This is a genomic window from Dyella sp. AD56, assembly GCF_002878475.1.
Classification (GTDB): Bacteria; Pseudomonadota; Gammaproteobacteria; order Xanthomonadales; family Rhodanobacteraceae; genus Dyella.
The window spans coordinates 115344-173014 of the sequence record NZ_NRDP01000016.1 but is presented as its reverse complement, the minus strand read 5'-3'; the positions used below and the strand labels follow the sequence as shown (position 1 = coordinate 173014).

Genomic DNA, 57671 nt, shown 5'->3' with positions numbered 1-57671 from the left:
GACGACCAATCTGGTCACGCTGACCCAGATCCACCCGATCTACGTGATGTTCAACCTGCCAGAGCAGAACCTGGAAGCAGTCCGCTCCGCATCGGGCAACGGCGACCCGCTGGAAGTGCTGGCGCTGGACCGCGCCGATGCGCACACCATTGCCGACGACGGCCAGCTCAATGTGATCGACAACCAGATCGACACCACCACCGGCACGTTCAAGCTGCGCTCGGTGTTCCAGAACACCAAGGCTGACCTGTGGCCAGGCCAGTTCGTCAACGTGCGCCTGAAGGTGCGTACGGTGTCGGGCGGTCTGGTGATCCCGGCGCAGGCGGTGCAGCGCGGTCCGGACGGCGACTACGTGTACCTGCTGCAGCAGGACCAGACGGTCAAGATGCAGCCGGTGAAGGTGGCCAATGAGGTGGGCGACAGCCACGTCATGATCACCTCGGGCCTGGCGCTCAACGATCAGGTGGTGACGGAAGGCCAGTTCCGCCTCAAGCCGGGCAGCAAGGTCAAGGCGCTCAAGCCGGGCGAAGTGCCGGCAGCGCCGACGACGGCCGAGATGGACAAGGCCAAGAAGAATGCCAAGCAGCAGGGCGGCGGCGGTCGCCGCGGCGGCTAAGCGGGCGCAAGGGAACAAGGCAGCGGGGGCCGAGGGCTTCCGCTGCCGGTGGCAGGGCAAGGACGCGCCGCGTGCCGTCGCCGCCACCCCGACAACGCATTGCGCGAGCAAGCTGACAGCCACTCATTGACGGCAAACTTATGGGCTTCTCCACACTCTTCATTCGCCGACCCATCGCCACCTCGCTCTTGATGGTGGCGGTGCTGCTGCTCGGTATCCTCGGTTACCGCGAGCTGCCGGTGTCGGCGCTCCCCGAGATCGACGCACCCAGTCTGGTCGTGACTACGCAGTATCCGGGCGCCAGCGCCTCGACCATGGCGTCACTGGTTACCACGCCGCTGGAGCGCAACCTGGGCCAGATCTCCGGCCTGAGCATGATGACCTCCGACTCGTCGGCGGGTCTCTCGACCATCGTGCTGCAGTTCGCGATGGATCGTGACATCGACATTGCGGCGCAGGACGTACAGGCGGCCATCAATCAGGCGCGTGGCACGTTGCCCCAGACGCTGCCGTATCCGCCGGTCTATAACCGCGTGAACCCGGCCGACGCGCCGATCATGACGCTCAAGCTCACGTCAGAGAGCCTGCCGCTGCGTGAGGTGAACAACTACGCTGACTCGATCCTCGCGCAGAAGCTCTCGCAGGTGCAGGGCGTGGGTCTGGTGTCCATCGCTGGCAACGTGCGCCCGGCCGTGCGTGTGCAGGTGAATCCGTCGCAGCTCGCCAATCTTGGCCTGACGATGGAAGACGTGCGCAGTTCGCTCACCGAGGCCAACGTGAACGCGCCCAAGGGCACGCTCAACGGCGCCACGCAGTCCTACAGCATCGGCACCAACGATCAGTTGGCGACCGCGGCTGAGTACAAAGACACCATCATCGCGTACAAGAACAACGCGCCGGTGCGTCTGTCCGACGTCGCCGCCGTGGTGGATGGGGTAGAGAACGACCAGCTCGCTGCATGGGCGAACGGCAAGCCCGCCGTGCTGCTCGACGTCCGTCGCCAGCCGGGCGCCAACATCGTGCAGACCGTGCAGCAGATCCGCGCGATCCTGCCGCAGTTGCAAGCTGTGCTGCCGGCGGACGTGCATCTGGACGTCTTCGCTGACCGCACCATCACCATCCGCGCCTCGGTGGAGGACGTGCAGTTCACGCTGATCCTCACCATCTTCCTGGTGGTGGCGGTGATCTTCGTGTTCCTGCGCCGCCTGTGGGCCACCATCATTCCGTCAGTGGCGGTGCCGCTGTCGCTGATGGGTACGTTCGGCGTCATGGCCTTCACCGGCATGTCGCTGGACAACCTCTCGCTGATGGCGCTTACCGTGGCCACCGGTTTCGTGGTGGACGATGCGATCGTGATGATCGAAAACATCGTGCGCTATATCGAGCAGGGCAAGGAAGGCAAAGAAGCGGCAGAGATCGGCGCGAAGGAAATCGGCTTCACCGTGCTGTCGCTGACCGTGTCGCTGATCGCGGTGTTCCTGCCGCTGTTGCTGATGCCGGGCGTTACCGGTCGCCTGTTCCACGAATTTGCGTGGGTGCTCACCATCGCGGTGGCCATCTCCATGCTGGTGTCGCTGACGCTGACACCGATGATGTGCGCCTACCTGCTCAAGCCCGACGCACTGCCGGAAGGCGACGATGCGCACGAGCGCCATGCCGCCGCCGGCAAGAAGACCTGGTGGTCGCGTCTGGTCAATGTGTACGAGAGTTCGCTGGACTGGGTGCTCGGCCACCAGAGGCTGACCATCCTGATCGCGGGCGCCACCGTCGTGCTCACCGTGTTCCTCTACATCGTGATCCCCAAGGGCCTGCTACCCGAGCAGGACACGGGCCTGATCACCGGTGTCGTGCAAGCCGATCAGAACGTCGCCTTCCCGCAGATGGAACAGCGCACCAAGGCCGTGGCCGATGCGTTGCGCCGTGACAAGGCGGTGACCGGTGTAGCGGCCTTTATCGGCGCAGGCTCGATCAACCCGACGCTCAACCAGGGTCAGCTCAGCATCGTGCTGAAGGATCGCGGTGACCGCGACAGCCTTGACGACGTGGTGGCCCGCTTGCAGAGGGAAGCTGCCGGCATTCCAGGCGTGGCTCTGTATCTGAAGCCCGTGCAGGATGTGACGCTGGACAGCCGCGTGTCCGCCACCGAGTACCAGTACTCGATGTCTGACGTGAACGCGGCGGAGCTTTCCAACTACGCCACGCGGATGACGCAGGCGCTGCGCGAGCGCAAGGAACTGGCCGACGTCGACAACAACCTTGCCGACCAGGGCACCTCGCTCAAGCTCACCATCGACCGCGAAAAGGCCAGCCGTCTCGGCGTGCCGGTGCAGACCATCGACGACACGCTGTACGACTCGTTCGGCCAGCGCCAGATCTCGACCATCTTCACCCAGCTCAACCAGTACCGCGTGGTGCTGGAAGTGGCGCCGCAGTTCCGCACCAGCACCGCGTTGCTCAACCAGCTCACGGTAAAGAGCAACGGCAGCGGCGCATTGACGGGCAGCAATGCCACGGCATTTGGTCAGGTGGCGTCGAGCAACTCGTCGACCAGCACCGGCCTGGGCGTGGCCAACATCGGCGTGATCGTCGGTGCTGGCGGCACCATTCCGCTGGCCTCGCTGGCGACGGCCGAGGTCACCACTGCGCCGCTGGTGGTCAGCCATCAGCAGCAGCTGCCGGCCGTGACCATCTCGTTCAACCTCGCGCAGGGCTACTCACTGTCCGAGGCGGTTGATGCGATCCACGAGGTGGAGCAGCAGTTGGACTTCCCGCCGCAGGTGCGTGGCCAGTTCATCGGCAAGGCGGCGGAGTTCTCCACCTCGCTGACCAATGAAGTGCTGTTGCTGGTCGCCTCCATCGTGGTGATCTACATCGTGCTGGGCGTGCTGTACGAGAGCTACATCCACCCGTTGACCATCATCTCGACCCTGCCGCCGGCCGGTGTGGGTGCCTTGCTGGCACTGCTCCTGTGCGGCATGAGTCTGTCGGTGGATGGCATCGTGGGTATCGTGTTGCTGATCGGTATCGTGAAGAAGAACGCGATCATGATGATCGACTTCGCGATCGAGGCGCAGCGCGAGGGCATGAAGCCGCACGAGGCGATCCGTCGTGCGTGTCTGCTGCGCTTCCGCCCGATCATGATGACCACCGCGGCCGCCATGCTCGGTGCCTTGCCGCTGGCATTGGGCAACGGCATTGGCGCGGAGCTGCGCCGTCCGCTGGGTGTATCTATCGTCGGCGGCCTGCTGTTGTCGCAGTTGGTGACGCTGTACACCACGCCGGTGATCTACCTCTACATGGAGCGCTTCTCCGACTGGCTGCGCGAGCGTCGCGAACGCCGCGCGCTCGAGCAGGCACAGACGCGCGGCGCAGTGTGATGACGCTCGACCGGCCCGGTATGCACCGGGCCAAGCAATAAGACCACCCAAGGGGGCGCGGCCATCATGGCGCGCCCCTTTTGGCGTTATCCGGGCTCGACACAAGGATCGACATGGACATGACAAGGAAACCCCAGGTTTGCGTGCTCGGCAGCGCGGAGCCGGGCTCGAAGGCGTACGAACTGGCGGGGCAAGCCGGTGCCTTGCTGGCGCGCGCAGGCATCACGCTGGTGAGCGGTTGCGGCAGCCCTGCCACGCGGCATGCGGCGCAAAGTGCGATCGATGCGGGCGGCCTGGTCGTCAGCATCATCCCGAGCGGCACCATGCCGGCCGTCGACTGGCCGGCGACCGTGGTGATTCCGTGCGGCATGGGCGATGCACGCAATCTGTTGATGGCGCTGGCCGGCGATGCCTGCCTCGTGATCGGTGGGCGCGCCGGCACCATTTCCGAAGTGTGCCTGGCCTGGCTTCATCATCGGCCGCTGTTGCCGCTGACCGGTTGCGGTGGCTGGTCGGATGGACTGCTGCAGAATCCGCCCGACGAGCGCGCCAATTCGCCCATCCTGCCGTGGGATTCCGTCGAGGTGCTGGAGGCAAAACTGAGGTCGCTTGGGCTGGTCCGCATTTAGACGTCTAAGTGCTGGATGTCTAAGGGACACCTAAGGGCCGCCACCGTACCGTGAGCACCCATGCCCCGCACTGCCATTTCCGCCTTCGCGGGAATGGCAGTGCGGAAAGTCGAGCTGCCCCGCAAGCGCAAGAAACTATCAACCAAATCTTCAGTCATGCGTTCTGCAGTCAATGTGCGGTATATACGTTTCTTCGTGCGTGCGCCCTGACGCGGTGCGCGGCTTCTCTGAACACCCTCGCGCCTGGCGCGTTGTTTCTGGTTTCCTGACGGCATGAACATCTCCGGCCCCTTCATCCGCCGCCCGATCGGCACCTCGCTGCTTGCCATGGGCGTGTTTGTGGTGGGTCTGATCTGCTACGCACTGCTGGGCGTGGCGGCGCTGCCGAACATGCAATTCCCGGTGATCTTTGTGCAGGCCAGCCAGGCCGGCGCCAGCGCAAGCACCATGGCCTCCACCGTGGCCGCGCCGCTGGAGCGGCACTTGGGCCAGGTGCCGGGCATCGACACCATGCGTTCGTCCAGTTCACTGGGCAGCACGCAGGTATTCCTGATGTTCGAGACGGGGCGGAATCTGGATTCCGCCGCGCGCGACGTGCAGGCCGCCATCAATGCGGCGCAGTCCGACTTGCCGAGTGGCCTCAACGCGCCGCCGAGTTACCAGAAAGCCAATCCAAACGACGATCCGATCATCGCCTTCGCGTTGACCTCCGAAACGCAGTCGGCGCGTGAGCTGTATGACATCGCCGATTCGCTGCTCGCGCAGCGCATCCGTCAGCTCGACGGCGTGTCGGAAGTGGACATCCTCGGCGCGGCGACACCGGCCGTTCGCGTTGATGTAAACCTGCGTCAGCTCAATGCGCTGGGTCTGTCGCCCGACCAGCTGCGCAACGCGCTCACTGCTGCCAACGTCACCTCGCCTCAGGGTTTCCTGTCGGACGGTAAAACGACCATGGCGGTGACGGCCAACGATTCGCTGCATACGGCGGCGGATTTCGCGGACCTGGTTATCGCGTCGAACAATGGTGTTCCCGTGCGCCTGTCGGATGTCGCCAAGGTGTACGACGGCCTGCAGGACGCGTATCAGGCAGCGTGGTTCCAGGGTAAGCCGGCGATTTTGATGTACGTCTATCGCCAGTCCAACGCCAACATCATCGGCACCGTGGATCGCGTGAAGGACGCCGTGCCGCTGTTGCGCAGCTACCTGCAGCCCGGCACCACGCTCACGCCGTACTTCGACGGTACGCCGACCATTCGCGCATCGCTACATGAAGTGCAGGCGACGTTGCTGATCAGCCTGGTCATGGTGATGCTCACGATGGCGTTGTTTCTGCGCCGTCTGGCACCCACCTTGATCGCCACCGCCGCCGTGCCGTTGTCGCTGGCTGGCGCCGCGATGGTGATGTACATCCTCGGCTTCACCCTCAACAACCTGACTCTGCTGGCGCTGGTCATCGCCATCGGCTTCGTCGTGGACGATGCCATCGTGGTGATCGAGAACATCGTCCGGCACATCGACCAGGGTATGACGCGCATGGAGGCGGCGCTGGCCGGCGCGAAGGAGATCGGCTTCACTATCGTGTCGATTACCGCCTCGCTGGTTGCCGTGTTCTTGCCACTCCTGTTCATGGGCGGCATCACGGGCCTGTTCTTCAAGGAATTCACCATCACGCTGGTGGCCGCGATCATCGTCTCGGCGTTCGTTTCGCTCACGCTCACCACCTCGCTGTGCGGCCAGTTCCTGAGCAGCCACGATCAGGACAAGCCGACCACGCGCGTTGGTATCGCCCTGGAGAAATTCCAGGCGGGCATGCTGGGTGTCTATTCGAAGTGCCTGAAGTTCTCGCTGAAACACGCGCTCGTATTCTCGCTGACGCCGTTGGTGTTGATTGGCATCACCGTGCTCCTGTTCGGTCAGGTGAAAACGGGTCTGTTCCCGCCGCAGGACACCGGCCTGATTCGTGGCCGCGCGACCTCCGGTGCGACGGTGTCGTTCCAGGATGCGGTCGAACGTCAGCAGCGCCTGATCAATATGTTGCTGAAGGATCACGACGTCGCCCGCGTGGGTTCGCGCCTGGGCACCAGCCGCCAGGGTGCATCAGGCACGTTCGATATCGAACTGAAGACACATGCACAGGGCCGCACGGACGACACATTCGCCGTGCTCGCGCGACTGAGCGCCAAGGCCGCGCGCTATCCCGACCTCAACGTGCGCCTGCGTCCCATCCAGGATCTGCCGAGTTTCGGCGGTGGCGGCGGCACCAGCCAGGGTGCGCAGTATCAGGTGTCGCTGCAGGGCGATGATCCCGAAGAGCTGACCCTGTGGCTGCCCAAACTGGTTGCCGAACTGAAAAAGAACCCCAAGCTCAAGGACGTGGGCAGCGATGTCGACGACGCCGGCTTGCAGCAGAATATCGTGATTGACCGCGACAAGGCCGCGCGCCTCAACGTAGGCATCGGCACCATCGACGGCGCGCTGTACAACGCGTTCGGCCAGCGCCAGATCAGCACCATCTATTCCGACCTCAACCAGTACAAGGTGGTGGTCAACGCGCTGCCGAACCAGACGGCAACGCCAGCCGCCATCGATGCGATTTACGTGGCCAGCAATAGCGGCAAGATGGTGCCGCTCACCGCCTTCGCGCATCAGGAAGCGGGGCTGGCACCCACGCAGATCTCGCACGAAAACCAGTACACCGTGATGAGCATGAGCTTCAACCTCGCGCCGGGCGTGAGCATGGGCGAAGCGCTGCAGATCATCCAGGCGACCGGTTCGCAGATGCGTCTTCCGGGCGACATCCGCATCAACATCGGTGGTGATTTCCGCCGCTTCCAGCAATCACAGAGCGGCATGTTGTGGCTGCTGCTCGGCGCTATCGTGGTTGTCTACATTGTCCTCGGCATGCTGTACGAGAGCCTGATCCATCCGGTGACGATTCTTTCCACTTTGCCAGCGGCAGGCGTCGGTGCGCTGATGGCGCTGTGGATCACCGATACCGAACTGTCGGTGATCGCGCAGATCGCGTTGGTATTACTCATCGGCATCGTCAAGAAGAACGCGATCATGATGATCGACTTCGCGCTGGTGTCGCGTCGCGAGCACGGGCTCAGCGCCTCCGATGCCGCCTACGAGGCAAGCATGGTGCGCTTCCGCCCGATCATGATGACCACCATGGTGGCGATTCTCGCCGCCGTGCCCATCGCCATCGGCCTGGGCGAAGGTTCGGACCTGCGTCGCCCACTGGGTATTGCGTTGATTGGCGGCCTGCTGATCTCCCAAAGCCTGACCCTGCTCAGCACCCCGGCGCTCTACGTGATCTTCTCGTGCCTGGCCGATCGTTTCAGCGCATGGCGCGCCAGGTTCCGTCAGCCGCGGCGCCTGCCCGCGGGCGAGAACGTCTGAGCGACTGCTATCCCTTTCAGGAGCGCAGCTGCGCTCCTGAAAAAAGCCTGCCGAACCATACCCTTGCGCATTGTTCCGGTCCGCGCTTTCGTGCTTCGCCCGAAATCGCGACAATAAGGGGCTTTCGTCCGCCCGTTTCGCCCCCATGTCGGTCGGCTCCGGACGTTTGGTGCGTCCGTGCGTGGCCCTGTCTGCGCGTCGCACCTTCCCCTTGGTAATGCCGTAGCCAGCGAGGTCATAGCAGACAATGTCGAACACGCCGAAGATCATTTACACGCTTACGGACGAAGCGCCGTACCTCGCCACGCATTCGCTGCTGCCCATCATCAAGGCGTTCACCAGCACCGCTGGTATCGCTGTCGAGACGCGCGACATCTCGCTGGCCGGTCGCATCATTGCCCAGTTCCCGGACATCCTGCCGGACAACCAGAAGATCGCCGACGACTTGACGGAACTTGGCCAGCTGGCGACCACGCCGGATGCCAACATCATCAAGCTCCCCAACATCAGTGCCTCGATGCCGCAGCTCAAGAGCGCGATCAAGGAACTGCAGTCGCAGGGTTACGCGCTGCCGGATTACCCGGAAGACCCGAAGGACGTCAGCGAGTGGAACGTCAAGGCGCGCTACGACAAGGTCAAGGGCAGTGCCGTGAACCCCGTGCTGCGCGAGGGCAATTCTGACCGCCGCGCGCCGCTTTCGGTGAAGAACTACGCACGCAAGCATCCGCACAAGATGGGCGCGTGGTCCAAGGATTCGCGGACGCACGTCGCCCACATGGACGGCGGCGACTTCTACGGTAGCGAGAAGTCCACCGTGGTCGACAAGGCCACCACCGTGAAGATCGAGTGGTTCGGCAAGGACGGCACCAGCAAGGTGCTGAAGGAAAAGACCGCGCTGAAGGACGGCGAGATCATCGACGCCGCTGTGATGAGCAAGAAAGCGCTGACCAGCTTCATCGACGCACAGATCGCTGAGGCGAAGAGCCAGGGCATCCTGTTCTCGCTGCATCTGAAGGCCACCATGATGAAGGTCTCCGACCCCATCATGTTTGGTTTCGCGGTCAACGAGTTCTATAAGGATGTGCTGACCAAGCACGCCGACGCACTCAAGAGTGTGGGCTTCGAGCCGAACAACGGCATCGGTGACCTCTATGCGCGCCTCGGCCAGCTGCCGCAGGCCACGCAGGATGCAATCCTCGCCGATATCTCGGCGGAGTACGCCAAGCGCCCGGCGCTGGCCATGGTCAATTCCGACAAGGGCATCACCAACCTGCACGTGCCGAGCGACGTCATCATCGACGCCTCCATGCCGGCGATGATCCGCGACTCCGGCAAGATGTGGAACGCTGAAGGCAAGCTCGAGGACACCAAGGCGGTGATCCCCGATCGCAGCTACGCGGGCGTGTACCAGGCCGTCATCGAAGACTGCAAAGCACATGGCGCGTTCGATCCGGCGACCATGGGCAGCGTGCCCAACGTGGGCCTGATGGCGCAGGCCGCCGAAGAGTACGGCTCGCACGACAAGACCTTCCAGATCGCTGGCGACGGCGTGGTCAAAGTCATCGACGAGTCCGGCAAGGTGCTGCTGGAGCAGCCGGTGGAAACCGGCGACATCTGGCGCATGTGCCAGACCAAGGACGCGCCGATCCAGGATTGGGTGAAGCTCGCCGTCACGCGTGCTCGCCTGTCCAACACGCCGGCCGTGTTCTGGCTCGATATCAACCGCGCGCACGACGCGCAGGTGATCAAGAAGGTCGAGCGCTACCTGAAGGACCACGACCTGTCCGGCTTGGACATTCGTGTGCTTTCGCCGGTGGATGCCACCACGTTCTCGCTGGAGCGCATCCGGAAGGGCCAGGACACCATCTCGGTCACCGGCAACGTGCTGCGTGACTACCTCACCGACCTGTTCCCGATCATGGAGCTCGGCACCAGCGCGAAGATGCTCTCCATCGTGCCGCTGATGGCCGGTGGTGGCTTGTTCGAAACCGGTGCGGGCGGTTCGGCGCCCAAGCACGTGCAGCAGTTCCTGGAAGAGGACTACCTGCGCTGGGATTCGCTGGGCGAATACCTCGCCATTGCCGCATCGTTAGAGCACCTCGCCAACCGCTACGACAACGCCGATGCTCGCGTGCTGGCCAAGACGCTGGACGAAGCCAACGGCAAGATCCTCGACAACAACAAGTCGCCGGCGCGCAAGGTTGGTGAGCTCGACAATCGCGGCAGCCACTTCTACCTCGCCATGTACTGGGCGCAGGCACTCGCCGCGCAGAACGACGACGCCAAGCTCAAGGCGAAGTTCGAGTCGATCGCGAAACTGCTCACTGAGAACGAAGCCAAGATTGTCGGCGAACTGAACGGTGCGCAGGGCAAGGCGGTTGATATCAAGGGCTACTACCACCCGAGCACGGACCTCATCACCCAGGCCATGCGCCCGAGCAAGACCTTCAACGACGCGTTGTCGTCGCTGGGCTGATCGCCTGTTTATCGGTGTATCAAAAGAAGGCCGCGAAAGCGGCCTTCTTTCATTCTGGTGCCTACCATTTCGTCAGGCAGGCAGCCTGAATTGCTCAGTGTTGATGACAGGCCATGCACGAGTAGCTGCTTGACAGCATCATCGGCGTGGCTGGCTTTTGACCTGGCGTGAGTGCCGCATTGAATGCTGCGACATTGGCCTGCGCATCGTGGATGCGCTGCTCCAGCACGTCGCGGTACGGCCAGCTCGCATAGTCCGGCGAGCGCTTGGCCAGGGCGTACACCTTTTGCGCGGTCTGCCAGTCGCCGGATTTGGTGAGCATGTCGCCCATGTTGAGCAGAAAACCTTCTTCGTTGTGTGGGGCAATGGATGAGTTGAGGCAGGCCCGCGCATCGCGTGAGCCGGTGCTCGCCTTGAACATGACGTTGGAGAGTTGATCCAGGTTGGCGCCGTGATGGTCGAGCGTGGTGTGTGCGCACACCTCCAGGTTCTGCCACTGCTGGTCCAGCGCGCGCTTGAAGCCGTCGCTGTCAGCCGGTTGGTTGCTTGCCACATAACCCGCGGTGAAGAGATTGAAGGCCGGCCAGTCTTTGACGGCTTGCTGCATGATCACCGTACCTTGCTCGCGCAGTGCGGCATCGCGATCGATCTGCGCCTCGGCCAGCATCGCGCTGGCCAGGAACCCTCGAAAGCGGGCGTCATCCGGCGCCAAGTCCACAGCCTTTTGGAAATACTTGCGCGCCAGCACGGCATCATCGGTGATGCTGGCCGGCGTTCGATCGAGCCGGCTGCGCTCCGACAGCCGCCACATGTGCAGCCAGCCCACGTGGGCGGCGGTGACCGCATCGTTGGGGTTGCGCAGGTAAGCGGCAGTGCTTGCTTCCAGGCTGGCCTGGATCTTCGCGTAGTCGCCGCTCTGGAAGGTCTCCCAGACCAGTCCATCGGCCTGCAGTGCCGCGGGCTGGCGTGCCGGCGAGGCATCGGCATGCGCATGGCTGGCAAACAGGCCCCCGGCGGCCAGGAAGAGGGTGGCGACAATCAAGGCGTTTCGCGCGGTAGTCTTCATAGTCGGTCATCCATGGCTGGGTCGGTAGGCCATAGACTGAACGTGACGCAACCCCTGCTGCAGGGTCGGTTATCAACTTTTGGCTCTGACAGCTGTCACTTTCTGAGGCAGGGCGCCCCAGGCAGCTTAAGGGGCGCATGAATGCCGATCTGGCCACCCCGGGTTGGTGTTATGACCCTGTCGGATAATTCATTTCTCGAACATTCCCGTTACTGGAGCTACGCATGCGTGCACCGCTGTTAGCCGCTGCACTTGTTCTCGCGGCAAGCGCACCTGTTTTCGCACAGACGTCTGGTGCACCCGCACCCGCGTCGACGTCCGCAGCCGTCAATCTGGATGCGGTCACCGTCAGTGGCGTGCAACCCGGGCCAGGACTGTGGAGGGTGAGCAAGGGCGACCACGTGATGTGGGTGCTCGGTACGCTTTCGCCGCTGCCCGACAAGATCCAGTGGAAGACCGACGAAATCGAGCAGACCATTGCCGGTTCGCAGGAGGTGCTGGGCCCGCCCTCGATCCAGCTCAAGCCCAAGACCAATTTCTTCGGCAAGCTGTTCTTGCTGCCCTCGCTGGTGGGCGCGCGCAAGAATCCCGACGGCCAGACGCTGCAGCAGATGGTGCCAACTGCCGACTACGCGCGCTGGCTGGTGTTGAAGAAGCAATACATCGGCAACGACAGCGGTATCGAGAACTGGCGGCCGATCTTCGCCGCGGTGGAGCTGTACGACAAGGCGATCAAGCGCTACGGCCTGACCTCGTCCGGTGGCGTGAAGGACACCGTGCGTAATCTAGCCAAGAAGCACAACATCAACTTCAACACCGTGCGTTACACCATGCTGGTGGAAGAGCCGCGCAGTGCGGTGAAGACCTTCAAGTCCTCGCCGATGGACGATCGCGAGTGCTTTGGCCGCACGCTCGACACCGTGGAGCGCGATATGGGGCACATCACCGAGCGCGCAAATGCCTGGGCGACCGGCGACATCGATTTGCTGCGCAGCCTGCCGATGAACGACCAGCGCGAAGCCTGCCTGTCGGCGGTGACCGAAGCCGGTTTTGCCAAGCAGTTGGGTTTCAGCGACGTGCGACAGAAGGCGGAGGCGATGTGGGTTGCCGAGGCGGACAAGGCGCTCAATACCAACACGCAGACCTTCGCTATGTTGCCGATGGAAGACGTGCTGTCGCCGAAGGGATTGATCGCTCGCCTGAAGGCGCAGGGCTATCAAGTGGAGGCGCCGGATGGCAGCGACGCCGAGGGTCAGGCCACAACGCAACCGTAAAGATGCGCCCCGTTTGTTGGGGCGCACCTTATGGGTGATTACGCGCTTGCCTGGTCCAGCGCTGCAATCTCTTCCTTGCTCAATTGCAACTCCACACCCTTCAGTAGCTCCTTGAGCTGCGGAACGCTCGTGGCGCTCGCGATCGGTGCCGTGACACTGGGACGTGCAATCAGCCACGCCAGCGCGACCTGAGCGGGCGTAGCGCCGTGGGCCGCAGCGACCTTATCCAGTGCAGCAAGCACGCCAAGGCCATGCGGGTTGAGGTACTTCTGCACCGCGCCGCCGCGCGCGGCGCTCTTGGCAAAGTCGGCTTCGCTGCGGTACTTGCCGCTGAGGAAGCCGCTGGCGAGCGCGTAGTAGTTGATTACGCTCACGTTCTCCGCGACGACCAGCGGTTCCAGTTCCTTTTCGTAACCCTTGCGGCTGACCAGGTTGTATTCCGGCTGTAGCGTCTCGTAACGAGGCAGGTGGTATTCGGCGGAAATCTTCAGTGCTTCGGCAAAGCGGTCGGCGACGTAGTTGGAGGCGCCGATCACACGCACCTTGCCCTGTTCGATCAGCTTGCCGAATGTGCCGAGTGTTTCGTGCAAGGGCACCGTCGCATCGTCTTCATGTGATTGGTAAAGGTCGATGTAGTCGGTTTGCAGGCGCTTGAGCGAGCCTTCCACCGCCTGGTTGATATTCATGGGCGACAGGCCGGGATGTTCGGCCCACTTCGCCACTTTGGTGGCGATCACCACCTTGTCGCGTTTGCCGCTGCGCTTGAGCCACTTGCCGATGATCGTTTCCGATTCGCCACCGCGGTTGCCCGGCACCCAGGCCGAATAAACGTCCGCGGTGTCGATCAGGTTGAAGCCCGCGTCGACGAAGGCGTCGAGCAGTTCGAACGAGCGTTGCTCGTCTGCACTCCAGCCAAAGACGTTGCCGCCGAAGGCGAGTGGCGCGACGGAAAGCGAGGATCGACCCAGGGGGCGCAGTTGCATGGATGTGCTCCGCATTCAATGTAGGGAATAGGGGGTTGGTGCATACTCGGGGACCTGAGCGAGTATACGCGCCGCCCATGTGAGGCCCGTGCGTAGCCGCGCCGACACTGGAGGAAGGCGGATGAAGAGCAAGGCAGCAACACTGCGGCGCGCGGTTTTGACGGGCGCCATTGTGATGGGTTTGTGCACGAGCGCCGGTATGGTTACGGCGCAGACGCTGACCCGCCCATGGAACGACACCACGCTGTCGCCCGATGCGCGCGCAAAGCTGCTGCTCGCACAGCTCACGCAGGACGAGAAGTTCCAGCTTCTCCACAGTTATTACGCTGGGCCGGATCGTCCGGCTGACAAACCGTTTCCTAAAGGGGCGATCGCTTCGGCCGGTTACATCGCGCCGATTGATCGGCTCGGTATTCCCGCGCTGGAAGAAAGCGATGCAGGTCTTGGTGTAGCCAGTTCCAGCCGCATGCGCCCCGGCGACCACGCCACACCGCTGCCTGCCGGGCCAGTGACGGCAGCAAGCTGGGATCCGAAGGTTGCCTATCGTGGCGGCGCCATGATCGGCAGCGAAGCGCACAGCAAGGGTTTCAACGTGCTGCTTGCCGGCGGCATCAACCTCACGCGCGAGCCGCGAAACGGGCGCAACTTCGAGTATGCGGGCGAAGATCCCCTGCTTGCCGGCACCCTCGTCGGCGAAGCCATCAAGGGCATCCAGGACCAGCACGTCATCTCCACCATCAAGCATTTCGCGTTGAATAATCAGGAGACGGGTCGCAACACTATCAACGTGCAGATCGGCGAGCAGGCGATGCGGGAGTCAGACCTGCTTGCATTCGAGCTGGCCATTGAACATGGCAAGCCCGGTTCGGTGATGTGCTCGTACAACAAGGTCAACGGCGACTGGGCCTGCGAGAACGACTACCTGATGAATCAGGTGCTCAAGCGCGACTGGAAGTATCCCGGTTTTGTGATGTCCGACTGGGGCGGTGCACACAGTGCGGCGAAAGCAGTGAACGCCGGCCTCGACCAGGAGTCGGCCGGCGAGGTGTTCGACAAGGAACTGTACTTCGACGCGCCGCTGCGCGCGGCGCTGGCCAAGGGCGAGGTGAAGCAGTCGCGCATCGACGACATGGTCGAGCGCATTCTGCGCAGCATGTTCGCGGTGGGCGTGTTCCAGTATCCCGCCGGCAAGGCGCCCATCGATTCGCAGGTCAACCTGAAAGTAGCGCGCGAAACGCTGGAGTCGGGCGCCGTGCTGTTGCGTAACGAGCACGACACCTTGCCGTTGGATCTCAACAAGCTGCAGTCCATTGCCGTGATCGGCGCGCATGCCGACAAGGGTGTGCTCGCTGGCGGTGGTTCCTCGGTGGTCACTGCGATGGGCGGCAACGCTGTGCCTGGCATCGCGCCCACGACGTGGCCGGGGCCGGTGATGTATCACCCGTACGCGCCGCTCAAGGCGCTGCGTGATGCGGCGCCCAAGGCTAACGTGCAGTTCGCCGAAGGCAACGACGTGGCGGCTGCCGCTGCGCTCGCCGCGAAGTCGCAGGTTGCCGTGGTGTTCGTGCAGAAGTGGCAGACCGAATCGCTCGATTCACCGGATATGTCGCTGCCCGACAACCAGGATGCACTGGTCGACGCCGTGGCCAAGGCCAATCCGCGCACCATCGTGGTACTGGAGAACGGCGGCCCCGTGGCCATGCCGTGGCTCGATCAGGTCGGCGCGGTGCTGGAGACGTGGTATCCGGGTGGCGACGGCGGCAAGGCCATCGCGAACCTGCTTTCCGGCAAGGTGAATCCCTCGGGCCGCCTGCCGGTGAGTTGGCCGGCGGATCTCTCCCAGCTGCCGCGCAAGGATCTTCCCGCAGCGGCCGGTGGCACGCCGCCCGATGCGGTGGACTACACCATCGAAGGCGCCAACGTGGGTTATCGGTGGTATCAGTCCAAGGGCATCAAACCGCTGTTCCCGTTTGGCTACGGCCTGTCGTACACGCAGTTCACCCACGGCCCGCTAAAGGTCGACGCCAACGGCTACCAGTTGAAGGCCACGGTCGATGTCGCCAACACAGGGACGCACGCCGGTGCCGAGGTGGCGCAGGTCTATGTGCGCGTACCCGGTGCCAAGGCAGCCCGGCTTGCTGGCTATTCAAAGGTGTTCCTCAAGCCCGGTGAACACCGCACGTTGACCATTCCGCTGGAGCCGCGCCTGTTGGCCGACTTCGATGTTGCGAAGCATGGTTGGGTGGTACGAGGTGGTGAGTACAGCGTTGCCGAAGGTTCTTCCTCGGACGCCGTCGGCACCGCCGTCAATGTGCAGCTCACCACCGGAAAGCTCTAACGCAAGGCGCCGGCTGTTGAGGCCGGCGCCTCCTGTCAGCCGCAACCGTCGTGGGCGAGCTTGGGCGGTGCCAGACCCTTGCGAGCCGTGGCCGTCACATTGGGCGTGCGTTCGCGCTTGCCAGTGGGGCGTGGCTTGGGTGTCGGCGTATCTGCCAGCCGACGGGCCAGTTCCGGGTCCGTAATGTGGCCATGCAAGAACAGCAGGTTGGTGAAGAGCGAGCTCATGACATCCTCCCGTCGTGCCATTGTTTGAGCGTTTGCTCAAGTTAGAGCCATCGCGGATGGCGAAAAAGCGATATATTCGCAAGCCAGCCTTGAGGGATATTCAAGATGGCGCGCGTCTCGCTGGATCTTCTCCAACAGTTTGTCCAGGTGGCCCGGCTCGGCAACCTGTCGCGCGCTGCCGAACAGGCCAACCTCACGGTGAGCGCGCTCAGCCATCAGGTGCGGCAGTTGGAGCAGCGGCTGGAGCGCAAGTTGTTCGAGCGCGGCCCGCGCGGCGTGCAGCTCACCGTTGAAGGGCGCCGCTTGCTGGAGGCGGTGGGGCACCACTTCGATGGCATCGATCGCGCCATGGCGGGCTTTCGTTGTCGCCGCGACGATGTGCTGACGTTGAGCGCCATTCCCGGCGTCATGTCCAGCTGGCTAGTGCCGCGCCTGGCGCGATTGGTGGCGGCTCACCCCGAGCTGCAACTCAACCTGCAGTCCAGCGTGGAACTGGTCAACTTCGAGCGCGAGCCCGTGGATGCCGCCGTACGCTATGGTCGCGGCCCATGGCCGGGATTGATCACCGAGCGCCTGTTCGGCGAATGGATTGCACCGGTGGCATCACCCGCCTTGCTGGAACGCATGAGCGAAGTGGACCCTAACGATCTCGGTCGTTGGCCACTGCTTGGCGATCCCGGTGACCGCTGGCGCGACTGGTTTGCGCAAAGCACCGGCGAGCTGCCGCCCCGGTACGTGGCTCACTTCGACAACACCGATGCCCTGCAGCGCGGCGCGCTGGAAGGCATGGGCGTGGCATTGGGGCGCATGGTCATGGCGCGCCCGCTGATCGAGGCTGGCCTGCTCAAGGTGCTGGGCAACCGCTATCAGCAGATCCCCGAAGCGTATTTCCTGGTGTACCCCGAGCATGCGAAGGATCACGCAGGCCTGCGCACGTTCCGCGAGTGGCTGCTGTGCGAAGCCGGCAAGTACGCCGAGGCCATGTCGTACGCCACCGGCAACAATGGCGACGATGCCTTGTAAGAGCGCCAGGCCTCATCACAGGAGCATTGACCTCTCGCAGTACGTGATCGCACTCACGTGAAAGACCGTCTCCAGCTTTTCATGCTCCACTAGACCGGATGGCAACGGTTATCCTTCGTCCATCCACCGTTTGTATACATAGTGGTCGGCAAGCTGCGCCCGTTATGCTGTGCGTGTTGTTTCGTGATTTTCGCTAGGGGTTTTCGATGAACAGCCGTGTTTTCCTGGGGCTGGCAGCCGTGCTGCTGGCGGCCTGCAGTGGTCATTCCGCGCCAGCCAGCGCGCAGGTGCAGGATCAGCCCGCCGCACTGGTGCCACCCACCAGCGCCAGTGATTTCACGGCGTCCCAGCTCGATCAGGTAGTTGCGGGTGACTGGCGTTCGCCGGACCACAAGGCACGCGACGTATATCGCCACCCCAAGGCAACACTGCAATTCTTCGGCGTTCGCCCGGATCTCACCGTTGTCGAAATCACCCCGGGTGGCGGCTGGTACACGGAAATCCTTGCGCCGCTGCTGCACGACAACGGGCACTACATTGCCGCCACCCCCAAGCCCGCCGTCGACGGTGAGGCTAGCCGTGACCTCAGCGGGTTGAAGGGGAAGTTCGCCGCCGACCCCGCGCATTACGGTAAGGCCCAGATCGAAGAATTCGATCCCAAGGCGCCTTCATTCGGTGCTCCTGCTTCCGCCGACATGGTGCTGACGTTCCGCAACGTACATAACTGGGTCGAAGCCGATACGGCACCCGCCATGTTCAAGGCGTTCTTTGCCGTGCTGCGTCCTGGTGGTGTGCTTGGTGTGGAAGAGCATCGCGCTGCCGACAACGCAAGCCTGAATGCGGTGAAGGAGAGCGGCTACTTGCCCACCAACGTGGTGATCAAGCTCGCTACCGATGCGGGTTTCCAGTTGCAGGGTTCGAGCGAGATCAATGCGAATCCCAAGGACACCAAGGACTATCCCAAGGGCGTGTGGACATTGCCGCCCACGTTAACGCTCGGCGATCAGGACCGCGCCAAGTACCTCGCCATCGGTGAATCCGATCGCATGACACTTCGCTTCGTCAAGCCGGATGCCTCTGCATCCTCGGCGCCGACGCACTAAATACATGGAGAGCGGCGGTCCGCAACGGGCTGCCGTGGATGTTGCATGCTTATTGTGCTCAACAAACCTTATGGCGTTCTCTGCCAGTTCAGTGATGCGGATGGCCGCCCCACGCTAGCTGCGTTCGTCAAGCAAAAAGACGTCTATCCGGCGGGTCGCCTCGATCACGACAGTGAAGGTCTGCTCCTGCTGACCGACGACGGTCGCCTGGCGCACAAGCTCACTGATCCTCGGCACAAAGAACCGAAGACCTACTTGGTGCAGGTGGACGACCAGATCACCGACGAGGCCATCGATGCCCTTCGTCGTGGCGTCGTGCTTAACGATGGGCTGACGCTGCCTGCGCAGGCAGAGCATGCGGCAGAGCCCGACTGGCTGTGGCCGCGTGACCCGCCCGTGCGTTTTCGCAAACTCATACCCACCAGTTGGCTACGCCTGACGTTGCGCGAAGGCCGCAATCGACAGGTGCGCCGCATGACGGCGGCCGTGGGCTTCCCCACGCTACGCCTTATTCGCGAGCGGATCGGCCCGTATGCACTGGATGGTCTCGCGCCGGGTGACGTACGCGTTGTAGGTTAACGCGTACAGCTAAATCGCTGAAATCCTAAGGCTTATTCGCACCACTCATCGGGTGGCTGTCGCTAAGGTAATTGAGCACATGGAAAGCAAGGCTTAGCCGCTTTGATATCCATGGATGTTCGTTACTAAGTCGAAGGAGCAAGACATGAAAATCATACGGATGGCCGTGCTCGCCAGCGCCATTGTTGTCGCGGCGGGTTGCGTCTCGGAGAGCAAATACAAGAACGAAGTGGCGCAGTCCAACCAATACCAGGCAGACGATGCCCAGTTGACCGCGCTCAACAAACAGCTCTCCGCCAAGCTGGGTAGCGATGACGCCACCATCAAGCAACTGAAGGGTGAGTTGAGGGTCACCGTCATCAACCAGGTTCTGTTTGCGGAGGGTGGCTACGCGCTCAACGCCAACGGCGAAAAGATCTTGGATAAGATTGCTCCCACGCTAGAGACCCTGAGCAAGCAACGTCTGGCCGTCGAGGCCTTTACCGACAACGTTCCCATTGGTGAAGCACTCAAAGCGCGCTTCCCCTCCAATGTCGAACTCTCCTCTGCCCGCGCAGACGAAGTGGTTCGTTACCTGGCGAAGAAGGGCGTACCGGATCGCATCATGTCCGCGCAGGGGTATGGCGAACGGCACCCGGTGGCGAGTAACGACACCCCGGAAGGTCGCGCCAAGAATCGCCGTGTAGAGATAGTCATCACCAACGCGCCATTGCAATAAACCGCGCTGATCTACGCAATAAGGCCCCGCTACGGCGGGGCCTTTGCTTTCAGATCGGCGACAGCCCAAAGAATGCGCGCGCAGTCGCCGTGCTGTGCGCGGCAGTCTCTTCCACAGGCTCACCACGGTCACGCGCAATTTCGTTACAGATATGCCGCAAGTACATCGGCTCATTGCGCCGGTGCGAGGGTTGCGGCTTGACGGTGCGCGGCAGCAGGTACGGCGAGTCCGTCTCGATCATCAGCCGGTTGGCTGGAATATCCTTCACCAACTCGCGCAGGTGCATGCCGCGGCGCTCGTCGCAGATCCAGCCCGTGATACCGATGTGGCAATCGAGCTCCAAGTAGTCGCGCATCGCCTCGCCCGTATCGGTAAAGCAGTGCACCACGGCCCTCGGCACCTTGTCGCGATAGCGGCGCAGCAACGCGACGAAGTCATGGTGCGCATCGCGCTGGTGCAGGAATAGAGGCTTTTGTACGTCCACCGCAATCTGAAGCTGTCGCTCGAACACGGCGAGCTGCACATCGCGTGGCGAGTAATTGCGGTTGTAGTCCAGGCCCGTTTCACCCACGGCGCGCACTTCCGGATGCATCACCAGCTCGCGCAGGAGCGTATCCGTAGCGTCGTCGTACTCAATGGCATGGTGCGGGTGAACGCCGGCGGTTGCATAGAGCAGGCCGGGGTGCGACTGGGCGAGCGCATATGCATGCGTGCTGCCATCCCGCGACGCGCCCGTCACCACGAGCTGGGCCACGCCATGATCCTTTGCACGCTGCAACACGGCATCGAAGTCGTGGTGGAACGACTCATGGGTAAGGTTCGCGCCGATGTCGATGAGTTGCATGGTGTCGCCGTGTATACAGAGAAGAATCCTATTTTTCCAGAGTTCTTCGCTTAAGCAAGTGCTAATTTTCAAGATGATACCTCCGCGCTGTTTGATGTCCTCCGATGCGAGATCGGTTGAATGCGAGGCAGTTTGTTTAAACCATGCGCGACAGTATCGGACGGCGCCTACTCAAGTAGTAGGCAAAAAGCCGCTGTTTAGATGGCTATATGGCCATTGTTGAATTCATATTCATGCGCCGATAGTCAAGCCACCTTCGTCATCTGTTCGATCACCCGCCAGTACTGGGGAGTTACGTGGGTGAGGCCGGCAACGGCGAAGGCGTCCGGTCCGTTATGGCCGTCCAATCGCTTCATTGGGGAGTAACAAGCCAATGGCATGTTTCAAGTGTGCCGAAAGCTTCTTATCGACGCTCAAGAACGAACTAACACGCGGCAAGATCTTCACCACCCATGAGGCAGCCAGGGTGGCGATCGTCGAGTACATCGAGGGCTTCTACAACTGCAAGCGGCTGCATCAAACGCTCGGCTACCGTACGCCTCTGGTTGTGGATGGCGAGGCGACGGGTGCTTAATTGCCGTGTCCGAAAAACCGGGCCATCTCAGAGTCGCCTTTTCCTATTTAGTTGGTTGATTCCAGGCCAAGCGCGCTTTTGTGAGAGGCTCTGTCGTCATCTGTCGCTGTGTTGGCCAAGAGCTCGACATGGCTGAATGCATATGACGGCTACCACGGCTCTTCGACCGGCGTACCGGTTCGCGCTTGTCGGGGTAAGCCGATGGCTTGAGCCCTTAAGCACTAACACCTGATATGCCGGGGTGATCTATCCCATCCCTGTGTCAGGGTGGTGACCTCGACTTTTCATCTTGAAAGAGCCGGCCGCGGTCAACCTAAGGAGGGCGCCTGGCTGGAGCAGGCCGAGCTTCTGATCCTCCGGGGGCTCGAATCGGGTCGGGCGGGTATGCCGTCGAACCTCTCCGCAAAATATCGCGTATGGGCCCATTCTCCCTTTTTCGGCTCTTTGGGATCGGCAAGTGACGGCCACAACGCATCTTTACCCTCGAGGTACGGAACGCTGGCGCGAGAACGCGGTCGCATATGGGTGACCAAGGTGAGAAACCGTGCTCGCGCATTCGCTGGCGGGTGTGTTAACAATGCTTCTTCGGTGCTGTTTGGGGGCGGTACCTAAGCAGTCGAACCATTGGAAACGGGGTGAAGCATGTCGGCAGTCGCCAAGCCGGCGGCCAATGTGGAGGGTGCGGCGACGGAAAGCCGCGAGGTGGCGGTTTGTGCGCTGCTGGTCTCCCGTGGGCGGCTGAAAGATACAGACCTTGCACGCGCGCGGCGCCTGCATGAAGAATCCCCCGACGGCACGCTGACGGGTTTGATGGCGCGGTTGGGCCTGGTGTCCGAGCGCGACCTGGCCGAGGCGTGGTCGGAGTTGCTGGATACGCCGCTGTTGGCGGCGCGCGACGCGCCGGACATGCCGCCGGCCGAGCTCGACGTCTCCGTGCGCTTCTTGAAGCAACAGCACGTGGTGCCGGTGCGTGTGGGTGAAGATGGCGTGGCGCTGGTCGTCTCGGACCCCGCCGACCCCTACCCACTGCAAGCGATGCAACTGGCCGCCGGCCGCCCGGTCGCGCTGCGCATCGGTTTGCGCTCGGAAATCGAGGGCCTGATCGAGCGCTACTACGGCTCGGGCCGTTCCGCCATGGGCACCATCGTGGAAAACCTCGACGGCAGCGCCGCGGTAGAAGACGACGTGGAACACCTGCGCGATCTTGCCTCCGAAGCGCCGGTGATTCGCCTGGTCAATCTGATCTTGCAGCGCGCGGTGGAGCAGCGCGCCTCCGACGTGCATATCGAGCCGTTCGAAAACCGCCTCAAAGTGCGCTACCGCATCGACGGCGTACTGCACGAAGTGGAAGCGCCGCCCTCCAGCTCCACCGCCGCGGTGATCTCGCGCGTCAAGATCATGGCCAAGCTCAACATCGCCGAGCGCCGCCTGCCGCAGGACGGCCGCATCCAGTTGCGTGTGCAAGGCAAGGAGCTGGACCTGCGCGTGTCCACCGTGCCGACCAGCTTTGGCGAATCGGTGGTGATGCGTATCCTCGACCGCGAGTCGGTGGTGTTCGACTTCGCCTCCTTGGGTTTCACCGACAACTTCCAGCAACGCTTCGTCGACGTGCTGGACCGCCCCCACGGCATTCTCTTGGTCACCGGCCCCACCGGTTCCGGTAAAACCACCACGCTGTACACCGCGCTGTCCCAGATCAACACGCCCGACGTCAAGATCATCACCGTCGAAGACCCGGTCGAATACCAGATCGAAGGCATCAACCAGATCCAGGTCAAACCGCAGATCGGGCTGGATTTTGCCGGTGCCCTGCGCTCCATCGTGCGCCAGGATCCGGACGTGATCATGATCGGCGAAATGCGCGACCTGGAAACCTGCCGCATCGCCATCCAGTCCGCGCTCACCGGTCACTTGGTGCTGTCCACCTTGCACACCAACAGCGCCGCCGGCGGCATCACCCGCCTGCTCGACATGGGCGTGGAAGATTACCTGTTGGGCTCCACCGTCAACGGCATCCTCGCGCAGCGCCTGGTGCGCCGGCTCGATCCGGAAACGGCGACACCGTATGAAGCCCTGCCCGAAGTGATCGAGCAGTTCGAGCTGCACAAATACACCGACGAGCGCCCGATCCGCCTGTGGAAACCCGGCAGCAGCGCGGCCAACCCCAGCGGCTACCGCGGTCGTCGCGCCATCATGGAATTCCTGGTGATGAGCGATCCGCTGCGCCGCATGGTGATGCAGCGTGCCGATGCCGGCGAGATCGAGCGCGTCGCGCGCAGCGAAGGCATGCGCACCATGTACGAGGATGGCATCGCCAAGGCGGTCGCGGGCGTCACCACCCTTGAGGAGGTGTTGCGTGTCACGCAAGAAAGTTGATGCGCGGATGCGCGTGGCGCAGGTGCGGCCATGAGCCAATTTCGCTACCGCGCCGTCAGCGCCACCGGCGACGTCCTGCAAGGCCAGATGGAAGCGGCCAGCGTCGAGGAAGTGGTCAGCCGCTTGCAGGACCAAGGCCACACGCCGCTCGATGCGCGCGCCGCCGACAGCGATGCCGGTGGCAGCGGCATCGCCGGCTGGTTCAAGCGCGGCCCGTTCACCGGCGACCAGCTCGCCCAGTTCACCCACCAATTGGCGACCTTGCTCGGTGCCGGCCAGCCGCTGGATCGCGCGCTGGGCATCCTGATGGACCTGCCCGAAGGCGCCAGCGCCAAACAACTGATCGAGCGCGTGCGCGACCGCGTGCGCGGCGGCACGCCCTTGTCGCAAGCACTGGACGACGAGCACAACGTCTTTCCCAAGCTCTACATCAGCCTGGTGCGCGCCGGCGAAGCCGGTGGCTCGCTAGAAGACACCCTGCGCCGCCTCGCCGACTACCTGGAGCGCTCCCAGCAACTGCGCGGCAGCATCATCAACGCACTGATCTATCCCGCCTTCCTGATGGTCGGCGTACTCGGCTCGCTGTTGCTGCTGCTGGCCTACGTGGTGCCGCAGTTCGTGCCGATCTTCGAAGACATGCAGGTGCCGATCCCGTTGATCACCCAGATCGTGTTGGCGGTGGGTGGCACCTTGCAGACCTGGTGGTGGGCCATCGCGCTGCTGATCGTGATGGGCGTCGCTATCGCTCGTGCGCGCCTGCGTGATCCCGCCGCGCTGCTGGCCTGGCACGGCCGCCTGTTGACCATGCGCTTGGTCGGCCCGCTGCTATTGAAAGTGCAGACCGCACGCATCGCGCGCACGCTCGGCACCTTGCTCAAGAACGGCGTGCCCTTGCTCACCTCGCTCAGCATCGCGCGTCAGGTCACCGCTAATAAAGCCTTGGACCACGCATTGGCGCAGGCCTCCGAGCAGGTGAAGGAAGGCGCCGGGCTGTCCTTCGCGCTGGCCCAATCCCAGCGCTTCCCGCGGCTGGCCTTGCAGATGGTGCAGGTGGGCGAAGAAGCCGGCCAGCTCGACACCATGCTGCTCAAGGTGGCCGACACCTTCGAGCTGGAAAGCCGCCGTGCCATCGACCGCCTGCTGGCGGCGCTGGTGCCCGCGCTCACCATCGTGATGACGGTGCTGGTGGCGATCATCATGGCCGCGATCCTGCTGCCCATGCTCGACCTCACCAGCCACATTCAGTAGTTCCCTTGTAGAGCCCCCTTCGAACGACGACGAGGTACCCCATGCGACAAAAGACTTTTGGCCGTCACCACGCGGCACGCGGCTTCACCCTGCTGGAAATGCTGGCGGTGATCGTGTTGATCGGCATCATCGGCGCGGTGGTGGTGACCCAGGTCGGCAAGAACGTCGACAAGGGCAAGTACGGCGCCGGCAAGGCGCAGCTCACCACGCTCAGCCAGAAGATCGAGAACTACGCGCTCGACAACGGCACCCCGCCGCAACAGCTGCAGGATCTGATGGCGAAGCCGGCCAACGCGCGCAACTGGCAAGGCCCGTACGCCAAAGAGTCCGAGCTGAAGGATCCCTGGGGCCATGAGTTTGGCTACAAATACCCCGGCGACCACGGCAGCTTCGACCTGATCTTCTACGGCCAGGACGGCAAGCCTGGCGGCGACGGCTACAACGCCGACGTCGGCAACTGGCAGTAAGCCGATGCCGGCGAAGCCGCCACGCGCAAGGATCGACCGTACTCCACGTGCGGCGCGCGGCTTCACCTTGCTGGAAATGCTGGCGGTGATCCTGCTGATCGGCATCGCAGCGGCGGCGGTGGCGGTGTCGGTCACGCAGGGCCTGGCCAGTGCACGCGTGAGCGCGGCGAGCGGCGAACTGGCCGCGGCGCTGCGTGGGGTACGTACGCAGGCCATCGTGCACGGCAACGAACACACCTTGGATGTCGACACGCGCGACAACACCTATCGGGCCGACCACGGCCCGGCGGTGCGCTTGCCCACGGGCATGCGCATCGGTATCACCAGCGCGAAGGAAGATCAGGTCAATAGCTACACGGGGCGTATCCGTTTCTTCCCGGACGGCAGCTCTACCGGCGGACACATCACCTTGCAGCGCGAGCGGCGGCAGTGGCGGGTGAATGTGTCGTGGCTGACCGGGGCGGTGAGTGTGGCGGATGTGAGTGCGAAGCGATGAGGCGCGCGCGCGGGTTTAGTTTGTTGGAGGTGATCGCGGCGACGCTGTTGCTCGCCATTGCCTTTGCCGCGCTGTTGAAAGTGGCGGGTGGTTCCATCCAACTAACGCGTAACGCAGACGATCATAGTCAGGCCGCGCTGTGGGCCCGTTCGCTACTGGATACGGTGGATATCACCACGCCACTGCAAACCGGCCACACCGAAGGACGCTTCGACGCCAACTACCGTTGGCGGTTGGCGGTGACGCCGTGGAGCGCTGCGCCTGCCGGGCAGAACATACCCATGCGTGTGATGAAGCTAGACCTCGATGTGATCTGGGGACCGCGCCTGCATGAGCGTTCGGCGCACTTCAGCACGTTGCGTGTGCTCGGTCCGGTGAAGACGTCGTGAAGCACGCCGCATCCCGTCGCATGCAAGGCTTCACGCTGCTTGAAGTGCTGGGCGCGCTTGCCTTGTTCGCCATCCTGTTGGTGGGCGTGTATTCCGGCGTGCGTACGGCGACGCATACGGTGCGCTCGGGTGAGGCAGCTATCGAGCGAGTGGATCAGGTGCGTTCGGCCCAGCAGTTCTTGCGCCGCGAGTTGGCGCAGGCGCGTGCGGTGCCGTTGGCGCATACCGACAATGGCGATCCGATCTATTTCAAGGGCGATGCACACGAGCTGCGATTCGTGGCGCCGTTGCCCGGTTATCTGGGCAGGTTGGGGCCGCAGTTGCAGGCATTGAAGCTGGTGTCCAATGGCGATGGCACATCGCGTCTGGAAGCAAGCTTTGCGCTGATGCCGCCGGATGGTTCAGCACCGAAATCGTTGGGCGATCCTGAAGTGCTAGTTGATCACGTGCGCGACGGCACTTTCAGTTATCGCTCGCCGGACACTGCAGATCGCGCGGGCGACTGGCGCAACGCCTGGGACGACGTGCGCGCCATGCCGCGCATCGTGCGCATTGTGCTGCAGTTGGACGGCACCTCGACATGGCCAGAACTCGATGCGCCGCTGCGTGTGGACGCTGCGGCGATACAGGGGCAGCCGGCCGATCTGCTGCAAGGCCTGCAACGGAAGACCGTGCAATGAGCGCGGCCGCGCATCGCCAACGTGGCGTGGCCCTGCTCGTGGTGCTGTGGGCATGCACGCTGCTGGCGATCCTGGTGGGTGGATATGCGGTGTTGGCGCGCACGGAAGGATTACAGGCGCGTTACCAGTTTGCGCAGACGCAGGCGCACTACGCCGCCGAGGCCGGCCTGATGCGCGCCATCTATGCCCTGCAGGACCCGCAGACCGACCAGCGCTGGATTCCCGACGGACGCAGCTATCCGTTCGCCTTCGACGGCGCCAAAGTCAGCATCAGCATCATCAGTGAAACAGGCAAGGTCGATCTCAATGCCGCCTCGCCCGACGTCCTGAAGAACTTGTTCCGCGCGGCGGGCATGTCCGACATGGATGCGCAATCACTGGCGGGCAATATCGTGGACTGGCGCAGTTTTTCCTATTCACCGGCGGGCACGGTGCCCAACGCGGCCTACGCCAATGCCGGTCTGGACTACGGTCCCCGGCATGGCCCGTTTGGCACCGTAGAGGAATTGCAGATGGTGCTGGGCATGAATCCCAAGGTGTACCGAGCCGTGGCGTCGCAGGTCACGCTATGGTCGGGGCGTCCCGCGCCCGATCCGAACGTGGCGCCGCCGTTGGCGCTTGCCGCCGTTCCCGGCATGACACCGGCGCAGGCGCAAGCTATTGCTGCCTCCCGTACGGGCGCTCCGCAGCAGCCGGGCCTAGGCGCGATACAGGGAGTAACGCATAGTATCCGTTCGGAGGCCACGCTGGCTGACGGTACGCGCGCGATCCTGCGCGCGACGGTGCGATTACAGGGCATCCGCCCGGGCGCATTGCCGTATACCGTGCTGCGTTGGCAGGAGGGAGAGGGCGAATGAGTACGGCAACGCAGCCGCTGCAACTGCAGCTCGACCGCGCGCGTCGCGCATGGAGCAGTTCGCCCATGCCTCGCTTCTTTGCGTGGTGGGGCGGCGAATTGCTGGCGCTGTTTCCGGTGCGCTGGCGCGAGCGCTTCGGTGGCGGCGCGGCCTGGTATCTCCTGCAACTCGACGATGACGATTGGACGCTGCGCAAGGCCGGCACCGCGCCTGTGCTGGCACGCTGGAGCAGTCAGCTCGATGCCGCAGGTCAGCAGGTAGCACTGACCGATGCGTTGCGTGGCGTGGATGCCGAAGATCTGCGTTTGGCCTTGTGCCTGGACGGAGCAAACGTGCTTCGTCCCCGCCTCAACCTGCCGCTGGCCGCGCGTGACAATCTCGCGCAGATCGGTGCATTCGAGATGGATCGCCAGACGCCGTTCCGCGTCGAGCAAGTGCGTTATGACGTGCGCGAAGTACGCGCATCGGCACCGGCCGGCCGCTTTGCGGCGGAGTTGGTGGTGGTGCCTCGCCATACGTTGGATCCGGTGCTGGCGAAACTGGCCGCGTCGGGTCTGCAGGTAGATGCCGTGGACGTGGCATCCGGTGCGGATCGCCTCGGCGCGAACCTGTTGCCTGCCGAACTTGCACCACGCCGTAAGCATCCGCGGCAACGCCTGAATCTGGCGCTGGGCGTCGCTGCCATTGTCCTGCTGTTGCTATCGCTGCTGCAGTTTCTGCACAACCGCGAGAGTGCGCTGGATCAGATGCGTACCGATGTCGAAGGCATGCGCACCGACGCGCAGCAGGTCGCAACGTTGCGGCAGCAACTGCAGGACAACGCTGGTGCCGCCGGTTTCCTGGCCGCACGCAAGCAGCGCACGGTATCGGCGCTGGCCGTACTGCAGGACATCAGTCAGCGCCTGCCGACCACGGCATGGCTGGAACGCCTGAGCATCGACAACACCGGGCAGGTCGGTTTTCAGGGACAGAGCCCGCAGGCGGCGCGTCTGGTTGATGCGCTGAAGGGCTCGCCTGTCATCACCGATGCGAACTTCCAGGGCACGATCCAGGTGGATCCGGCGACCGGCAAGGAACGCTTCTACATGGTGGCGCAGCTGCGCAAGCCCAACGACGGCAAACCGAAGGCATCGCCCGCGACGCCGGCGGCGGCTGGTAGCACGCCATGAAGCTGGCCGCGCTCAAGCCGCGCGACAGCCGCATCGCGGCGATCCTGCTGTTGCTCGTCGTGCTGGTGATCGCCTATTTCGCCCTGCTGCACTGGTGGTTCGTGGCGCCGCTGCAATCCATCCACGCCGAGATGGACGACCTGCGCGACACCCACGCGCGTTACGCCTCCGCCATCGCCGAGAAACCGCAACTGCAACAGCGCATCGCCGCGATGGGCGCAGGGCAAGCGGCCAGTCACGCCTTCCTGCCCGAAGACGACCCCAACGCCGCTGCTGCTGGCCTGATGCAGCGCGTGGTCGACACCGTGGCCGCGCATCCCCAGGGCGGCGCCTGCGACGTCACCCAAAAAATGCCCGTCACCAACCCGCCGGCTGCGCCCGACGAGCCCTACCGCAAAGTCGCCGTGAGCATCAGCCTGCGTTGCGACGTGCAGCCGCTGGCCGAGACCTTGCACGACCTGGAGCAGGGCACGCCCTACCTGTTCGTCGATGATCTGAGCATCTACCGCAACCCGGTCGCCGCCATGCAACAGGCCGCCGCCCCGTTGGAAGTGCAGTTCACCCTGTCCGGCTACGTGCACCAGCCGCGTGCGAGCGGCGACGATGCCCAGGGCGGTGCGCCATGAACGCCGCCGCCCAACGCCGCCTGACCCCGATCCTCGGGGGCGTGGCCGTGCTGTTTGGCGCACTGCTACTGACCCTGCTGCTGGGCGTGGGCCGCAGCGTGTCCTGGGGCGCCACACGCCCGGCCACGCCGCTGCCACCCGCACACGACCAAGGCTTGCCACCGCCCGTACCGCTGGCCCAGTTCTCCGCCGTGTGGCTGCAACCGCTGTTCAACAACGACCGCAAACCCGTGATGCACGCCGCCTCCGGCGGCGCCAGCCTGGGCGACATGTCGCTCACCGGCATCATCCTCACCCCACCGCTGCACATGGCCCTGCTGCGCGACAAAAGCGGCGACCACAACGTGCGCGTGCGCGAAGGCGACAGCTTGCCCGACGGTAGCTGGCGCCTGGTCGAGCTCAAGCCGCGCGCCGCCGTGTTCGAATCCGGCAGCGGCCGCACCGAGCTGCAACTGCCCGCCGGCGCGCCCATCGACGTGCCCAAGCCCGACAGCAATCCACCGCCCGCCGCGCCCGGTGCCGCGATAGTCACCCCCGCGCCCGTGCCGCAGAACGGCCCCATGCTCAACACCACCAACACGCCCAACCCCGCCTTGCAGTCGCCCAACGGGGCCGACGCGCAAGCCGACCGCATTCGCCAGTTGCGCGACGCCATCCAGAAGCGCCGCGCCCAACAGCAAGCCGCGACACCCGAGGGAGCCCACTAAGCCATGTCCACCCAGCGCACCTCGCGGTTCACCCGCATCAGCACCCTCACCCTGGCCCTGTGGCTGGCCGGCTGCCAGAGCTTGCCGCCGACCCACGACGACGGCGCGCTGCAGCGCGAGGCCCTGGCCGGCACTGAAAAGCCCGTGCCCGCGCCGTTGAACACCCGCAACACCCCGGCCGATCAGACCACCTCGCCCAAGCCCCAAGTCACCGAAGGCACCGGCCAGTTCGTGCGCGCCACTGGCCTGGCGCAACCGCGTAAAGCCGCCAGCGGCGACGGCGCGGTGACCTTCAACTTCGAGAACCAACCCGTACAGGCGGTGGTGAAAGCCATCCTCGGCGACCTGCTCAAGCAGAACTACACCATCGTGCCGGGCGTGCAGGGCAACGTCTCCTTCTCCACCGCCGAACCGGTGGACAGCAGCCAGGCCATTCCCATCCTGGAAACCCTGCTGTCGTGGACCAACAATGCCCTGGTGATGCGCGAGGGCCAATACGTGGTGATGCCGGCCAAGGACGCCGTGGCCGGCAACCTGGTGCCCAGCCTCAACGCCGTGGCCCCGCAAGGCGGCCTGCAGGCGCGGCTGTACTCGTTGCGCTACATCTCCGCCACCGAGATGCAAAAGCTACTCAAGCCCTTCGCCCGCACCGACTCCGTGCTGCTGGCGGACCCCTCGCGCAACGTGATCGTGCTCTCGGGCACGCCCTCCGAACTGGATAACTACCAGCGCACCATCCACACCTTCGACGTGGACTGGCTGCGTGGCATGTCCGTGGGCGTGTTCAGCCTGCAACACGCCAACGTCGGCGAACTCGGCCCGCAGCTTGATCAAATGTTCGGACCCAAGAGCGACACCCCGCTGGCCGGCATGGTGCGTTTCCTGCCGATCGAACGCACCAACGCCATCGTGGTGATCAGCAACCAGCCGCAGTACCTGCAGGAAGTCGGTGACTGGATCACCAAGATCGACCGCGGCGGCGGCAACGAGCCGGAGCTGTTCGTGTACGACGTGCTCAACATCAAGGCCTCCGATCTCGCGCAATACCTGGGCCAGATCTATACCAACGGCAGCGGTGGCGGCGGCAACGCAGGCAAGGTCGGGCCGGGGCTCAATGGCTCCACCTTGGGCGCCAGCGACAATGCCAACGGCAACGCCAGTGGCATGGGCAGCACCGCCGGCAGCTTCGGCAGCTCGCCCTCGGTGAATGGCGTGGGTGGCGGCTTTGGTGGCGCGGGCGGCTTTGGTAGCGGCGGCACCGGCGGCACCACGGGCGGCACGAGTGGCTTTGGTAGCACGGGCACGAGTGGTGGCGTGGGTAGCAGCGGCACGAGTGGTGGCGCGGCGGGTGGCCTGTCCTCCTTCGGCAACAACAATGCCGGCAGCAGTGGCAATCAGGGCCAGCAGTACGTGTCCGAAGACGGCTCCATCCGCATCAGCTCGGTGGATTCGAACAACCAGTTGTTGGTCCGCGCACGGCCGTCGCAGTGGGCGGAAATCCAGCAAGCCATCAAGCGCCTCGACAATGTGCCGCTGCAGGTGCAGATCGAGATGCGCATTCTCGAAGTGGACCTGACCGGTCAGCTGGAGTTTGGTGTGCAGTGGTATCTGCAAGGGCTGGCTGGCAGCACACCGACCGTTGATGGCAATGGCAACATCAATGGCGCAACCAACATACCGCCCGGCGCACATCGCCAGATTTCGTTGGGCTCAGGAGGCAACCAATACGGTGGCGAGCCATTCTTCTATTCGTTCCTGAGCAGCAACGGCAAATTCCAGGTCGCCATTCGTGCACTGGAAACCAACGGCAACACGAAGACGCTGTCGGCACCGTCGCTGGTCGTGCTCAACAACCAAGTGGCGCATATCCAGGTCGGTGACCAGATCCCGATCAACCAGACGTCGATCGTGACGGGGCTTAGCACGGCGGGCACGACGGCCAGCAGTGTCAGCTACATCCCGACCGGTGTGATTCTGGATGTGCAGCCGCGCGTGAATCCGGGTGGCTTGGTTTACCTCAATGTGCAGCAGCAGGTGAGTGGCACGACGGGTAACGCTAATTCGCAGGGTAACTTCACCATCCAGCAACGCGCGGTGGGCACGCAGATCGCGGTGCAGAGCGGGCAGACCGTATTGCTTGGCGGTTTGATTCAGCAGCAAGAGGACAATACCGATACGGGTATCCCTGTGTTGAATCGTGTGCCGATCCTTGGCCGTCTATTTGGCACGACCAATCACAGCCGCAACCGCACGGAGCTGCTTGTGCTGATTACGCCGCGTGTGATCACCAGTAGTGAAGAGGCTAAGCAGGTGACCGACGAATATCAGCGCAGGTTTGAATCGTTGGCGCCGTTGAGGAAGGATAGTGGGGCGGCTGGGGCCAGTAATGGTGGGGCGGCGTCGCATCCGTAGTTTGCGCTTTTCGCGCTTCCTCTCCCCTTGGGGGAGAGGGTTGGGGTGAGGGGTGGGTGCTCGCCTTACCGTTTCATCTTTAGCCGTCATCCCTGCGAAGGCAGGGATCCAGTAGCGGTATCACTTAGTTGTCGCGATACAGTGATCTGGCTCGCCTGCGGCGGGCTTCCGAACTGCTGCCGCAGTCCGGGTCACTTTCTCTTGCATGCCCAAGAGAAAGTAACCAAAGAGAAGGGCACCCCCACTTGGCGCTGGCCGGTGAAGCCGGCCAGTACGTGAGGGGCGGACGGGCTTTTCGACAGGGCATCCTGCCCTGGCGAAAAGGAATCGGCATCCATGCCGATCCCCCTGCGGGCCTTTTCGTCCACCCCTCACCGCCGCACAGGGGGCCAGGAGGTCAAAAGCGCTGAGCCAACGGCTCGTGCAGCGGAGCTGCACATCGCGTCGCAGCTGGTCGTGTTGCTCCTGCTCCAATGCACAACGCCAAAGAAGACAGACCGCGACAGTACGTGGCGAGTTGTCCACAACGGTCGGGAAGCGTAGCGAAGCCCGCTTTAAGTCCTCTCCGCGACGGCGCGTTGCGCAGGGCTCCGATCTACCCGCTGTGTCTCACGGGACTAGCTTCGCGTCGTATAGGCAAAGGTGGCCGAGCCACAACGTGCCTCACCCGTTCGGGCTTATCCCATCGACATGCTGCAGGCGTTGGCTTGTCAGGCCATTTCTTTGGGTTACTTTTCTTTACTCCGGGCATCCTGCCCTTCGCCCTTCGGGCCGGCTTCGCCGTTCGCACGCGCTCCTGCGCGTGCGTGGGCCAACAAAGAAAAGTGACTCGAGCGTAGGCAGACGATCGAAACGTCCGCTGCGTAAGCGGCCCGATTGCGGTCACGCTCGAGGCGACAGCCGACCACTGACGACACTGAATAACCAGCTTCGCTGTCGTGAAGCGTCTCGGCACTGCGTCGGGATGACGGTTTCATCGAAACGATAAGGCGAGCACCCAACCTTTACCCCCTTTTCGGGGCTCACCCCAACCCTCTCCCCTAAGGGGAGAAGGAGCAGAGCGGCAGCGTGTTCGTGTACCCAATGGAACACCACCACAAGAGCACCAACAACGTCCCCAACGCAGGCCCGTTATCATTTACCCGATGAACACCCCTCCATCCTTCCCTATCACCCCACTGCTCCCCGAGATCAGCGCGTCCCTCGCAGCACATCCGCGCCTGGTGCTCGAAGCACCGCCGGGTGCGGGTAAGACCACGCAGGTGCCGCTGGCATTGCTCGATCAACCATGGCTGGCGGGTGGCAAGATCCTCATGCTCGAACCGCGCCGCATCGCCGCGCGTGCTGCCGCGCAGTTCATGGCGAAGCAGTTCGGTGAAGAGGTGGGGAAGACGGTCGGCTATCGCATTCGTTTTGAATCGAAGATCGGGCCTGCCACGCGTATCGAAGTGGTGACAGAAGGCATTCTTACTCGGTTGATCCAGGACGATCCCGAGCTCACCGGTATTGGCGCGATCCTGTTCGACGAATTCCACGAACGTCATCTTGCTGGTGATCTTGGCGCAGCGTTAGCGCTGGATGTGCAGGGCACCTTGCGTCCCGAACTGCGCATGGTGGTGATGTCGGCCACGCTGGATGGCGAACGCATTGCGCAATGGTTGGATGCGCCGCGCATCAGTAGTCCGGGACGCAGTTTTCCGGTGCGCATCGAGTATCCGGCAGCACGCACGCAGGAAACGACGGAGCATCACCTCGCGCGCATTGTGCGACAGGCATTGGAAGAGAATGATGGCGACGTGCTCGCCTTCCTGCCGGGGCGCAGGGAAATCGCGCGCACGCAGGCCGTACTGGCATCGTCGCTGGATGAGAACATAGACATCGTCGCGCTGCATGGCGAACTTTCGATGGCGGAGCAGCAGGCGGCGCTGAATCCGGCGGAGCCCGGTACACGTCGCGTAGTGCTGGCTACCAATGTGGCTGAATCCAGCGTCACGCTGCCGGGTATTCGCGCGGTGGTGGATAGTGGGTTGGCGCGTGAACCGCGCTTCGATCCCAACTCCGGCTTCACGCGACTGGAAACGGTGACTATCTCGCAGGCGTCTGCTGATCAGCGCGCGGGTCGCGCGGGTCGCGTTGCGGAGGGAACGGCGTATCGGTTGTGGCCGCAGAGTAAGCGCCTGGATGTGTCGCGCACGGCGGAGATCGCCCAGGCCGAGTTGTCCGGTCTCGCGCTGGAACTCGCGGCATGGGGTGTCACCGCAGGCAGTGACAACGATCTGCCATGGCTCGATGCACCACCATCAGGCGCGCTGGCGCAGGCGCGTGAACTGTTGGTGCAGCTCGGCGCGTTGGCCATCGACGGACGCATCACGCCGCTAGGTCGCGAGATGCTGGAATTGGGTGCAGCGCCTCGACTGGGCGCGGCTGCGTTGCGTGCCGAGCCAGAGCTCCGCTCCCTCGTCGCTGATCTGCTCGCGCTGATGGAGGCGCGTTCGCCACTGCGTGGCGAGCAGGCACGCTCCGATGATTTCCGTGCACGCGTGAGCGCGCTGCATGTCTGGCGTGATCGCCATACGGCCGGTGCGCGCGGCGGCGCGGACGGCGGTGCTCTCGCGGCGATCGAGCAGGCCAGCAAAGGCTGGCGTCGCCGCCTGGATCTTCGATCCGCTGCGAGCGGTGTGCCAGACAGTCATGCTGTTGGCGATCTGCTGCTGCACGCCTTTCCCGATCGCGTGGCACGACGTGACGACAACAACCCGCTGCGCTACACGCTCGCCAACGGCCGCGGTGCGCGGTTGCACGAAAACACTGCGTTGCATGGCGAGCCGTGGCTGGTAGCGCTGGATGTGCGGTTCGATGCGCGCGATAGCTTGATCCTTGCCGCGGCGCCCATCGATCTTCGCGTGCTTGAGCGTGACTATCCCTCGCAGTTCAGGCGTGAGCGTGCATTGCGCTGGAACGATGAGCGCAACGCGGTCGAAGCCTTCGATGAGCATCGCTTTGGCGGCATCGTGCTCGAACGTCGCAGTGTGCCGGTGAAACCGGAAGATGCATTGCCGGCGTTGTTGGCCGCGGTTCGCGCCAAGGGCATCGATGTACTGCCGTGGAGTGAGAACGCGCGTCGTCTGCGCGCTCGCATGCAGGCGTTGCGTGGTTGGATGCCGGAACTCGGCTTGCCCGATGTATCGGACGTGGCCTTGTTGGCGTCACTGGAAGCGTGGTTGGGGCCGTATCTGGATGGCAAGCGCCGGCTGGACGCGCTGAGCGTCGAAGAACTCTCGCAGGCGCTGGGCTCGCTGTTCGATTACGAGCAACGGCGCCAGCTCGATGCGCAGGTACCGGAAAGCTTGACCGTGCCCAGTGGCATGTCGCGCCGGCTGGAATATGCCGAAGGCGAGCCGCCCGTGTTGGCGGTGAAGCTGCAGGAGCTGTTTGGCCTGGCCGACACACCGCGCGTCGCCAACGGACGCATACCGGTGACGCTGCATTTGCTCTCGCCGGCGGGTCGCCCTATCCAGGTCACGCAGGACCTCAAAGGTTTCTGGGAGCGCACCTATCCCGAGGTGAAGAAAGAGCTGAAGGGCCGCTACCCGCGACATCCGTGGCCGGACGATCCGTGGACGGCGGCACCGACGCATCGCGCCAAGCCGCGCGGCACCTAAGAGCCGCTAGCAAAACTACTGCGCGACCATCAGGCGGGCGCTCGCTACGTTTTGTTAGCGACTCTACGCAGAAAAAAGGCCGCCGACCTCACGGTGCGACGGCCTGGGGAAAGTGTGTGTGGCTCAGCGGCCGATATCGCGCAGTCGCTTGCCGCTCATCAGATTGCGTTCGATCTGCTCCAGCGTGATGCCCTTGGTTTCCGGCACCAGCCAGAAAGTGAGCACGATGAATACGGCGTTGAGCCCCGCATAGAGCCAGAAGGTGTTGGCATTGCCGATGCCGTTGAGCAAGGTGAGGAACGTGATGCCCACGACCCAGTTGCAGCCCCAGTTGGTGAAGGTGGAGCAGGCGATGCCGAAGTCACGGCCCTTGAGCGGCTGGATCTCGGAGCACAAGGCCCATATCAGCGGACCGGCGGACATGGCGAAGCCGACGATAAAGATAAGCAGCATCGCCACGGTGAAGATCTGCGCGCCGTGGTCGTGGATGCCGTTATGCATCATGGCGCCCACCACGCCCAGGCCCACGGTCATCACCGTGAAACCGGTGTAGAGGATGGGCTTGCGACCCCAGCGGTCGATCAGTGCGATGGCGATGAAGGTGGCGAGCACGTTGGTCAGGCCCACCAGAGCGGTGAACCACATCTGCGCGGATGTGTCGTAGCCCATCAGCTTGAAGATGCGTGGCGCGTAATACATCACCACGTTCATGCCGGTGAATTGCTGCATCACCTGCAGCAGCACACCCAGCCATACGGAGCGGCGGAAGTTGCGGTTCTCCTGGAACAGGTGCCAGCCGCGCTGAGGCGTCTTGAGCTGCTCCTCGATGTCGGCGGTTTCGCGCGCTACCACCTCGGCGTCGCCGCGCAGGCGTTGCAGCACATCCAGCGCTTCCTGACGACGGCCACGCATCAGCAGCCAGCGCGGACTGTCGGGAAGAAACAGCACGCCGAACAGGAAGAGCACGCCAGGAATGGCGATCACGCCGAGCATCCAGCGCCATGCACCGTTGTAGCTGAAGGCCGTGTCGGAGAGAAACGCGACGAAGATGCCGATGGTGATCATCAGCTGGTAGGTGGAAATCATCGCGCCGCGAATGTGCTCCGGCGCGACCTCGGCCAGATACAGCGGGGCCGTGAAGGAGGCGATGCCGATGGCGAGGCCAAGCACGACGCGCGCGGCGATCAGCGTTTCGGGCGACCATGCCCCACCGGAGAGCAAGGAGCCGATCACAAACAGCGCGGCGCCGAGTACGAGCGAGCGTTTGCGCCCCAGATGTGCCGATAGCCAGCCGGCGCCCACCGCGCCTACTGCCGCGCCGAACATCATGGAACTCACGATCCACTCGATGATGTGGTCGCTGACGTTGTACTCGGCCTGGATGAATTGCGTGGCGCCCGAGATGACGCCGACGTCGAGGCCGAACATAAGACCCGCCAAGGCGGCGAGTACGCAGACGAAAATAACGGTGGCCTTCGATTGCACCGAGGTTGGTGCGATGACTTGGGCATTCATGGATAAATCTCCCCCGCTGGCGATGTGTTTGCCTCTATGGGCTTTGTGTGGATGAACCGCGGTCCCTACGCGGCGGCGATGACGTGCGGTGGCGGACCCGCGAAACGTGGTTCCGGCAAGCCGCAGAAGCCTGTTTCGGCGAAGAACAACGCGCCGGCATAGGGCTGGGAGGCGAGCGCGGCTTCGTCGAGGCCAGCGCGCGCACTGGTGATGTAGAGCGTGGCGTAATTCGTTCCGCCAAATGTCGGTTTGGTCGGCTGTGAGGCGGGAACGTCGACGATATGGTCAAGTCGGCCGTCCGGCGTGTAGCGCACCACGCGGCCCAGTCCCCACTGGGCATTCCACAGTCCGCCTTCGTGATCGACGGCAGAACCGTCGGGTTCGCCGCGTGGATCGTCAAGCGTTACGAACGTCCGGATATTGGCGATGCGATCACCGTAGTCACAGCGCTGGATGCGGCGCGTGGGCGAATCGCAGAAGTACATGGTGCCGCCGTCGGGGCTGAAGGCAATGCTGTTGCTGATCGCCACGCCGGGTAACGGCAAACGTTCCAGCGTCAGGTCGTGATTTAGCCGCCAGAAACCGCCGACGGTCTGCTTCGGTCCGGTAGCCGGCTCATGCAGCGTGCCGAACACGAAACGGCCCTGGCGGTCGCAGACGCCGTCGTTGAGCCGGGTTGGCAGATCGGCTTCCACGTCGGTGACCGGCACGATCGCCTGCGTCGACGGATGGAAGAACGCCAGCCGCGAGGCGAGGCCTAGCAGCAACCAGCCATCGGCCTCGCACAGCGCAAAGCTGGCGAGCCGCTCGGGCATGCTCCACTGGTGCAATGCGCCATCGTGCGGGCGGTAGCGCCACAACGTGGAGGACTGGATGTCGGTCCAGTACAGCACCTGCCCGCGGTCGCACCAGGTCACGCCTTCGCCCAGTATGTTGTGCACCTGCATGGCGAGCGCGGCGCGCACGTTCATACCCAACCTCCGTCGACGATGAAATCCTGCCCGGTACACATGCGGCTGTCATCGGCGGCAAGAAACAAGGCGGCGCGCGCCAGATCGTCGGCCATCAGGTAGCCGGGTAGGCACTGCACGCGGGCAATCTCTGCCTTGCCGGCATCGTCCAGCCATAGGCGGCGCTGCTTTTCGGTAATCACCCAGCCAGGCACCAGCGCATTGATGCGGATGCGGTCGTGGCCGAGTTCGCGTGCGAGCCCATTGACCATACCGTGCACGGCGGACTTGGCCATGGCGTACATCGGATAGCCGGCGTTCTTTTTCATCCAGCCGGTGGAACCCAGGCAGATCACCGAGCCGCCGCCGAGCTTGCGCATATCCTCGCGCACGGCCTGCGTGGCGAAGTACTGGTGGCGCAGGTTGATCGCCATGTTGTGGTCGAACTCGGCTGCCGTGGTGTTGCCGAACTCGTGACGCACGTCGTTGGCGGCGTTGTTCACCAGCACGGAAACCTTGCCGTTCATCTCACGCGCCGTGGCGATGGCCGCTTGGAGCGCGTCGAGCTGAGTCACATCGCAGCGGATGAACAGCGGGCGATGCGTGCAGGCGACGAGGCTTTCCGACAGTTGCTCGCCGCTGGCTTCGTCGATGTCGATAAAGGAGACGCGCGCGCCCTGCCTGGCGAAGTGCTCCACGAAGGCGGCGCCGATGCCGGTAGCGCCGCCGGTGATGAGCACATGGCGGCCGACGAGGCTGGGATAAGTAGCGAAAGGCATGCTTACCACTCCGCCACGCTACCGTCGGTATGACGCCAGATCGGGTTACGCCAGCGATGGCCCACGGCCGCGCGTTCGGCGACGTAGTCCTCGTTCACCGAGATGCCCAAGCCAGGACCTTGAGGGATAGTGACGAAACCATCGTTGTAGTTGAACACACTGCGATCCTTCACGTAATCAAGTAGATCGTTGCCGGCGTTGTAATGGATGCCCAGGCTCTGCTCCTGGATGAAGGCGTTGTGGCACACCGCATCCAATTGCAGGTTGGCGGCCAGCGCGATGGGGCCGAGTGGGCAGTGCAGCGCCAGGGCGACGTCGTAGGCTTCGGCCATCGCAGCGATCTTGCGCGTTTCGGTGATGCCACCCGAGTGCGAGGGATCAGGCTGGATGATGTCGACGCCACCCATCTGCAGCACGCGCTTGAAGTCGTAGCGCGTATACAAGCGCTCGCCCAGCGCGATGGGGGCAGGTGAGATCGAGGCCAGCTCCGGCAACGCTTCCAGGTGATCGGAAAGCACCGGCTCTTCGATGAACATCAGCTTGAACGGCGCCAGCTCGCGCATCAGCACTTTGGCCATGGGCTTGTGCACGCGGCCGTGGAAATCCAGGCCGATGCCGATATGTGGACCCACCGCATCGCGAATGGCCTGCACGTTCTCGATCACCTGCTCGACCTTGGCGTGCGTGTCGACGTACTGCAGTTCCTCGGTGGCATTCATCTTCACGGCGGTGAAGCCGCGCGCCACGGCTTCCTTGGCGGCACGTGCGGTATCGGCCGGGCGGTCGCCGCCAATCCATGAATACACGCGGATGCGCTCGCGTACCGGGCCGCCGAGCAACTGGTGCACCGGCTGGCCAAGATCCTTACCCTTGATGTCCCACAGCGCCTGGTCGATGCCGGCGATGGCGCTCATCAGCACCGGGCCGCCGCGATAGAAGCCGCCGCGGTACATCACGTTCCACAGGTCTTCGATGTGGCGCGGGTCCTTGCCGATCAGGTAATCGGACAACTCATCCACGGCGGCGGCAACCGTGTGTGCGCGGCCTTCCACGATGGGCTCACCCCAGCCGACCACGCCCGCATCGGTGTCGATGCGCAGGAACAACCAGCGTGGTGGAACAAGATAGGTGGTGAGGCGGGTGATCTTCATGCGGTCGTTCCTTGGGAAACCTGATGGCTGCGCCAGCCGTCGGCAAACGCGCGGGCACGCGCGGCGACGTCGCTGGCCGGGCGACCGGGCGCATAGAGCGCGGAGGCAATGCCAAAGCCGTTCGCACCGGCAGCGATCCACGGACCCATGGTGTCGGGTGCGATGCCGCCGACGGGCAGCACGGCGAGATCCTTCGGCAGCACGGCGCGCCATGCCTTGAGCACGGCGGGGCCCGCCTGTTCGGCGGGAAACAACTTCAGCGCATCGGCGCCAGCAGCGAGCGCGGCGAATGCCTCCGTGGGCGTGGCCACGCCGGGCACGCAGTAGAGTCCGGCCTGCTTCGCGGCGCGGATCACGCTGACGTCCGCATGCGGCATCACGATCAGGCGGCCGCCCGCATCGGCGACGCTTTTCACATGCGCGGGATCGAGCACGGTGCCGGCGCCGATCAGGGTGTCGTCACCCAGCGCGTCGACCATACGGCGAATGCTCTCGAACGGCTGCGGTGAATTCAGCGGCACTTCCAGCATGCGGAAGCCGGCGTCTACCAGTGCGCGGCCGATGTCCACGGCTTCGTCGGGCGTAAGGCCGCGCAGGATGGCGACAAGGGGGAGGGGATCAAGCCACGACTTCATGGATTCATGCCGTTGCTTGCGTGGAGACCAGCCCGGCCGCCACAGCGACACGCCAAAGCCCGTGTGACGTGGTTGCATTGGGCGCTGCGCGGAGGGTGAGGTCAAAGCGCGCTGCGGCGCGGACGTAGCGATCGCACAGCGGACCTTCGCCGACCATATGGATGCTGTCGTGCGGCGTGGCCCAGCCGCTGGCGAGAGCGATGCGCAATTCGTCGCCGATCAGCAGACCGGAGAGATAGTCCGGAACGGAAGCCGGTGGCAGCGAGCCATCCAGCATCAGCGTGCGCGCCGAGAACACGCGCGACAGCGCGCCCGCTGCTCCGCTATCGCGCGCCGCATCGACACCACGAAGAAAGGCGTGCTCATCGTCGATAGCCGGCGGTAGCTGTGCGCCGAGGATGGAATGTTCTTTCAGCAGACCGAACAGTTCGCCCGTCATCACCGTGGCGAAACCGGTCACCACGCCATCGCGTAGCGACACCCATTTGCTATGCGTGCCCGGCAGCAACAGGCAACCATGGCGCGCTACGTCCGGCAGCAGCGCCGCCACGCCGACAACTTGGGTTTCCTCGCCGCGCATCACGTCGGGGCGCGATGGGTCGCGCAGCCCCGGCACGAGATGCAGCGTGCGGCCGTCAGGCGTCGTCATCGCGGTCAGTGCATCGGCAAGGCGATCGACGTCGGTGGGTGTGTCCAGGTAAGGCACTTCGCGCCAACCGTTGCGACTGCCAACCATGCCGCAGGCGATCACCGGCACATCCGGCCAAGCTTCTACGGCCAGCGCAAACGCCGCGCCGAACCCGCCTTCGGGAAGTTGGCGAATGCCATGAGGAAGCGCGCGCTTGTCGAGCACCTGGCCCTGGCTGTCATAACGGTACGCACGCAAATGCGTGCTACCCCAGTCGAGGCCGATGAGGTGTGTGTTCACTTGCTGGCTTTCCGGCGCGTGCGCGTGCGGCTGCGCTGCAAGTTCTCGTGCGAATCAGCAATCATCGCCTGCATCGTCTTGCGCGCCACGTCCGGCTGCTGGCGCTTGATCGCCTCGAACACCTTCTGGTGATAAGGCAACGAATAGCGGAAATCCGTTGCGCTGCGCGCGGACAGGGTGAAGAACGTGCCAAGCGCGGTCTCGATTACCGAGAACAGCGACTGCATCAGTTCGTTGCCGGTGGCCTGCAGCACGGCGTCATGGAAGGCCAGGTCGGCTTCGGACCAGGCATCCAGCGTCTGCGCGGCGACCATCGCGTCATAGGCTTTTTCGATATCGATGAGCTGCGTGGCAGTGCGGCGGCGCGCGGCGGCAGCCGCAGCGGCCGGCTCGATGATCTCGCGCATCTCCACCAGCTTGTCGACAAAGTCGTCGGTCGGCATGGAGGCGCAGCGCCAGGCCAACACGTCGGCATCCAGTTGGTTCCACTGCCGTTCTTCCAACACGCGCGCGCCCACGCCGGTGCGCGATTCGATCAGCCCCTTGGCGGACAACACCTTCAGCGCTTCGCGCAGGGCCGTGCGGCTCACCTGCAGGCTTTCGGCCAGGGATTCCTCTCGCGGCAGGATCTCGCCGGGCTTCACCTTGCCGCTGACGATGCGCAGCCCGAGTTCATGCATGACGTGCCCATACAGGCTGCGAACGGTGATCGGCTTCATCATGAAATCCTCTGGTGCTCGATCCTGGCGATCATTGCCAGGGGCGGCTGGACGCGTGTGGCTTGATCCATTTGTCATACAAACTGACTATAGGCAAGTTGTGCGGTCGATGCAAAGGTATTTGACGGCAATCGGAGATAGCTACTGGGCCCAACTCAAGGGCGATCTGGGCGTGGGGCCACCGCTAGTTCAAGCCTATGTGGGTTAGAGCCTTATCCGGACAATCTGGGGGGCTCGCGCAGTCATATTCCTTGGAGCATGACTTGCGCAGGACCATAAAAGGCTTCTTCAAGGCAGTGAAGCATCACTCATGCCAACGGTCGTCCTGCCTGGTAGTGCAATGCTCGCCGTATGGTCTGTACACGTGGAGCAGGTGGGACGATGGTGCTTACTGGGGCGGATTGAAGATGAGCAATGGGGCGTGGATCGTCAAGAATTCAAAGGGAACATCTGATGTCGGCAGAAAACGCCGCGCGTTAGGCGCGGCGTTTTCATTCCATCCCACATCGGTTTGCGTTGGTCCGAACCAGCGTCTTGTCAGAAGTTCTTTGCCTTGAGATACCACTGGCCGAAATAGCCAATCAGGTTCACGACCCCGTTTGCTGGGATATTGATGTCAGACAACGCGGGGTTCTCGACGACGGCTGCACCGCCACGTACCAGTGTCTCGGCCTGCAAGCACAGTAAGGACAGCGACCTGTGTTCTGGCACGCCAAGCTTCCATTGTGCGGTGGCGGTGGCGCCAGCACCTCCGCCGCCGGAGATGCTCACGCTTGGTGCCGAGGTGTAACCCGTACCGTAAGAGATCATCTTGATCCCGGTGACTGCTCCAGATGCGGAGATGATTGAGGCTGCAGTTGCTCCCGTTCCGCCGCCGCCCGAGAAGATCACAGAAGGTTGGGATGTATAGCCTGAACCACCGTTCGTGAGCGTGCAGTAAGCGACCCCCGATCCGACTAGCAGCATGGATGAGGTCCGTAGATCATTGATGGGGGTGGTGCTGTTCACGTAGACGTCTTGAATAACATCGGGTACTTCGAGGCCGCCTGATCCCCCAACTGTTAGGCCACTGAATCCAGTGTCCATGACCGCGTTGTCGCTGATCTTCACGCTGTTGCCAATGGCGTAAATGCATCGCGGCATAGTCGAGGTCGTTCCGCAGAAGAACCGGTTGTTACGGACTGAAACGGAATCTGGATTGTCATGGACGTAGATGCCTATGCGGGTACCGTCCATAAGGAAGTAGTTGCTGTCGACATCCACTCCTGAGGAAATGGTCGTGAAACCCTGGGTGTAGCCACCGGCGCCATAACGACTCAAACTCAGTTGCTCGCCGAGAGAGTCGGTAGAGTTGTGATAGAAGAAGTTGCCGCTGACCCTTGCGAAGGGGCCTCCCTCCAGGTTGAGGCCCACACCGGCATTCCATGTAATGACATTTCCCTGGATGTTGCACGCCTGTGCACCACCTGCGTCGATACCGAACCCTCCTTGATTCTTGTAGACAACATTGTTGTTCAGCAGCCCATAGGTGCAATTGAAAAGAATGCCCGCAGCACTGGCTGAACTTGTCGCATTGTTGTAACTCACGTTACCGATAGCAGCGATGGCCCAACCACTTAAGTCAAAGCCATAGGAACCATTTTCGGTTGATGTGTTTCCGGTAACCGTGCAGTAGTTCGCTTCGGGGTTGCCTATGTCAAAGACCGGTGCGTTGAAGTTGTTGTTCTGGACAAAGTTTCCCAATACCAGGCCGGCCATGCTGTTGGAGGTGAAGTGATTGTTGGCGACACGATTGAACAGAAGTTTCTGGGTGAACGTCTGGTCGTAGTTGTTGAGCCAAGCCCCATTGCCAAGGTTGCCCGAGAAGGTCGATCCGGTGATCGTTACGTTGGCAATGTTGGATATCGACAGGCCGTCACTGTCATTGGTTGTGAACAGGCAGTCGGTAATGACACTTCCTGCTGACTCAATGCCCCCCTCGATGTAAGCACCGGTCCCCCAGCCCTGATTGGCTTTCGCATTACAGCTTCGGATATTGCGCAGGCTGATCTCGTTGACGCTGCTCGGACAGAAGATGTTGTGGCAACCGTTGGGGCTGGTTGAGCGATTTCCGTCAATGGTGAGGTGACTCAACGAGAGCGCTGTGCTCGATGCCGTGAGGAACGAAGCGGTTGGCGCTGTAGGAAGCCGTCGAATGATCGTCTTGTCGCGCCCCTCACCTACCCACGCCGACGAAATGGAAAGAGGGCCGCAAAGATAAACACCTGCAGGAAGGTATAAGACCTTGCCCAGGCTTGCGGCGGCTGCATCGGCCGCGCTGAGACTTGTGGTGTTATCCGTCGTGCCATCGTTGAGAACGCCGTAATCGAGCGCGCTGAGTTGGTCCGCGCATTTGGCTTGCAAAAGACGGGTAGCGGCTCCTGTCGCAGATGGTGTAAAGCCGACCAGGCTTGAGCCATCAGCAGCAGCAAGCGCGCTATAGGTGACATAGTCATCCGCGAGCGTTGCTCCCATAGTGGACCTAATGAGCTCCTTTACCTGGCCGAGGTTGAGGGTGTCTGAGGGTGTGATAGCGGTCATGTCAATTCTCCTTTCCTTGAGGTTGGGTGCCGTCTTGCAACTCGGTGATGGCAGTTCTTAGGGCGCGATGGGTTCATCTGCCGTCGACATCGGTGGTGGCGACACGACGCTGTCGTATTGAGAGAGCCAAATCTTTGCGAGCTGCGTTTCCACCGTAGGCACCTCCGATCTCAGATGCTCGGACAGCGCATGGGGGTTAGTGTTGTCGACCAAGTTCGCGCTTTGCATGGCGCTTGCAGAGGTATTGCCTCAGATGCAATGACGAGCCCCGTGCTGATTGAGATAACTGCGTGTCGCGTTGGAAGCGTGACCAAGCTGAAGGAAATCGGCCTTGACAGTCGGTTTGCCCGTCCGCCGCATCCATGGCAACCTCCTTCATTCCATCCCCCGGACGGCCAGCCGTCCGTGCCCATCGGAGTGTCCATGCCTCGCAGGTTCCTCGTCCTCGCGCTTGCCGCGACCCTCACCACCGCCGCGCTCGCGACGGTGCCCGCTCCCGAGCAGCCCGGCCTGGCGCAGATCCGTGAGCGGGACCTGCACGCCGATATCAGCTTCCTGGCCTCCGACGCGCTACAGGGTCGTCTCTCCCTGCAGCCGGGCGATGACGCGGCGGTGCAGTGGATCGCTTCCGAGTTCGACAAGGCCGGGCTCAAGCCCGCCGCGACTGACGCCCAGGGCAAGCCCAGCTTCCTGCAGGCGGTGCCGCTGATTGAGTACCGACCGGACGCCAAGGCCACAAGTCTGGTGCTCAAGCGCAAGGGTAAGGACACCGAGTGGAAGGATCCGGAGGTGTCGGGCGCCTTCCCCACGGATCAGGACGTCTCCGCGCCCGTGGTGTTCGCCGGTTACGGCATCACTGCGCCGGAGCTGGGTTACGACGATTACGCCGGCCTCGATGTGAAGGGTAAGGTGGTGGTGGTGTTCGATCACGAGCCGCAGGAGACCGATCCGAAGTCGATCTTCAACGGTACTGGCAACACCCGCTATGCCACCGGTTACGTGAAGGTGCTGAACGCGCAGGAACATGGCGCGGTGGCGGTGCTGCTGGCACCGGAGCCTTCACACAATCATCCCTCGCAACTGGAAGTGCGCAAGCGCATCGGTCACCAGGCTGAGCACGCGGCCAATCCCATTCCCGCGCAGGCGCTGGCGGACAGTCCCCTGCACATTCCCAGTATGGTCATCTCCGCCGATGTGGAAGACGCCCTGTTGAGCACCAGCGGGAGCACACCGAAAGCCTTGCAGTCGGGCATCGACGCCGACCTCAAGCCGCGCTCGCTGGTGCTACCGGATACCTCGATCAGCCTGCATTTGAAGAACAGCTCGCGTCGCGAGGCAACCACGTGGAATGCAGTGGGCCTGATCGAAGGCAGCGATCCCAAGCTGGCGCCGGAAACCATCATCATCAGCGCGCACCACGATCATGACGGCCAGGCCGGCGACAAGATCTGGCATGGCGCCGATGACAATGCCTCCGGCACGGTGGGTGTGGTGACGCTAGCGCGCGCGTTCGCCTCCAATCCGACCAAGCCCAAACGCTCGATTCTGTTTGCCGTGTTCGCGGCGGAAGAGCGTGGCTTGCTCGGTGCGTACTATCTGGCCGCGCATCCGCTGCGTCCGCTGGACACCACGCGCGCGATGATCAACTTCGACATGATCGGTCGTGACGAGAAGCCCAGCCCGCAGACCGATGGGCTGATCGATATTCCCGCCGACACCAGCAATCGCCTTAATTTGATCGGCGCGGCGTATAGCCCGGATTACCAGCGCACCGTCGCCAAGGCGAATGCGGACGTGGGGCTCACGCTGGACGATCGCTTCGACCACGAGTACGCGTTGAACGTGTTCTTCCGCTCGGACCAGTTCCCGTTCGTGTTGCACAACGTACCGGCGTTCTGGTGGTTCACCGGCTTCCATCCGGATTATCACCACCCGAGCGATACGGCAGAGAAGATCGACTACCCGAAGATGGCGAAGATCCTCAAGCTGGCGTATCTCAGTGCGTGGCAGTTTGCCAACGAGCCAACGCCGCCGAAGTTCGTGTCGCACCCGAGTGGTGATAAAGCGCCGTAAGCGCACCACCACGGTTCATTTGAAAACACCCCGGCTTGCCGGGGTGTTTTTCTATCAGGGACTGAAAGTCACACGGGATTGCGCGCGTTCGATCAAGGCCTTTTCGATGGCCGGCCAGCGATCATGCGCCGCACCGTGCTCGCCTAGCTGCGCTGCGCTGAACCCCGTGGGCGCGAGATCCTCACCGTAGATCACCATCAGCTCCTTGCGTTTTTGCGCGTCAGGCAGATGGACCAGCCGCACATACATGCCATTGGCTGGTCGGGTATAGCCCTTCGTGGCAAGCAGGCGTCGCTGGTGCTCACCGTCCGAGTCTTTCTCGGCGGGCTGGCTGGCATCCTGCACCCAGGTGTCGAGGTAGAAATCCAAACCGTTGATGGTGACGTGGCGCGAGCCCGAGTAGTCGTGATGCATGTCGGGTCGCTCGGGGATATAGGCCTCGAACTGCACCCAGTACAGGCGTTGGATGTGCTTGTCGGCATCGGCATCCGCGAACAGATGCATTTCGCAGTCGTCAAAGCCCAACAACAGCCAGCGGTCGGCGCCCACATACTGTGCCGACGCAGGCAGGTCGATGCGTATCTTCGGGTCGTGGGTAGAGGTGACGGACGTGCCGCTCACCGTTCGTTCCGGCGTCTGTCCGTGTGCCGGCAGTGCAAGGCACGCCAAGGCCAGGGACGCGGTTGCCATCGTTTTCCACATGACTCACCTCGTCGTTTCGCAGAGGGACCGAGGATGCCATTGCGTGCGATGTGCCGTCACATGTCATGTGGCATGGCGAAGGACAGGCCAGGCGTGTCCGCATACAAGATGCGGACACGGGAGTGTCTCAGGTGATCAGCCCTTGGCGGGAGCGTTCTGCTTCGCCATCTGTTGGCAGCCGTTGCTGAAGTTCCGCAGCTCGTTGCGTACCGGATCCATCTCCATCCAGAAGCCGTAGCGCACATTGCCGCCGCGGTCGGCGAGCCACGCGGCCATCAGGTAGGCGGACGGCAGTTGGTTCAACTGCGTCAGCGGAATGCTCTGGGTGAACACCACCGATGAGCCGACCGTAGAAATGTTCGCATGGTTGTCGTCGGCGGCGGGCTTGTCGTTGATCTCGAAGTACGAGTGCGTGGCCCGCGCCACCATCTGACGCGCCCGATCCGCGCCGATGGCGTAGTTCGCCGTGATGGAAAGGCCATCGGGGCGGCACTGAAGAATCAGGCGATGCTCGCCATCACGCGCCTGCTGCGTGAGCGTGAGCGAGGTACCACCGTTAGCTGGGCCATAGACGGCGGTCGGCAACAGGCGACCGTTGTTGGCTAAGCCATCCTTACGCATCTGATCCGCATCGAGCCAGGTCACTTCGCCGCTCGGCGCGCTGCCGAACACCTGCGGATCCACGCCCATGTCCTTCAGGTAGGCCGTGGTCATGGTTGCGGAGGCATTGCCGGCTACCGGTTGCGCGCCAAAGCGGTCGCTGCCCGTGGGCGCCCAGCGGAACAGTCCGCCGGCATAGGCATAGGCGCAGGCATCCACGCATTGCGACGACTTCGGGAAGACCGGCTGAGTCGCGGTGCGTCGCGGCGACCCCAGGTGCGTGGTCATGTTGCCTGCGCGGAACAGGCGTCCGAGCGCGATACCCGCAGCCAGGTCGCCGCCCGGGGAGTTGAGGTAGATGTCGCTGTTGGGCGGGATCTTGCGCGACTGGATCATCGCGCCCACACGCTGCGCTGCGTCTGCGTCGATCAGGCCGTACAGGTAAACCTGCGGCACCTTGGCGACGGACAGTGTCATGCGGTCATCGTTGACCTGCACGGCCAGCTGGTTGCCGCTGGTGCCTTGCGCGGCACTGCGCGACGAGCCTTGTGCATGTGTCTGCATGGCTGCCGCGCCGCCAAGCAGCATGACGAGGGCACATAACGTTCTGCGAAGCGGAAATCCGGAGCGATGCGGGAGATGAGCGACTTGCACGTGAACGACCTGAGCATGCACAGAGATTGGCGAGTGTGCGGCAAATTGGATGTCTCATGGGTGAAGGGGCGCCGCTGGCTTGTTCAATGTCCGGACGGGCGGACAGGGCCGGACGTCCGGGCGCTTGTCCGCGGACGCCGGGTCAGCCGGGCGCTGTCGGCCGCAAGTCACTGATCAAGTGGAGATCTTTCGCGCATCGCAACGCTGGCATGCCGCTTGCTCTATCCACCACAACGGCGCCGCACTGGAGTGCAGGGCGTCGAAGCATCATCCGGCGGAGCAGAGGGGCTCCACGGACTCATATCAGCCAGGAGAGCTGTCTTGAATATCTTGCGCACGTCCGCGTTCGTCACGTTGTTTCTTGCTGCCGGCCTTGTTGCAGGCCACGCCCATGCCGACGACGCGCCCGCCAAACCCGCCACCGCCGCGACCACGCCGGACAAGTCGATGATCTCGCGCGACGAAGTGCGCCGCATCCTCGACAGCAACCGCATGATCATCACGCCGCAAGGCATCGACGAGAAGATCAAGCTGCACATCAACGGCATCGACCAGTGGATATCCATCCGTGGCAAAGACCGCCGCAATCCCATCCTGCTGTTCCTGCACGGCGGCCCCGCATCGCCAGCGATGCCAGAGGGTTACACCTTCCAGACGCCGTGGGAGGACTATTTCACCGTCGTGCAGTGGGATCAGCGCGGCAGCGGCAAGACGTATCGCGCGAACAGCGAGGCCGCGATGGCTCCCGGCATGACCGTGGAAGGCATGACCGACGACGCTGCGCAGGTGGCCCAGTATCTGCGCGAGCATTACCACAAGCAGAAAATCTTCCTGCTTGGGCATTCGTGGGGCACCGTGCTCGGGGTGCATCTCGCGCAGAAGCACCCCGACTGGTTCTACGCGTATATCTCGGTGGGTCAGGTGGTAAACGGCCGTCGCAACGAAGCCATTGGCTATAACTACGCACTGGGCCGCGCCAAGGCCGAAGGCAACACCAAGGCTATCGCTGAGCTCGAAGGCATTGGCCCGTATCCGGGCACGGCAAAGCTCACGCCGGAACGCATCGGCGTGCGAGGTCAGTGGGAGATGTACTACGGCGGTCTCGCCTGGGGTCGCAAGGACTTTCAGTTCGACGTGGATGCCGAGGAACTGTCGCCCGATTACACACGCGAAGACCTGGACGCCATCGACAAGGGCAGCCTGTTCTCGCTCAATCACCTGCTCGATGCACTGCTGGACGTGAACTTCGACCACACCACGCACTTCGATTGCCCGGTGATCGTCTACGTGGGTGCGCACGATTTCACCACGCCGCATGAAACCGCGGAAAAATGGTTCGACGATATCCAGGCGCCTTCCAAGCGACTGGTGAGCTTCGCCGACTCCGCGCACATGATGATGCAGGAGCAGCCGGGACGCTTTCTGGTGCATTTGGTCGACGATGCGCTGCCGCTGGCGCAAAAAGTGGGCGATGCGGCACCGGCGGAGGTCGTTCGCGACCACTGAAGGACGAGGCAAGAGCCGGCGCCCTTCGCTGGTTCTTGTAAAGCGCCTCGGGCAAAAGGCATATTGATCCCGCAGCAGCTTGCAGTCGGGAGTCACTATGCGGGTCCGTCTCGAAGACGTAGCACGTGCGACGGGCGTCTCGCCAAAGACGGTTTCCCGCGTTCTCAATGAAGAGCCTTCAGTAAAGGAATCCACCCGCCAGAAGGTGCTGGCGGCGATGGAGTCCATGAACTACCGCCCGAGCCCGGCGGCACGCGGGCTGGCGGGCAGCCGGTCGTTCCTTGTCGCGATGCTTTACGACAACAACGACAACCCGGCGTCGACGTACCTGGCCGAAGTGCAGGACGGCGTGCTCGATGCATGCGATGCGCACCGCTACAGCATGATGGCGTGCCCGCTGCGCATGCGGGGGCAGGACTTCATCCGCCGCGTGGATGCGCTGGTGTTCGACCATCACATCGACGGCGTCATCATGACCCCGCCGCTTACCGACCACGCGCCCCTGCTCCAGCGCCTGAAAGAGCATGGCGTGCCGTACTCGAGCATTTCGCCGTTGCAACACAGCGGCGCCATCGGTGTGTGCATGGACGAGCAGCAGGCGGCCAAGGCGCTGGTGATGCATTTGGTGGAACAGGGGCATCGCCGTATCGCGCATATCGTGGGCATCGCCAATCACGGCGCCAGCCGTTGGCGCATGGCCGGTTACAAAGATGCGCTGGCGGCGGCGGGCCTGCCGTTCGATCCGCGCTACGTGGTGCAGGGCGAATTCACCTTCGGCTCCGGCGTTATCGCGGCGCGCGAACTGTTTGCGCTGCCTGAGTTGCCCACGGCGATCTTTGCCGCCAACGACGATATGGCCGCGGGCGTGATGTGGGCCGCGAACGAGCGCGGCCTGAAAGTGCCGAGGGATCTGTCTGTCTGCGGCTTCGACGACACACCGCTGGCCACGCAACTGTGGCCGCCGCTCACCACCGTGCGCCAGCCCAGTCGCGAGATGGGCAAGCTCGCCGCGCTGCAATTGATGGAATTGCTGCGGGGACGTGGCGGCCTGCTGGTGCAGGTGCCCTATGCGCTGCAGTTGCGCGAATCGACCTCGCAAGTGCCCTGAGGGCGGCTAGGTACTTCTAACGGTGCCGGGGTGTCTGCTGGCATGGGTACCGATTAATTGATTGATTTAAAATGGTTTATTGGCTCGATCGGACGTCGTCGGGCCCGGGTCTGGGCGTGTTGCAACGCAAATTGACAGCGCTGTCATTTCTGTCAGTCTCGGCGGCACCCGGCTCCGAGGGAGAGCCGGCCCCTGCCTGATGGAGAGAGTCGTGCTGGCTTCCGCTCGTCGCTTGCCTTGTATCCCGACTGTTCTTTTCGTGGCGCTGGCCTGTGCCGGCGCAGGCATCGCGCAGGCGGACGATGCGACGACCGTGCATCCCGATACGTGGCCGCGTGCTACCTGGCCATTCCCGCAGGATGCCGCGTTGGAAGCACGCGTGTCTGGGTTGCTGGCCAAGATGACAGTGGAGGAAAAGGTCGGCCAATTGGTGCAGGCGGACATTCTCAGCGTGACGCCGGATGACGTACGCAACTACCACCTCGGCGCGATTCTTGCCGGCGGCAATTCCAAGCCGCGCGGTACCGTGACGGCCACGGTGGACGAATGGAAAGCAACGTCAGAGTCGTTTTATCGCGCCGCGATGGAAGCCAAAAGCGATCACCCGCCGATCCCGCTGCTGTTTGGCATCGACGCCGTGCATGGCCACAACAATGTCGTGGGTGCCACGTTGTTCCCACAGAATTCCGCGCTCGGCAACACGCACGATCCGGAACTGATTCGGGCGATCGGCGAAGCGACAGCCGCCGAAGTGCGCGCCACCGGCATCAACTGGAGCTTCGCACCCACGCTCGCGGTACCGCAGGATGTGCGCTGGGGGCGATCGTACGAAGGCTATTCGCAGGATCCGAAGCTCGTCGCGCAGTACGCAAAAGCCATGATCGAAGGCCTGCAAGGCAAGGTGGGCACGCCGCAGTTCCTGGATGGTTCGCACGTGCTTGCGTCAGCCAAGCATTTCCTCGCCGACGGCGGTACCAAGAACGGCAAGGACCAAGGCGACGCACAGATCACCGAGGCTGAGCTGCGCGACATTCATGCAGCAGGCTACGTGCCCGCCATCGATGCGGGTGTGCAGGTGATCATGGCCTCGTTCTCCAGTTGGAATGGCCGGAAGATCACGGGCGACAAGGCGTTGATCACCGACGTGCTCAAGCAACGCATGGATTTCCAGGGACTCGTAGTCGGCGACTGGAATGCGCACGGACAGGTGCCGGGTTGCACGAACGAGGATTGCCCGGTTGCCTACAACGCCGGCCTCGACATGCTGATGGCGCCCGATAGCTGGCGCGGCCTCTACGAACACACGCTGGCCGAGGTGAAATCCGGCGTGATCCCGATGGCGCGGCTCGATGATGCGGTCGCGCGCATCCTGCGTGTGAAGTTTCGTGCGGGCTTGTTCGAGGCTGGCGCGCCGTCCTCGCAGCCCATCGTGCAGACGGCGAACCAGGTCGTCGGCAGCCCGGCGCATCGCGCCATTGCACGCCGTGCCGTGCGTGAATCGCTGGTGTTGCTGAAGAACAACGGCGACGTGCTGCCGCTCGACCCACGCAAGCGAATCCTGGTCGCGGGCGAAGGTGCGGACAACATCTCCCGGCAGAGTGGCGGCTGGACGCTCAATTGGCAGGGCACAGGGCTGAAGAACACGGACTTCCCGGGCGCGCAGTCCATCGGCGCCGGTGTCGCCGAGCAGGTGAAGGCTGCGGGCGGTTCGGCGGAGATCGATACGGACGGCCATTTCACGACAAAGCCCGACGTCGCCATCGTCGTGTTTGGTGAAGACCCTTATGCGGAATTCCAGGGCGATATTCCTAATCTCTTGTTCCACCCCGGTGATGATCGCGACCTCGACCTCATTCGCCATCTGCGTGGCCAAGGCATTCCGGTGGTCGCCGTGTTCCTTAGTGGCCGCCCGCTGTGGGTGAATCGCGAGATCAATGCGGCCGATGCGTTCGTTGCGGCATGGTTGCCGGGCAGCGAAGGCGGCGGCGTGGGGGATGTGTTGTTGCGCAAGGCGGACGGCAGCGTCGCCAACGACTTCCACGGCAAGCTCGCCTACGCCTGGCCACGCACGGCCGTGGTGGGGCCGGGCGCACCGCAGTTTCCGTTGGGCTACGGCCTGACCTATGCCGATCACCATGCGTTGCCCAAGCTACCCGAAGCATCGGGCATCACAGGTGAGCAGATTCCGGTCGGTAGCTATCTCGATCAGGGCAAGGCTGTGCATGGCTATGCCTTCACGCTGATGGACGCCAAGGGCGCGTCCATGACCGGCGACGTGTCGCCCGTAACCACGCCGGACGGCAGCCTGCATATGGCCGCGCTCGACTACAAGGCACAGGAAGACGCACGCCGCTTCACCTGGCAGGCGGACAACGCTCAGTTGTCGATTCACGCACGTACGCCGCTGGATCTTGATCGCGAAACCAATGGCGACGTGTTGCTGGTGATGACCCTGCGCGTCGACGCGCTGCCTGCGCGGAACGTATGGGTAGGCATGGGCTGCGGCAGTGCTTGTCAGGGACGCGTGGCACTCAGCAAAACCTTGTCGACATTCGCACCCGGACAGTGGCTGCGCGTGGGCGTGCCGTTGAAGTGTTTTCGTGCGGCGGGTGCGGACATGCACCACATCGATCAGCCGTTTGTGTGGGGTGCGGGCAAGGGCGTGGACATCGCGATTTCCCGCGTCGCGCTGGGTACCGATGTGGATCAGGTGGCTGATTGCGTCAAGTGATGGAAGGGCACGCTTGGGTTGGGTGTCGCAGGCTCTGTAGGTAGGCGTAACTCGCCCTACGGGGTTGCTGGTCGGCAAGGATGCGTTAGTGGTTACGGGCCATGGACGGCTGGATGTCTATTTGCTTTTGCACAAAAAAGCGCCACGCGAGCATTGTCAGTGGTCGAACAAAGCGCGTAACAGTAGGCCTGGGGAAGAGTTCGATGCCTTGCTGCCGCGCGTCAAGCTTCTGCAGGGGAACCGTTTTATGATCGCCATGACAGCGCTGTCATGACCAATAATGACAGCGCTGTCATCGTGGGGATGAGATCAGCCAGTCGCCGTCGAGGGCGGTGACGCCAACAATCCGAACGAATGGAGGGGAAGCCAGATGAAGTTGCGCTATTCGGCGTTGTATATCGCCATGTCCCTAGTGCTCGCACCGAGCGGGGTGCTAGCCGCGGATCAGGATGCAGCGCCGCAGAGCGCGCCTTCGCAAAATCCCGCGGCACCGTCCGACAAGAAGGTGAAGCAGCTCGATGCCATTTCGGTGACCGCGACCAAACGCGAGACGCCGCTGCAGAAAACCCCGGTGGCTGTCAGTGCCATCACGCCCGACACGCTCGACAAGGAGCGTGTCATGACGGTGCAGGATCTGACCAAGCTCGTGCCGGGCCTGCAGGGCACCAGCGAAGGCGACCATGGTGTCGTCACGATGACCCTGCGCGGCATCGGCAATGACAGCGCCAAGACGGAATACGCAGACCCGGAAGTGGCGACTTTTGTCGATGGCGTGTACACGCCGCGTGCGGAAGCCGCCTCGGGCCTGCTGCTGGACATGGATGGCGTGGAAGTGCTGCGCGGCCCGCAGGGCACACTGTGGGGCCGTAACTCCACCGCAGGTGCCATCAGCTTTCAGACGGCCAAACCGGATATCGGCGCGGGCTTCTACGGTAACGCCCAGGTGGAAGCGGGAAACTATAACCAGATGGGCGCGCGTGCTGCGGTCAATCTGCCGATCAGCGACACGTTCGCCATGCGCGTAGCGATGGTGCATGAGCAGCACGACGGCTATGTGGATTACCAGAACCCGTCCAGCGAACTGCCGAGCGTGGCGCAGCAACAGCAGGCCTATCTGGCCTCAGGTGGCAATCCGGCGAAGTTCCAGCCGATCAATGCCGACCAGTACGTGCAGAGCGGTAAGAAGTACAACTCGCAGGATCAGTCTGCGGTGCGCGTGAGCGCGTTGTGGCAACCCAGCGATGCGTTCAAGTGGAATCTCTCGTACGAGTACTTCCTCGATCGCGGCACGCCCGACCTGAGCCTGATGCAGACGCCCCGCCCCGGTCAGGACTTCTGGTCTGCGCTGATCGACACCGCACCGTACCTGGATCGCACCTCCAAGACGCTGCGCAGTCGCATGGACTGGAACATCAACGACGGCATGCAACTCAGCTACATCGCCGGCTACAACCGCTATTCGGGCAAGAGTGACTACGACCAGGATGTCGGCGTTGCCGTACCCACCAGCTTCACCACCGGTGGCGTGTATCAGGACGACCGCACCAACTACTCCAACTATGAAAGCTGGAGCCAGGAAGTGGATCTGAAGTCCAGCGGACCACAGCTGGTCGATTGGATTGTTGGCGCCTACTACGCGTACGAAGACAACAACATCCGCTTCGACATCCCCATCATGAACGGCACCCAGTACGGTTCGGTGAACTGGCAGGGCTCCTTCATCCAGCCGAAGGAAACGGTGAAGTCGTCCGCACTGTTCGGCCAGGCGACATGGCATATCAGCGATCACTGGCGCCTGACGGGTGGCGCGCGCTGGTCGCACGACACCAAGGAAAACCAGGGCGGCATCAACTGGGGTTGGGATTACGACCCCACGGTGCCGCAGGTGCCGATCTCACCGGGTGTGTATCCCAATCCGTCCAACGGCTTCACCATCTCGCAGCAGAACACCGCCAAGTACAGCAAGAGCAAGCCGACGTGGCTGGTTCGTGTCGATACCGACATCAGTTCCAATGGATTGCTGTACGCCAGCGTTTCCACCGGCTACAAGTCGGGCGGCACGCAAGATGCCGGCACGCTTTATCAGCCGGAAACGCTGACCAACTATGAAATCGGCAGCAAGTTCACCTTCCTCGATGGCCACATGACGTGGAACTCGGCCATCTACTACGAAGACTTCAAGAACTTCCAGCTTTCCGCGCCCATCGTTTATCCGGATGGTAACCACGGCCTGGGCTTCTCCAACGTGGGCGGCAGCACGGAAGTCTTCGGCATCGAGTCGGAACTGGTGTACCAGCAGAAAGACGATCGGTTCAATCTGATCTTCTCGTCCATTCCCAAGAAGAAGCTTGGCACGCTGCAATACGCAGGCAGTAACGACTATCAGGGTCTGCCTGCCTGTCCGCCGGCGTCCAACCTTGCCAGTTGCATGAACGTCACCGGCAACGATCTGCCGCATGCGCCGAACGTCTCGCTCACGGCGATCTACGAGCATGACTTCCATCTCGGCAACGGTGGTCGCCTCACGCCTCGTTTGAGCGCGCAGTACCAGAGCACGCAGTGGCTGAGCTACTTCAACCTGGGTTCGGGTGACCAGCAGAAGGCGTATACGCGCGGCGATATCTCGTTGCGCTATACGGAGCCGGGCGACAAGTGGTGGGTCAATGCCTATGTGCAGAACGTGTCGGATGGAAAGATCCGCACCAGCGCGGCGCGATTCCTG

General features: G+C 63.1%; 42 protein-coding genes and 1 pseudogene (2 of these 43 cut by a window edge). 29 read left to right on the top strand and 14 right to left on the bottom strand.

Features of this window, described 5'->3' with window-relative positions; translation table 11 throughout:
* The 5 genes from DyAD56_RS12650 to DyAD56_RS12625 form a co-directional block, all read left to right on the top strand.
* Positions 1-616: the end of an efflux RND transporter periplasmic adaptor subunit gene (locus DyAD56_RS12650; protein ID WP_102303119.1), read on the top strand. 656 nt of this gene lie to the left of the window's left edge; only the last 616 of its 1272 coding nucleotides appear in the window; the start codon falls outside the window, past its left edge; its stop codon occupies positions 614-616.
* A gap of 140 nt (positions 617-756) precedes the next feature.
* A complete protein-coding gene (locus DyAD56_RS12645; RefSeq protein ID WP_102303118.1) occupies positions 757-3993 on the top strand; it encodes an efflux RND transporter permease subunit in 3237 nt (1078 codons plus the stop codon).
* 119 nt (positions 3994-4112) lie between these two features.
* A complete protein-coding gene (locus DyAD56_RS12640) occupies positions 4113-4622 on the top strand; it encodes a Rossmann fold nucleotide-binding protein (protein WP_158241326.1) in 510 nt (169 codons plus the stop codon).
* A 273-nt stretch (positions 4623-4895) separates the two neighbouring features.
* Positions 4896-8024: an efflux RND transporter permease subunit gene (locus DyAD56_RS12630; protein ID WP_102303115.1), complete on the top strand. Its 3129-nt coding sequence runs from the start codon at positions 4896-4898 to the stop codon at positions 8022-8024.
* Between the two features lie 247 nt (positions 8025-8271).
* Complete coding sequence (locus DyAD56_RS12625; RefSeq protein WP_102303114.1) at positions 8272-10500, top strand: NADP-dependent isocitrate dehydrogenase; 2229 nt, start codon at positions 8272-8274, stop codon at positions 10498-10500.
* A gap of 94 nt (positions 10501-10594) precedes the next feature.
* On the opposite strand, the gene DyAD56_RS12620 is transcribed toward DyAD56_RS12625, so the two are convergent.
* The gene (locus DyAD56_RS12620) at positions 10595-11566 is read right to left on the bottom strand and encodes a hypothetical protein (RefSeq protein WP_102303113.1); all 972 of its coding nucleotides are present in this window, start codon (positions 11564-11566) and stop codon (positions 10595-10597) included.
* A gap of 224 nt (positions 11567-11790) precedes the next feature.
* Here DyAD56_RS12620 and DyAD56_RS12615 point away from each other — a divergent pair, with 224 nt between their 5' ends.
* Positions 11791-12840 (top strand): TraB/GumN family protein, encoded by a 1050-nt coding sequence (locus DyAD56_RS12615; protein WP_102303112.1) that lies wholly within the window; start codon positions 11791-11793, stop codon positions 12838-12840.
* 38 nt (positions 12841-12878) lie between these two features.
* On the opposite strand, the gene DyAD56_RS12610 is transcribed toward DyAD56_RS12615, so the two are convergent.
* Entirely contained in the window at positions 12879-13823 is a 945-nt protein-coding gene (locus DyAD56_RS12610; RefSeq protein WP_102303111.1) for an aldo/keto reductase, read from the bottom strand.
* Positions 13824-13998: 175 nt separating this feature from the next.
* Here DyAD56_RS12610 and DyAD56_RS12605 point away from each other — a divergent pair, with 175 nt between their 5' ends.
* Positions 13999-16161, top strand: coding sequence for a glycoside hydrolase family 3 C-terminal domain-containing protein (locus DyAD56_RS12605; RefSeq protein WP_233202405.1), 2163 nt, complete (start codon positions 13999-14001; stop codon positions 16159-16161).
* A gap of 35 nt (positions 16162-16196) precedes the next feature.
* Here the strand turns inward: DyAD56_RS12605 and DyAD56_RS12600 are convergent, their stop codons facing one another.
* A complete protein-coding gene (locus tag DyAD56_RS12600; protein WP_102303109.1) occupies positions 16197-16388 on the bottom strand; it encodes a hypothetical protein in 192 nt (63 codons plus the stop codon).
* 105 nt (positions 16389-16493) lie between these two features.
* Here DyAD56_RS12600 and DyAD56_RS12595 point away from each other — a divergent pair, with 105 nt between their 5' ends.
* The 4 genes from DyAD56_RS12595 to DyAD56_RS12580 all read left to right on the top strand — a co-directional run bounded on the left by DyAD56_RS12595 (position 16494) and on the right by DyAD56_RS12580 (position 19811).
* A complete protein-coding gene (locus DyAD56_RS12595) occupies positions 16494-17411 on the top strand; it encodes a LysR substrate-binding domain-containing protein (RefSeq protein WP_102303108.1) in 918 nt (305 codons plus the stop codon).
* Positions 17412-17617: 206 nt separating this feature from the next.
* Positions 17618-18514, top strand: a complete 897-nt coding sequence (locus DyAD56_RS12590; RefSeq protein ID WP_102303107.1) for a class I SAM-dependent methyltransferase — start codon at positions 17618-17620, stop codon at positions 18512-18514.
* A gap of 45 nt (positions 18515-18559) precedes the next feature.
* A complete protein-coding gene (locus DyAD56_RS12585; protein ID WP_102303106.1) occupies positions 18560-19093 on the top strand; it encodes a pseudouridine synthase in 534 nt (177 codons plus the stop codon).
* A 145-nt stretch (positions 19094-19238) separates the two neighbouring features.
* Positions 19239-19811 carry an OmpA family protein gene (locus DyAD56_RS12580; RefSeq protein WP_102303105.1) on the top strand — a complete coding sequence of 191 codons (573 nt, stop codon included), beginning with the start codon at positions 19239-19241 and terminating at the stop codon, positions 19809-19811.
* 49 nt (positions 19812-19860) lie between these two features.
* On the opposite strand, the gene DyAD56_RS12575 is transcribed toward DyAD56_RS12580, so the two are convergent.
* Positions 19861-20655: a TatD family hydrolase gene (locus DyAD56_RS12575; protein ID WP_102303104.1), complete on the bottom strand. Its 795-nt coding sequence runs from the start codon at positions 20653-20655 to the stop codon at positions 19861-19863.
* A gap of 391 nt (positions 20656-21046) precedes the next feature.
* Between DyAD56_RS12575 and DyAD56_RS12570 the strand changes: the two are divergent.
* From DyAD56_RS12570 to hrpB, 13 genes and pseudogenes are all read left to right on the top strand, one after another.
* A pseudogene (locus DyAD56_RS12570) lies at positions 21047-21229 on the top strand (IS3 family transposase); the annotation flags it as partial.
* Between the two features lie 642 nt (positions 21230-21871).
* Positions 21872-23605 (top strand): type II secretion system ATPase GspE, encoded by a 1734-nt coding sequence (gspE, locus tag DyAD56_RS12565; RefSeq protein WP_233202402.1) that lies wholly within the window; start codon positions 21872-21874, stop codon positions 23603-23605.
* Positions 23606-23635: 30 nt separating this feature from the next.
* Complete coding sequence (gene gspF, locus DyAD56_RS12560) at positions 23636-24853, top strand: type II secretion system inner membrane protein GspF (protein WP_102303102.1); 1218 nt, start codon at positions 23636-23638, stop codon at positions 24851-24853.
* 41 nt (positions 24854-24894) lie between these two features.
* Complete coding sequence (gene gspG / locus DyAD56_RS12555) at positions 24895-25320, top strand: type II secretion system major pseudopilin GspG (RefSeq protein WP_102303101.1); 426 nt, start codon at positions 24895-24897, stop codon at positions 25318-25320.
* 76 nt (positions 25321-25396) lie between these two features.
* Entirely contained in the window at positions 25397-25816 is a 420-nt protein-coding gene (locus DyAD56_RS12550) for a GspH/FimT family pseudopilin (RefSeq protein WP_233202404.1), read from the top strand.
* Positions 25813-26205 (top strand): prepilin-type N-terminal cleavage/methylation domain-containing protein, encoded by a 393-nt coding sequence (locus DyAD56_RS12545; RefSeq protein ID WP_102303099.1) that lies wholly within the window; start codon positions 25813-25815, stop codon positions 26203-26205. Before DyAD56_RS12550 ends, DyAD56_RS12545 begins: the two co-directional genes overlap by 4 nt.
* Entirely contained in the window at positions 26202-26885 is a 684-nt protein-coding gene (locus tag DyAD56_RS12540) for a prepilin-type N-terminal cleavage/methylation domain-containing protein (protein ID WP_233202401.1), read from the top strand. The genes DyAD56_RS12545 and DyAD56_RS12540 overlap by 4 nt, the downstream gene beginning before the upstream one ends.
* A complete protein-coding gene (locus DyAD56_RS12535; RefSeq protein ID WP_102303098.1) occupies positions 26882-27742 on the top strand; it encodes a type II secretion system protein GspK in 861 nt (286 codons plus the stop codon). The genes DyAD56_RS12540 and DyAD56_RS12535 overlap by 4 nt, the downstream gene beginning before the upstream one ends.
* Positions 27739-28911 (top strand): PilN domain-containing protein, encoded by a 1173-nt coding sequence (locus DyAD56_RS12530; protein ID WP_102303097.1) that lies wholly within the window; start codon positions 27739-27741, stop codon positions 28909-28911. The genes DyAD56_RS12535 and DyAD56_RS12530 overlap by 4 nt, the downstream gene beginning before the upstream one ends.
* Positions 28908-29537, top strand: coding sequence for a type II secretion system protein GspM (gspM, locus tag DyAD56_RS12525; protein WP_102303096.1), 630 nt, complete (start codon positions 28908-28910; stop codon positions 29535-29537). The genes DyAD56_RS12530 and gspM overlap by 4 nt, the downstream gene beginning before the upstream one ends.
* Positions 29534-30244: a general secretion pathway protein GspN gene (locus DyAD56_RS12520; protein WP_102303095.1), complete on the top strand. Its 711-nt coding sequence runs from the start codon at positions 29534-29536 to the stop codon at positions 30242-30244. The genes gspM and DyAD56_RS12520 overlap by 4 nt, the downstream gene beginning before the upstream one ends.
* A gap of 3 nt (positions 30245-30247) precedes the next feature.
* Positions 30248-32656, top strand: a complete 2409-nt coding sequence (gene gspD / locus DyAD56_RS12515; RefSeq protein ID WP_102303094.1) for a type II secretion system secretin GspD — start codon at positions 30248-30250, stop codon at positions 32654-32656.
* A gap of 1145 nt (positions 32657-33801) precedes the next feature.
* Positions 33802-36318 carry an ATP-dependent helicase HrpB gene (gene hrpB, locus DyAD56_RS12505; protein ID WP_102303092.1) on the top strand — a complete coding sequence of 839 codons (2517 nt, stop codon included), beginning with the start codon at positions 33802-33804 and terminating at the stop codon, positions 36316-36318.
* Between the two features lie 123 nt (positions 36319-36441).
* Here the strand turns inward: hrpB and DyAD56_RS12500 are convergent, their stop codons facing one another.
* The 8 genes from DyAD56_RS12500 to DyAD56_RS12465 all read right to left on the bottom strand — a co-directional run bounded on the left by DyAD56_RS12500 (position 36442) and on the right by DyAD56_RS12465 (position 45575).
* Positions 36442-37833 (bottom strand): sugar porter family MFS transporter, encoded by a 1392-nt coding sequence (locus DyAD56_RS12500; RefSeq protein WP_102303091.1) that lies wholly within the window; start codon positions 37831-37833, stop codon positions 36442-36444.
* A gap of 65 nt (positions 37834-37898) precedes the next feature.
* Positions 37899-38804, bottom strand: a complete 906-nt coding sequence (locus tag DyAD56_RS12495; RefSeq protein WP_102303090.1) for an SMP-30/gluconolactonase/LRE family protein — start codon at positions 38802-38804, stop codon at positions 37899-37901.
* A complete protein-coding gene (locus DyAD56_RS12490; protein WP_102303089.1) occupies positions 38801-39562 on the bottom strand; it encodes an SDR family oxidoreductase in 762 nt (253 codons plus the stop codon). The genes DyAD56_RS12495 and DyAD56_RS12490 overlap by 4 nt, the downstream gene beginning before the upstream one ends.
* 2 nt (positions 39563-39564) lie before the next feature.
* Positions 39565-40713 (bottom strand): galactonate dehydratase, encoded by a 1149-nt coding sequence (dgoD, locus tag DyAD56_RS12485; protein ID WP_102303088.1) that lies wholly within the window; start codon positions 40711-40713, stop codon positions 39565-39567.
* A complete protein-coding gene (locus DyAD56_RS12480; protein ID WP_102303087.1) occupies positions 40710-41348 on the bottom strand; it encodes a 2-dehydro-3-deoxy-6-phosphogalactonate aldolase in 639 nt (212 codons plus the stop codon). The genes dgoD and DyAD56_RS12480 overlap by 4 nt, the downstream gene beginning before the upstream one ends.
* A 4-nt stretch (positions 41349-41352) precedes the next feature.
* Positions 41353-42276, bottom strand: a complete 924-nt coding sequence (locus DyAD56_RS12475) for a 2-dehydro-3-deoxygalactonokinase (RefSeq protein WP_102303086.1) — start codon at positions 42274-42276, stop codon at positions 41353-41355.
* Positions 42273-42995 (bottom strand): FadR/GntR family transcriptional regulator, encoded by a 723-nt coding sequence (locus tag DyAD56_RS12470; protein ID WP_102303085.1) that lies wholly within the window; start codon positions 42993-42995, stop codon positions 42273-42275. The genes DyAD56_RS12475 and DyAD56_RS12470 overlap by 4 nt, the downstream gene beginning before the upstream one ends.
* A gap of 537 nt (positions 42996-43532) precedes the next feature.
* Complete coding sequence (locus tag DyAD56_RS12465; RefSeq protein WP_102303084.1) at positions 43533-45575, bottom strand: right-handed parallel beta-helix repeat-containing protein; 2043 nt, start codon at positions 45573-45575, stop codon at positions 43533-43535.
* Positions 45576-45998: 423 nt separating this feature from the next.
* Between DyAD56_RS12465 and DyAD56_RS12460 the strand changes: the two genes are divergently transcribed.
* A complete protein-coding gene (locus DyAD56_RS12460) occupies positions 45999-47648 on the top strand; it encodes a M20/M25/M40 family metallo-hydrolase (protein WP_102303083.1) in 1650 nt (549 codons plus the stop codon).
* Positions 47649-47702: 54 nt separating this feature from the next.
* Here DyAD56_RS12460 and DyAD56_RS12455 read toward each other — a convergent pair whose 3' ends face one another.
* On the bottom strand, positions 47703-48338 hold the full coding sequence (locus DyAD56_RS12455; protein WP_146010496.1) for a hypothetical protein: 636 nt from the start codon (positions 48336-48338) through the stop codon (positions 47703-47705).
* 147 nt (positions 48339-48485) lie between these two features.
* A complete protein-coding gene (locus DyAD56_RS12450) occupies positions 48486-49514 on the bottom strand; it encodes a hypothetical protein (protein ID WP_233202400.1) in 1029 nt (342 codons plus the stop codon).
* A gap of 411 nt (positions 49515-49925) precedes the next feature.
* On the opposite strand from DyAD56_RS12450, the gene DyAD56_RS12445 reads away from it, so the two are divergent.
* From DyAD56_RS12445 to DyAD56_RS12430, 4 genes are all read left to right on the top strand, one after another.
* Entirely contained in the window at positions 49926-51110 is a 1185-nt protein-coding gene (locus tag DyAD56_RS12445) for an alpha/beta hydrolase (protein ID WP_233202399.1), read from the top strand.
* A gap of 97 nt (positions 51111-51207) precedes the next feature.
* Positions 51208-52218 carry a LacI family DNA-binding transcriptional regulator gene (locus DyAD56_RS12440; protein WP_102303081.1) on the top strand — a complete coding sequence of 337 codons (1011 nt, stop codon included), beginning with the start codon at positions 51208-51210 and terminating at the stop codon, positions 52216-52218.
* Between the two features lie 313 nt (positions 52219-52531).
* Entirely contained in the window at positions 52532-54949 is a 2418-nt protein-coding gene (locus DyAD56_RS12435; RefSeq protein WP_102303134.1) for an exo 1,3/1,4-beta-D-glucan glucohydrolase, read from the top strand.
* Between the two features lie 370 nt (positions 54950-55319).
* A protein-coding gene (locus tag DyAD56_RS12430) for a TonB-dependent receptor (RefSeq protein WP_102303080.1) crosses the window boundary here: on the top strand, positions 55320-57671 show its 5' portion. Its footprint extends 81 nt past the window's final position; only the first 2352 of its 2433 coding nucleotides appear in the window; its start codon is at positions 55320-55322; its stop codon lies beyond the right edge, outside the window.

Coding starts and splice junctions, on each gene's coding strand:
- DyAD56_RS12500 (WP_102303091.1), bottom strand. CDS start 37,833: ATGAATGCCCAAGTCATCGCACCAACCTCGGTGCAATCGAAGGCCACC.
- DyAD56_RS12625 (WP_102303114.1), top strand. CDS start 8,272: ATGTCGAACACGCCGAAGATCATTTACACGCTTACGGACGAAGCGCCG.
- dgoD (WP_102303088.1), bottom strand. CDS start 40,713: ATGAAGATCACCCGCCTCACCACCTATCTTGTTCCACCACGCTGGTTG.
- gspF (WP_102303102.1), top strand. CDS start 23,636: ATGAGCCAATTTCGCTACCGCGCCGTCAGCGCCACCGGCGACGTCCTG.
- DyAD56_RS12480 (WP_102303087.1), bottom strand. CDS start 41,348: ATGAAGTCGTGGCTTGATCCCCTCCCCCTTGTCGCCATCCTGCGCGGC.
- DyAD56_RS12645 (WP_102303118.1), top strand. CDS start 757: ATGGGCTTCTCCACACTCTTCATTCGCCGACCCATCGCCACCTCGCTC.
- DyAD56_RS12455 (WP_146010496.1), bottom strand. CDS start 48,338: ATGGCAACCGCGTCCCTGGCCTTGGCGTGCCTTGCACTGCCGGCACAC.
- DyAD56_RS12495 (WP_102303090.1), bottom strand. CDS start 38,804: ATGAACGTGCGCGCCGCGCTCGCCATGCAGGTGCACAACATACTGGGC.
- DyAD56_RS12490 (WP_102303089.1), bottom strand. CDS start 39,562: ATGCCTTTCGCTACTTATCCCAGCCTCGTCGGCCGCCATGTGCTCATC.
- DyAD56_RS12580 (WP_102303105.1), top strand. CDS start 19,239: ATGAAAATCATACGGATGGCCGTGCTCGCCAGCGCCATTGTTGTCGCG.
- DyAD56_RS12590 (WP_102303107.1), top strand. CDS start 17,618: ATGAACAGCCGTGTTTTCCTGGGGCTGGCAGCCGTGCTGCTGGCGGCC.
- DyAD56_RS12640 (WP_158241326.1), top strand. CDS start 4,113: ATGACAAGGAAACCCCAGGTTTGCGTGCTCGGCAGCGCGGAGCCGGGC.
- DyAD56_RS12520 (WP_102303095.1), top strand. CDS start 29,534: ATGAACGCCGCCGCCCAACGCCGCCTGACCCCGATCCTCGGGGGCGTG.
- DyAD56_RS12615 (WP_102303112.1), top strand. CDS start 11,791: ATGCGTGCACCGCTGTTAGCCGCTGCACTTGTTCTCGCGGCAAGCGCA.
- gspG (WP_102303101.1), top strand. CDS start 24,895: ATGCGACAAAAGACTTTTGGCCGTCACCACGCGGCACGCGGCTTCACC.
- DyAD56_RS12630 (WP_102303115.1), top strand. CDS start 4,896: ATGAACATCTCCGGCCCCTTCATCCGCCGCCCGATCGGCACCTCGCTG.
- DyAD56_RS12585 (WP_102303106.1), top strand. CDS start 18,560: ATGCTTATTGTGCTCAACAAACCTTATGGCGTTCTCTGCCAGTTCAGT.
- gspM (WP_102303096.1), top strand. CDS start 28,908: ATGAAGCTGGCCGCGCTCAAGCCGCGCGACAGCCGCATCGCGGCGATC.
- DyAD56_RS12620 (WP_102303113.1), bottom strand. CDS start 11,566: ATGAAGACTACCGCGCGAAACGCCTTGATTGTCGCCACCCTCTTCCTG.
- DyAD56_RS12440 (WP_102303081.1), top strand. CDS start 51,208: ATGCGGGTCCGTCTCGAAGACGTAGCACGTGCGACGGGCGTCTCGCCA.
- DyAD56_RS12450 (WP_233202400.1), bottom strand. CDS start 49,514: ATGCAGACACATGCACAAGGCTCGTCGCGCAGTGCCGCGCAAGGCACC.
- gspD (WP_102303094.1), top strand. CDS start 30,248: ATGTCCACCCAGCGCACCTCGCGGTTCACCCGCATCAGCACCCTCACC.
- DyAD56_RS12470 (WP_102303085.1), bottom strand. CDS start 42,995: ATGAAGCCGATCACCGTTCGCAGCCTGTATGGGCACGTCATGCATGAA.
- DyAD56_RS12575 (WP_102303104.1), bottom strand. CDS start 20,655: ATGCAACTCATCGACATCGGCGCGAACCTTACCCATGAGTCGTTCCAC.
- DyAD56_RS12460 (WP_102303083.1), top strand. CDS start 45,999: ATGCCTCGCAGGTTCCTCGTCCTCGCGCTTGCCGCGACCCTCACCACC.
- DyAD56_RS12530 (WP_102303097.1), top strand. CDS start 27,739: ATGAGTACGGCAACGCAGCCGCTGCAACTGCAGCTCGACCGCGCGCGT.
- gspE (WP_233202402.1), top strand. CDS start 21,872: ATGTCGGCAGTCGCCAAGCCGGCGGCCAATGTGGAGGGTGCGGCGACG.
- DyAD56_RS12610 (WP_102303111.1), bottom strand. CDS start 13,823: ATGCAACTGCGCCCCCTGGGTCGATCCTCGCTTTCCGTCGCGCCACTC.
- hrpB (WP_102303092.1), top strand. CDS start 33,802: ATGAACACCCCTCCATCCTTCCCTATCACCCCACTGCTCCCCGAGATC.
- DyAD56_RS12605 (WP_233202405.1), top strand. CDS start 13,999: ATGGGTTTGTGCACGAGCGCCGGTATGGTTACGGCGCAGACGCTGACC.
- DyAD56_RS12550 (WP_233202404.1), top strand. CDS start 25,397: ATGCTGGCGGTGATCCTGCTGATCGGCATCGCAGCGGCGGCGGTGGCG.
- DyAD56_RS12545 (WP_102303099.1), top strand. CDS start 25,813: ATGAGGCGCGCGCGCGGGTTTAGTTTGTTGGAGGTGATCGCGGCGACG.
- DyAD56_RS12465 (WP_102303084.1), bottom strand. CDS start 45,575: ATGACCGCTATCACACCCTCAGACACCCTCAACCTCGGCCAGGTAAAG.
- DyAD56_RS12600 (WP_102303109.1), bottom strand. CDS start 16,388: ATGAGCTCGCTCTTCACCAACCTGCTGTTCTTGCATGGCCACATTACG.
- DyAD56_RS12535 (WP_102303098.1), top strand. CDS start 26,882: ATGAGCGCGGCCGCGCATCGCCAACGTGGCGTGGCCCTGCTCGTGGTG.
- DyAD56_RS12595 (WP_102303108.1), top strand. CDS start 16,494: ATGGCGCGCGTCTCGCTGGATCTTCTCCAACAGTTTGTCCAGGTGGCC.